The following is a 52,729-nucleotide window of genomic DNA, read 5'->3' on the forward strand; positions in this document are numbered from 1 at the left end:
ATTTACGAAGGCTCGAGCGAGATTCAGCGGATGGTCATTGCGCGGGAGCTCAAGAACTACCTGGTCTAACCCCTTAAAAGCATCGCGAGCAGGCTCGCTCCCACAAGGGATCTCATGAACACCAGAGATCCACTGTGGGAGCGAGCCTGCTCGCGATGGCATCAGCGCAAATGCTACATCATTTGCCCTGGAACTCAGCTTCACGCTTGGCAATAAACGCCGCCATGCCTTCCTTCTGGTCCTGTGTGGCAAACGCCGCATGGAACACCCGGCGTTCAAAGCGCACGCCTTCGGACAGGCTGACTTCAAAGGCGCGGTTGACGCTTTCCTTGACCATCATTGCAATCGGCAAGGACTTCTTGGCGATCAGCGCGGCGACCTTCAACGCTTCATCCAGCAGCTCATCCACCGGCACGATGCGTGCAACGATGCCGCAGCGCTCCGCTTCCACCGCGTCGATCAAGCGGCCGCTGAGACACATTTCCATGGCTTTGGCCTTGCCCACGGCGCGAGTCAAGCGCTGGGTGCCGCCCATACCCGGCAGCACGCCGAGGTTGATTTCCGGCTGACCGAATTTTGCGTTGTCGCCGGCCAGAATGAAGTCGCACATCAGCGCCAGCTCACAGCCACCACCCAACGCAAAACCGGCGACCGCGGCAATGATCGGCTTGCGTCGGTTGGCCACCCGATCACTGTCGCTGAACAGGTCGTCGAGGTAGATCTGCGGATAGGTCAGCTCGGCCATTTCCTTGATGTCGGCACCGGCGGCAAAGGCCTTTTTCGAGCCGGTCAGCACGATGCAGCCGATTTCCGGATTGGCTTCCAGACCGTCCAGCGCGTGGTTCAACTCGCTGACAATCTGCGCGTTCAAGGCGTTCAGGGCTTGCGGGCGGTTGAGGGTGATCAGACCCACGCGACCCTGGACTTCCAACAAAATCGTTTCGTAGCTCATGTAAGCGTTCCTTCTTAAAGATTGCGCGAAATGACCATGCGCTGAATATCGCTGGTGCCTTCATAGATCTGACAAACCCGCACGTCGCGGTAGATCCGCTCCAGCGGGAAGTCATTCAGGTAACCGTAACCACCGAGGGTTTGCAACGCCATCGAGCAGACCTTTTCGGCCATTTCCGAGGCGAACAGCTTGGCCATCGAGGCTTCCACCAGCGCCGGTTTGCCGCTGTCACGCAGGGCGGCGGCGTAATGCACCATCTGCCGGGCGACGGCGATTTGAGTGGCCATGTCGGCCAAACGGAAGGCTACCGCCTGATGCTCGATGATCGCCTTGCCGAAGCTCTCGCGCTCACGGGCATAATCGCGGGCGGCTTCGAATGCTGCACGGGCCATGCCGACCGATTGCGAGGCAATTCCGACACGTCCGCCTTCAAGGTTGGCCAAAGCGATTTTGTAGCCTTCGCCCTCCTCGCCCAGACGATTGGCCACCGGCACCTTCACGTCCTCAAAGAGGATTTGGCAGGTGTCCGAGGCGTGCTGGCCGAGCTTGTCTTCAACCCGCGCAACCTTGTAGCCCGGTGAATCGGTCGGCACGATAAACGCGCTGATCCCGCGTTTGCCGGCGCTTGGGTCGGTGACCGCGAAGACGATCACCACCCCGGCGTTTTGCCCGGAAGTGATGAACTGCTTGCAGCCATTGAGCACATAGTGATCGCCGTTCAGGCGGGCACGGGTTTTCAGGCTGCTGGCGTCGGAACCGGCCTGCGGCTCGGTCAGCGCGAACGCCCCGAGCATGGCGCCACTGGCCAGAGGCTTGAGGAACTGTTCTTTCTGCTGGTCGTTGCCGAACTTGAGGATCGGCACGCAACCCACCGAGTTGTGCACGCTCATGATGGTCGAGCAGGCGCCATCGCCAGCGGCGATTTCTTCCAGGGCCATGGCGTACGCCAGGTAACCGGTGTCGCAACCGCCCCACTGCTCCGGCACCAACATGCCGAAGAAGCCCAGTTCGGCCATCTCGCCGATGGCTTCTTTCGGGAAGCGGTGCTCGCGATCCCACTCGGCGGCGAACGGTTTGAGCCGTTCCTGGGCAAATTGCCGGGCCGCGTCGCTGATCTGTAGTTGTTCGTCAGTCGGTAGCATGTTGATTCCTTAATACAGGCATTCAACGGCCATGGCCGTGGCTTCACCGCCGCCGATGCAGATCGCTGCAACGCCGCGTTTCAGGCCTTTCTGGCGCAAGGCAGAAAGCAGGGTCACGAGGATCCGCGCACCCGAGGCGCCGATCGGGTGGCCCAGCGCACAGGCGCCGCCGTGGACGTTGACCTTGCTGTGGGGGATTTCCAGCTTGGTCATGGTCACCAGGCTGACCACCGCGAAGGCTTCGTTGACTTCGAACAGCTCGACTTCATCCAGCGACCAACCGGTTTTCTTCAGCAGTTTCTTGATCGCGCCCACCGGTGCCACCGGGAACAGCCCCGGCGTATCAGCGAAGGCTGCGTGACCGTGGATCACCGCCAGCGGTTTCAGGCCACGTTTTTCGGCTTCTGAACGACGCATCAGCAGCAACGCCGCCGCGCCGTCGGAAATCGAACTGGAGTTGGCCGCCGTCACTGTGCCGCCGTCACGGAACGCCGGTTTCAGGCTGGCGATCTTGTCCAGTTTGGCTTTCGGTGGTTGTTCGTCATCGGTGATGAGCTTCTGCTCTTTGCCGACCATAACCTGCAGCGGAACGATTTCGGCGTTGAAGCTACCGTCCTTGATCGCCTGTTGCGCGCGAGTGGTCGAAGCGATTGCGAACTCATCTTGCGCTTCACGCGTGAAGCCGTTGGCCTCGGCGCAGTCCTCGGCAAAGGTGCCCATCAGGCGGCCCTTGTCGTAGGCATCTTCCAGACCGTCGAGGAACATGTGGTCAAGCACTTTGCCGTGGCCCATGCGGTAGCCGCTGCGCGCACGATCCAGTAAGTAAGGCGCGTTGGACATGCTTTCCATCCCGCCAGCAACCACCACGTCGGCACTGCCGGCCAGCAGCATGTCGTGGGCCAGGATGGCGGCTTCCATGCCCGAACCGCACATTTTGTTCAGGGTGGTGCAACGGGTCGATTTGTCCAACCTGGCGCCCAGTGCAGCCTGGCGGGCCGGGGCCTGGCCGAGGCCGGCGGACAGCACGCAACCAAACAGCACTTCTTCTACCGCGTCGGGGGCCACACCGGCACGCTCGACGGCGGCGCGGATCGCGGCAGCACCCAGCTGTGGCGCGCTGAGGCTTTTCAGTTCACCTTGAAAACCACCCATCGGGGTGCGGACGGCGCTGACGATAACGATTGGATCGTGGGACATTGTCATGACAAATACTCCTTATTTGGCGGCCATACGCAAGGCACCGTCGAGACGGATCACCTCGCCGTTGAGCATGCTGTTTTCTATGATATGCCTGACCAGCGCGGCGTACTCAACCGGTTTGCCCAAGCGTGGCGGGAACGGTACGCCAGCGGCCAGCGAGTCGCGAACTTCCTGGGTCATGCCGGCCATCATCGGCGTTTCGAAGATGCCTGGGGCGATGGTCATCACCCGGATGCCGTAACGCGCCAACTCACGGGCGGCGGGCAAGGTCAGGCTGGCAATCGCACCTTTGGAGGCGGCGTAGGCGGCCTGGCCGATCTGACCGTCAAAGGCCGCCACCGAGGCGGTATTGATGATCACCCCGCGCTCGCCGTCTTCATTGGCTTCGGTTTCGGCAATCGCCGCAGCTGCCAGGCGCAGCATGTTGAAGCTGCCGATCAGGTTGACGTTGATTACCTGGCTGAAACTGGCCAACGCGTGCGGGCCGTTCTTGCCGAGGATCTTCTCGCCACGGACCACACCGGCGCAGTTGACCAGTCCGTGCAGGCCGCCAAAGGCTGCAACCGTTGCCTGCACCGCCGCTTCTGCCGCTGCTTCCTGACTGATGTCCGCGACGACGCAGTGTGCGCCGAGCCGTTTTGCCTGAGCCGCGACGGCTTCGGCGTTCAGGTCCACCAGCATGACTTTGGCACCGGCACCCACCAGCATTTCAGCCGTGGCCGCGCCCAGGCCCGAGGCACCGCCGGTGACCAGAAAAACCTTGTTTTCGATCTGCATCATTGTTTCCTTGGATTCAAGTCTTTAGGTTGGGGGAACCGTAAAAATCCAGGAAATACTCGCTCTGCGGGCGGCGCGGGACAATGGTCAAAGCTTTCAAGTTGCGTGACTGGTTTGGCCAAGATTCAAGAGATGCGGTGTCTGCTCGCGATGAGGCCAGCCGTATCAATACAAGATCTGGATCAGTGGGCCTCGTTGAGAATCAAACTGCGGTAATGCCCCGGATTGGACCCCGACCACTTGCGAAACGCCTTGTAGAACGAGCTCGCATCGGCAAACCCGAGCCGCGTGGCGATCTCGGCGAAGCTGATCGAAGGTTCGGCCAGCCAGACAATCGCCAGTTCCTTGCGCACGCTGTCCTTCAAGCCTTGATAGGTCTGCCCTTCTTCTGCCAAGCGTCGACGCAGCGTCGATGCGGACATGCACAGCCGCTGCGCCAGGCTGTCGGTTTCCGGCCACTGCTCGGCAGGCAGATGCCGCAAATCGTGTTTGATCCGGCTGGCGAGGCTTTGCGGATCGCGATATTTGACCAGGATATTGGCCGGCGCATGGGCCAAAAAGCGCTTGAGCTCGTCGCTGCTGCGCTTGATCGGCAGATCCAGGCAATCAGCCGAGAAGATCATCCGTGTACGCGGTCGATCGAAGCGCAGGTTTTCGGAGAACATCACCTTGTAGTCATCGCAAAAATCCGGCTCCGCGCAGCGCAGTTCGATGGCCAGAATCGGTATTCGTCGCCCCGCCAGCCAGCAGGCAACGCCATGGACGATCATCCAGTAGGTGAAATAAGTGAAGGCGCGACGCGGGTCCTGGTCGTCTTCGAGCAAGACGATTTCCGCCAGGCTTTGCTGATGAACCAGCTGCGCCGGCATGCGCTCCAGCATCAACGACAGAAACCCCAGCCCGGCCGTCAATCCCGCGGCCAACGTCGGCTGGGCCATGGCGCAACGACAGAGAAATGCTAGACTGCCCGATTTCAATCGGCGCGGGTCCATGCCAAAGAATTCGTCGTCCGTGCGCCGCGCCAACAATCGCCACAGCCGTGCATAGGCGGTGGCCGGAACCCTGGCGTCGGCAATGGCCAGCACATGCAGATCAATGCCGACTTTGTACAAAACCTCGTCGCTGGCCGCCTCGGTTGCGCAACTTTGCAACAGCGCCTCACGCACGAGGTGAATGGAGATGGTGTCCTTTTCCGACATTGAACGTCACTCAGGTGCACTGATTAATCTGTCGGCCATCTTAGGCAGCCCGGAATAAAAAGCCAGCCTTGCGCATAACCAGACTCAATAACAAGACCCTGTGGCCAATAGGCTGTCGCGGGGGGATTCTCGAACTGACATGGAGGTGTAAACGTTATGATCGTCGGCATTGATTTGGGCACCACAAACAGCCTGGTCGCCGTTTGGCGCAACGGCGCACCCGAACTGGTTCCCAACGCGCTGGAAAGTCTGCTGACCCCAAGCGTGGTCGGCCTCGACGACGAGGGCCACGTGCTGGTCGGTCAGACCGCCAAAGAACGTTTGCAGACCCATCCACAACTCACGGTGGCATTGTTCAAACGACACATGGGCAGTGCCCACGAACTTCGCCTCGGAACCCGGCAGTTCCGGCCAGAAGAACTGTCGGCACTGGTGCTGCGCAGCCTCAAGGAAGATGTCGAGCGCCGCTACGGTGAAACGGTCACCGAAGCGGTGATCAGTGTTCCCGCCTATTTCAACGACGCCCAACGTAAAGCCACGAAAATTGCCGGCGAACTGGCCGGCCTGAAGGTCGAACGGCTGATCAACGAACCGACTGCCGCCGCCCTCGCCTATGGGCTGCATCAACGCGACAGTGCCAGTTCGTTTCTGGTGTTCGACCTCGGTGGTGGTACCTTCGATGTGTCGATCCTCGAACTGTTCGACGGCGTGATGGAAGTCCGCGCCAGCGCCGGCGACAACTTTCTCGGCGGTGAAGACTTCGACACCTTGCTGGTTCAGGCCTTTGTCGCCGCACATGCCAACCGAAGCGACATGCCACACCTGACGGCCCCCAACATCGCCTATCGCCTGCGACGCGAAGCCGAACGCGTGCGACATGCCTTAGGACAAGCCGACAAAGCGACCTTCGTCCTGCGCCATGGCTCCGGTCAATGGGAGCAGACGTTCACACAATCACAGTTGGCCGAACTCTACGCGCCGCTGCTCGTGCGTCTGCGCGCGCCGATCGAAACCGCGCTGCGAGACGCGCGCATTCGGCCATCGGAACTGGACGAAGTTCTGCTGGTGGGCGGTACGACCCGTATGCCGATGATCCGGCGGATGGTCGCCGGATTGTTCGGCCGGTTTCCTTCGATTGCGCTGAACCCGGACGAGTCGATTGCGCTGGGCGCAGCGGTGCAAGCGGCGCTCAAGACCCGGGATGCAGCGCTTGAAGAGGTGGTGTTGACTGACGTCTGCCCGTACACCCTCGGAATCGAAACCACGATCAGCGTCGGCAACGGTGCAGAGTCGGGTCATTACCTGCCGATCATCGAGCGTAACTGCGTGGTACCGGTGAGCAGGGTCAAATCGGTCTGCACCTTACGCGACAATCAGCGCAAAGTGCTGCTGAAGATCTATCAAGGCGAAAGTCGCTGGGTGAAAGAAAACATCTACCTCGGTGAAATGGAGGTTGAAGTGCCGTTGGCACCGGCGGGAGAGATCAGCATCGATGTGCGTTTCACTTACGACAATAACGGCCTGCTCGAAGCCGAGGCGCTGATACAGCGGACCGGCGAGCGCCGGAGACTGGTGATCGAAAACAACCCCGGCGTGCTCGCCCCCGAAGATATCCAGCAACGCTTGGCCGCGTTGGCCGGCCTCAAGGTTCACCCACGGGAACAGCAGGTCAACAGTCTGCTGACCGCGCGCCTCGAACGGCTGTATCAGGAAAGCCTCGGCGACTTGCGTCAGCGGCTCGATTACATGGCTAACCGTTTTCAACAGATGCTCGACAACCAGGATGAGCGAGCCATACGCGAACTGCGCCTGCAACTGATGCAACAACTTGATGAGCTCGAACAAGGTCTGTGGCGATGAATTGCTGGGCAATTCTGGGGCTGATGGCCGATGCCGATTCACGCAGCATCAAACGCCAATACGCGACGCTGCTCAAAGTACACCGCCCGGATGAAGATCCCAGCGGTTTTCAGCGCCTGCGCGAAGCCTACGAACAGGCCATGGAATGGAGTCGCCGTAAACCGGTGGTGCAGCCGTTCGGTGAGCGCGAGCAAACAGTTGAGGTTCAACCACCGCCAGCGTCGCTTGGCGCAGAGTTCAGTTTCGAGCTTAAGAACGTACAGTTCGGGGAACGTCCCAGACAGCAACAAGCGGCTCAGTTGCTGGAGAACGTTACGGTCGATCAACTCGATCAACGCTTGGCGCAAGCACGGGTGTCTCACTGCACCATAGAGTTCGAAAATCAGCTGTTGATGATGTGCCTGAAGCCTCGCGAAGACGCGATGTTGCTGGCGGCGTGGGGTCTGCAGCAATTCAATTGGCTAAGTGCCTGGCAGCGTGCGGATTTATCGCCGAAAGCGCTTGAGCTGCTGTGTCGCGCTTACTGCCACGAAGTAAAAAAACAGCTGGGCGAATTACTTGATTCCGGCCAGTTCGACGCGTTCATCGAGCGTTTTCTGGCTCTCAAGCAAGCCGACTGGTTGCAGCCGTTCGAACGCCACGACTGGTTTAATGAAACCTTGGCCAGCTTGCTGGTGGATTCGAGGTTCTGGTCTGCACAAGTGTTCGAAACGCTGCGCTCGCATCAGCACTGGCACCCGACCGGGGGGCGTTGCCCGGAACCCTATTGGTCGGCGCTGCTGGAGCGCCGCGATAACCAGGCGACTTTTGAAGCATGGGAACGCTTGGCCGTCCTGAATGACCGTGAGCCCCATAGCCGGGCTGCACGATTGTTACTGACGCCGATGACCACCGCCGAGCGAAGTGCCTTCGCACGGCGTTTTTTTGAAGCTGACTGGAATGCCTGCCGCACTCTCAGTGAGAAGATCCAGCGTTTGCATCCGCAACGGTGCTGCGAGATGCCAAACGGCGATCCGTATTTCTGGAAGGCCCTCATGCAGCCCCGCCAGACCTGGCCTATGTATGCCGGGTTGTTGGGCGCTTCGCTCACCTGGGCGGCCGGTGAATACCTCAATGATAAATCCGGCATCGGCGCGAGCTTCGCCGCGATGCTGTTCTGGCTCTGTGTGTTGGCTACGCCTGGTGCGGCGTTGCTATGGGTCTGGCGCCCGCTGGCTGACCGGTTCTGGTCACAGGACGTGCGTTTAAGCCGCGCCGTGTCGCCTCGACTCAGCTTCAGACGCCCTGCACCGCTGATACTGCGCGAGTTGCTGCCCTGCTGGCTGATGGGTGCTCTGACATGGGTCTGTTGTGGCGCGACGGGATTGGCCGCTTACACCGTGGTGGTGCTGGCGCTGAGTGCCTTGAGTCGCGTCGTCTGGCCAGAAACGCTGCGAATCAAGCGCCCTAAGGTTCGGCTACCCGCCCTGGGCTCGGCGCCGACAATTGCTCTGATGGTTGGGGTGATTGGCCTGACGATCCTGTTTTACACCATTGCCAGCAGCCAGTTGATGGGGCCGGATCAAGGATTGCAGCAGTTTGCCAAGCGCGGTTGCAGTGGCCCCCTTGACAGCCGTCAGGAATGCCGGGTAGCGCCCACCCATAAGCAGTGGTATGGGCAGTCACATATTCAGGGGGCTCGACTGTGAACAAAAGCATAATCGCAATTGCAATTACCGCAGTGCTGACGGTGACATTTCTCGGTGTGTTGAGAGACCATCAGAGCACCATCCTGACACCGATCAACCGCTGGATTCATCAACCGGACCTCGCCGAACGGGAAAAAGCCAGCGCCCTGCGCCCGCTGATTACCTGCCTGAACTCGGTCGACAGCCGCTGGCGCCAAGCATACGCCAACTACCTGAACCGCGGCCACGAAGTCGACCTGACCCTGAAAAAGCGCTTTCCTGAGGACGTCGGACCGATGACCGACGTCAATGAGCGACTCAACTACTTGAGAAGTCACGATGCTTATAGCTGTCGGCTAAACGCGCTACAAAAAAACAGCCTGCAAAAATCGGCCCCTGACCTGCTGCCGCTGCAGAATCGCTTCGAAACGTCCTTGGGGGCGGCAAATGACGCCGCCGGGCGCTTCGATTTTTTCAACCCCACACCCCTCTACTCGGTCAGCACGGCGGACAAGGTCGAGCGAGACAGCTTGTTTCTGCCGCTAGTCGATGACTACCTCAACGCCTCCGACGATCTACGGCGGGCGCTTGATGCCGAGGACCGGAGTTTGCGCCAGGTTCAGCTGGAGCAGCTTAAGACCCGAGATCAACTGAAGTATGCGCACCTCCTCACCTACATGCTTGAAGCGCGAACCCTCATGTTCAAGCTCGACAGCCGTGTCAGAGAACGAACCTTTGCGGCCAGTGATCTGAGCGACGCGACTCTCGCACTGCAACAGGCCTGGGACAATGGCAGCCGTTACATGGAAGCGAACCCGGCAACCAGCAACGCCGATTACCCGGAAAACATCTGGAACTATGTGCGTTCGCCGGGCAAGAACTATCTGGATTCAGTCAACAGGCTGCGCGACGACTGGGCAGCCAAGGCCTCGCCGCAACAGTTGAGTGATGACTTCGATCGGATCGGCCGCCGCTACGATCAATTGGTCGAAGTCTACAACGAACGGGTCAATCCACTGTTTTAGAGGTTGCTGAACAATGCGTTCAGCGTCCGTTCAGCAAATATCAATCAATACCATTCAGTAATGAGTATCATTATGTTACAAATTCGCTTCCACTCCATAGCTGACGCGGTGCTGAATGCTGGTTCCCTTTTTGATCATGCTGCGCGAAGGCGTTGAAGCGGCGTTAATCGTCGGCATCATTGCCAGTTATCTCAAGCAAACCGGGCGCGGCCAATGGATGCCCGCCATGTGGATCGGGGTCTTCCTCGCCGTCGCGCTGGCCCTGCTGGTGGGCGGTGGTCTGGAGTTGGTCAGCGCTGAATTCCCGCAAAAACAACAGGAGCTCTTCGAAGGCGTGATCGGCTTGCTGGCGGTCGGCATTCTGAGTTCCATGGTGTTCTGGATGCGCAAGGTCGCGCGCTCGATCAAGCATTCGCTGCACGTTTCCCTCGATCACGCGCTGGCTGGCTCCAAAAACCAGGTCACCGCGTTGATCGCCATGGTGTTTTTCGCGGTTGCCCGCGAAGGCCTGGAAACGGTGTTCTTCCTGCTCGCGGTATTCCAGCAAAGCGAAGGCCCGGGGGCGCCGATCGGTGCCCTGCTCGGCCTGCTGCTGTCGATGGTCATCGGCTTTCTCATCTACAGCGGCAGCATGCGCCTGAACCTAGCCGCGTTCTTCCGCTGGACCGGGCTGTTCATTCTGGTGGTGGCAGCCGGCATTCTCGCAAGTTCCGTGCGGGCACTGCATGAAGCCGGGCTGTGGAATCACCTGCAAACCGTGCTCTTCGATTTCAGCGCAACCCTGCCGATGGATGGCCCGTTGGGTTCGGTGCTGGCCGGCATGTTCGGTTATCAGGATGCGCCGACCGTCAGCACCCTGGGCGCCTACCTGATTTATCTGCTGGTCGCGCTGGTGATGTTCTTCCTTCCGGGTAGCGCGCCGGCCAAACCAGCCGCCACGCCACCTTCTTCCGTTTCCAGCCATTAAGGGCATTCATGTCAAACCAGGCCCCTCTTCAGACCTCGCCTCCCCGCGCCCTGCGCTGGGCAGTGGCCGGCTCGGTGATCGTGATGATCGCCGCTGGCGGGTTGTTCTACTATGCATCGCAAATGGCCGCGGCCAAGCGCCAGACCCATCATGACGAGATCACCGTCACGATTAATCCGCACAGCTGCGAGCCGAATGCGCTGACCGTACCGGCGGGCCGCAGCAGTTTTCGCATCGTCAACCACTCGGATCGCGCCGTTGAATGGGAGATTCTCGACGGTGTGCTGGTGCTTGAGGAACGGGAAAACATCGCCCCCGGCCTGAGTCAGGTGATCACCGCCAACCTGCTGCCGGGTGATTATGCGATTACCTGCGGCTTGCTCAGCAATCCGCGCGGCACGCTGCATGTCACGCCCACCGCCGCATCCGATGCTGCGGCGCAGGCACGTCCGTCGATGGTGGCGTTTATTGGACCGTTGTCGGAGTTTCGGGTTTACCTGAGTAGTCAGGGCACTGCGCTGATTAATGCAGTCGCCGCGTTGCAACAGGCTATCGACGCCGGTGACCTGAACCAGGCCCAGGCGCTTTACGTGCCGGCCCGCGTTGCCTATCAACGTATCGCGCCGGCGGCTCAACGCCTGGCCGAACTGGACAAGGTCATCAACGCTCGCGCCGATTACTTTGAAAAGCGCGAGCAGGATCCGGACTTCATCGGCTTCCACCGCCTCGAATATGCGCTGTTCCAGCAACGAAACATCGACGGTCTGGCGCCGGTCGCCCAGCGTCTGGTTGCCGATGTCACCGAACTCAAAAAGCAATTGCTGGCCCAGTCGCTGCCGCCTGAACAACTGGTGAGCATCGTCGCCCGCAACATCCGCAACTTGGCCGATGTTCGAGCCAACAGCGGCGAAGAAGAACGCTACAGCCACACGGACCTGCACGGATTTGCCGCCAACCTCGAGGTCACCCGCAAAGTGATCGACCTGTTGCGTCCGCTACTGAGCAAGTCTGCCGCAGCGTTGCTGACCCAATTGGACACGGCCACCCACTCTCTCGATGCCGAACTCAATGGCTTGCGAGTGAAAGACAGTTACAGCAGTTACGACAGCGTCGGCGCCGATCAGCGCGCACGACTCGCCGACAAGGCCAAGGTTCTGGCCGATGCACTCGATGGAATCGATCCCGCCCTTGGCCTCTCCGGCCTATAAGCAGAAGACCCTATTCAGATGAATGATTTAGATCAGTTTAATGCCCAGCGTCGCCGCGTACTGCTGGGCATGGGCGCCGCCGGCGTCGCGTTGGCGGGCAGCACATTGAGCTGCCCGGCCATGGCCGCCAGCCCGGCGCAAGTCACTGAAGCACCGAACAGCGACAAAACCCAGGATCGCCATGACTTCCATGGTCAGCACCAGACCGGCATCGTCACGCCGCGCCCGACGTGCGGCATGCTGGTGTCGTTCGACGTATTGGCCACCGACCGCGAAGACCTCGATCGACTGTTTCGCACGCTGAATCAGCGGATTGCGTTCCTGATGTCCGGCGGCCCGGTGGCTCAGGTCGACCCGAAGTTCCCACCCGTGGACTCGGGAATTCTCGGCCCGGTGGTGACACCCGACAACCTGACCATCACTGTCTCGGTGGGTGAATCGCTGTTCGACGAGCGTTTTGGCCTGGCCGGCGCCAAGCCCAAGCGATTGATCCGCATGGTCGGCTTCCCCAACGATGCTCTGCAACCCGAGCTCTGCCACGGCGACTTGAGCCTGCAGTTCTGCTCCAACACTGCCGACACCAATATTCACGCCTTGCGCGACATCGTGAAGAACCTGCCGGACTTGCTGCTGGTGCGCTGGAAACAGGAAGGCAGCGTGCCGCCACAAGCGCCGGCCAAGCCTGGAACACCTGCGCAGAGTGCGCGCAACTTCCTTGGCTTTCGTGACGGCTCGGCCAATCCCGATTCCAACGACAAGAAAACCATGGAGCAGATTGTCTGGGTTCAACCGGGCAGCGATGAGCCGGCCTGGGCGGCCAATGGCAGCTATCAGGCGGTGCGGATTATCCGCAACCTCGTCGAGCGTTGGGATCGCACGCCACTGCAAGAACAGGAAAGCATTCTCGGTCGGGTCAAAAGTACCGGCGCACCCATCGGCGGTAGCCATGAAAGCCAGGTCCCTGACTACGCCAAGGACCCTCACGGCAAGCTGACCAAAATGGACGCGCACATCCGCCTGGCCAACCCGCGCACTGCCGCGACCCAAGCCAATCTGATCCTGCGTCGGCCGTTCAATTATTCCAACGGCGTGAGCAAAAACGGTCAGTTGGAAATGGGCTTGCTGTTCATCTGCTATCAGGCCGATCTGCACAACGGTTTCATCACCGTGCAAACCCGACTCAACGGCGAGCCGCTGGAGGAATACCTCAAGCCCATTGGCGGCGGCTACTTCTTCACGTTGCCGGGCGTAACCGGCGACAAGGACTTCATCGGTCGTTCACTGCTCGATGCCACTCAACCGAAAACCACGGCTTAACCCCCTAAACACAACAAACTCACGGAAAAGTCCCATGAAAAAGTCGCCTCTCGCTTTGCTGGTTGCCCTTGGCTTGCTCCACACTCCACTGTCGGCTTTCGCCGCCACAGCGCCGCTGGATCTGGTGGGGCCGATTTCGGATTACAAAATCTACGTCACCGAGCAGCTCGACGGGTTTGCCAGCCACACCCAGCAGTTCACCGACGCGGTGAAAAAAGGTGACCTGGCCACCGCTCAGAAGCTCTATGCGCCCACCCGTGTTTACTACGAGTCGATCGAGCCGATTGCCGAGCTGTTCAGTGACCTCGATGCGTCCATCGACTCACGCGTCAACGACCACGAAAAAGGTGTCAAGGCTGAAGACTTCACCGGTTTTCACCGCATTGAGTACACGCTGTTCTCTGAGAAAACCACCGAGGGCCTCGGTGAACTGGCCGATGGTCTGAATAACAACGTCAAAGAACTGCAAACCCGGGTTGCTGGCCTGACCTTCCCGCCGGAAAAAGTCGTGGGCGGCGCCGCTACATTGCTCGAAGAAGTCGCTGCGACCAAGATCTCCGGTGAAGAAGACCGCTACAGCCACACCGACCTGTATGACTTTCAGGGCAACATCGACGGTGCGAAGAAAATCGTCGACCTGTTCCGTCCGCAACTCGAGAAACAGGACAAGGTTTTCGTCGCCAAAGTCGACAAGAACTTCGCCAGCGTGAACACGATCCTGGCCAAGTACAAAACCGCTGGCGGCGGTTTCGAGACCTACGACAAGGTCAAGGAAAACGACCGCAAGGCGCTGGTCGGCCCGGTCAATACCCTGGCGGAAGACCTGTCGACCCTTCGCGGAAAACTGGGTCTGAATTAAGCATTGTTTCAACGTTCGATGATCGTTCCCACGCTCCGCGTGGGAATGCCGCCATGGACGCTCTGCGTCGGCTTCGGGATGTGACGCGGAGCGTCACGGGATGCTGGGGATCGTGTTCAGTGGCGTGCTGACGTTGCTGTCGACCTTGTTGCAGCGCCTGCCGTTGCTGAGCCTGATGATTCTGATTGTCGGTCGATTGTTCCTGGGGATCGCCCAAGGCTTGGGTGCATGGGCCAGGTGGGGCCCGAACACACCGCCCGCTCGATTTCCTGGAACGGCATTGCTTCGTATGCCGCGATTGCCATTGGTGCGCTACTGGGTGTGGTGATGGTCGATCAGTTGGGGTTCGTGAGTCTTGGGCTTGCGCTCTCGGGGTTAGCGCTGGCGGCACTGCTGCTGATTCGCAACAAGCCCTCGGTGCCGGTCATTCGCGGTGAGCGGCTGCCGTTTTGGGCGGTGTTCGGGCGCATAGCGCCGTTTGGTGTCAGCCTGAGCCTGGCCTCGATCGGCTACGGAACTCTCACCACCTTTATTACCCTGTTTTATGTCAGCCGTGGCTGGAGCGGTGCGGCCTGGTGCCTGACGGTCTTTGGCATTTGTTTCATCCTCGCGCGCCTGCTGTTTATCTCCAGCATCAACCGCTTTGGCGGGTTCAGCTCGGCCATTGCCTGCATGAGCATCGAAACCCTGGGGCTGGGCCTGTTGTGGCTGGCACCTACGACGGCAGTGGCGTTGATTGGTGCGGGGCTGACCGGGTTCGGTCTGTCACTGGTTTACCCGGCATTGGGTGTCGAGGCCATCAAGCAAGTGCCAAGCAGCAACCGTGGCGCCGGCTTGAGTGCCTATGCGGTGTTTTTTGATCTGGCGCTGGCGATTGCCGGGCCATTGATGGGCGCGGTGGCGTTGAACCTGGGGTACTCGTGGATTTTCTTCTGCGCGGCGCTGTTGTCGATCACCGGACTGGGGCTGACCCTGCTGCTGAAACGTCGCTCAGCACTCAGCCCCTCGTAAGACCCTGGCGTCTACGGCAACGTCTGGTCAGCCGTCTGCATTCCCGCCCCGCTTGGCTTGCTCAGGGTTTGAGCAAAGAAACGCCCGGCTTCGGAGATCAGGTTACGGTGAATGTCCTCACGATTAACGCCGTCAGCATCGGTACACAAGGCCGGCATCGCCGCGAGTTGCTCCTGGGTACACGGTGCCATGAACACGAAATGCCCGGCCCCCGCCAGCAGTTTGAAATCCGGAGCAACGGGTAGCTTGCGAGCGAGCGCCGCAGCGTTTTTATCGAGGGCGACCAGTTTGTCGCCATCGCCGCTATAGAGCAGCACCGGCACATGCACACCGGCCAGGGTATGGCGACCGAACTTCAGGCTCAATGGCGCCATCAGTAACAGCGCGTGAACCCGTGGGTCAGCGACTGGTTGCAAGTCATCGCGGTCGACAATCAGTTCACCGTTGGTGCTGCAGGCGTCTCCGTCGTCAGGGCGTTCTTTACAGTAAAGGCGTAAACGATTCAGGTCCGGCGTGGCACCCGAAAGAATCAACGCTGTTTCGCCACCGGCCGAATAGCCGATCACCCCAACCTCGTCGGGATTGACGAACGGCGACAGCATGGGGTCGGCCAGGGTTGCGGTAATGGCTTCGGAAATCTGGATCGGCCGTCCATAAAGGTTGCTTAACGTACCGAGGCGGCTGTGATCCTTGGAGTTGTCACCGGGATGAATCACCGCCACCACCACAAAGCCTTTGCGTGCCAGCGATGTGGCAAGGTCATGCAACGCCAATGGGGTGCCGATGTTGCCGTGGGAGAGCATCAACATCGGAAAGCGGCCAATCGCGACCCTTGCGTCTTCGGTCGCCTGGACTTGATAACCCTCGAGCTTGCTGAAATGTTCGATGCCGGTCGACGGATAAAAGGCGATGGCCCGCATGGGCTGTAAATCCAGCGGATCGAGAAACGTCAGCTCATGGTAGCCAACGCTCCAATGAGGGTGCGGCGCAGGCGCGGCTTGCACTGAATTCAGGCTGCTGAGCAGGCAAATCAGTAACATTGCACAAAGACGCATCATGGGATGCCCCACCTTGTTACCCGATTGGAATACCCGTTTTCCGCCAATCCCTTGGATTAAAGCCTTGCGCCGACAATTGCCGCTTTCAAGGTCTATGCAGAACGGGGCCGATAACCCGAGACTGCATAACCTGGGCCAACACCTGAAACGACAGCGCTTTTGAAGCAGATACAGAAAGACTCCGTACCCTGATCGTTTTACGACGATCAGGGTACGGAGTCTAGTGGGTATTGCCTGAGCTTATTAACTCTTTACGCAAGCCTTACGCGGCAGCGAACAGTTGCTCGCTGATGCGTGCCTGAGCGTCGCTCATGGCTTTGTTGCGAACGTCGTCACCGTAAGCCAGGCCATGGGCGCGGACGAACTCGATATCGGTGATGCCCATAAAGCCCAGCATGACTTTCAAATACTCTTCGTGACCTACGCCAGTCGCCTGGCCCACGTGCATGCCGCCAGAAGTCGACACCACCACGACTTTCTTGTTACCGCACAGACCTTCAGGGCCGGCTTCGGTGTAGCGGAAAGTCTGGCCGGCAACGGCAATGCGGTCGATCCAGGCCTTGAGCTGGGTCGGGATAGTAAAGTTGTACATCGGCGCAGCAATCACGACGGCATCGGCAGCGAGGAATTCAGCCAGGGTCGAAGCGCTCAGTTCGGCTTCGTGCTGTTGTGCGGCGTTACGCAACTCGGCAGTGGTGCCGGCAGCGACCAGCGTCGCGGCAGAGAAATGGCTGATGGCGTCGCTGGCCAGGTCGCGGTAGGTCACCACGGCAGCAGGCTCGGCGGCTTTCCAGGCCTGGACGACACTGTGGCTCAACTGACGGGAAGCAGAGTTGTCGCCAAGGATGCTCGAATCAATGTGCAAGAGTTTCATGTGGGATCTCCAAGTGAGGATCGCCACCGGGCGATCTAGTGGAAACAATCCTACAGATGAAACCAATAGCCGATTAGCCAGCAACAATGTGATAGTTTGTCCCACTGATAGGACAGTCGAGTAATGCCATGCAAGACCTCAATGACCTTTACTACTTCGCCAAAGTCGTCGAAGCCGGCGGTTTCGCCGCCGCCGGGCGCGTGTTGGGCATTCCCAAGTCGCGGTTGTCGCGGCGTATTGCCGAACTTGAAGAGCGCCTGGGGGCCCGCCTCCTCCAGCGCACCACCCGCCAGCTGAAGCTGACCGCTGTCGGCGAGCGCTATTTGCGCCATTGCCAGGCAATGCTGCTGGAGGCCGAAATGGCTGACGAGGCCGTCGCCAGCATGTCCAGCGAGCCCCGAGGGCGGTTGCGGGTTTCCTGCCCCGTTGGGCTGGCTCATGAGTTTTTGCCATCGGTCATCAGCTCGTTTCTGGAACGCTTTCCTCAAGTGCAATTGGAGATGCAGTTGCTCAACCGCCGGGTCGACCTGGTGACCGAAGGCATCGATGTCGCCTTGAGAGTGCGCGAACTGGGTGATGAAGACCCGTTGCTGGTTACCCGGCGCCTGCGCCAGGCGCAAATGGTGATGATCGCCAGCCCGGCCTTTATACGCGAGCATCCGATCAGCAGCCCGGAAGACCTGAAGCAGGTGCCGGTGCTGGGTGCTCTGGAGGCCGATCGCATGGTGCATCTGCGCATGCTCGATGCTCAGGGCAAGAGCTATGACCTGTCGCTGGAAGCACGACTGGGGATCGATGATTTCATCGTGCGCAAAGCCTGCACGCTGGCAGGTCTTGGCTTTACCCTGCTGCCGATGATGTACTGCGAAGAGGAACTGGAAAACGGCTCGCTCGTGCAACTCTTGCCCGAGTGGTCGCTGCCTGGCGGTTGGCTGCTGGCGGTCTACCCTCATCGGCGCGGTTTGCTACCGGCGGTACGCGCCTGGATTGATCATTTGACCGAATCATTCAAAGCCTGTGGGGATCGATTGTTATGAAGGCTAAACCGATGACTGAAGAAGACGTGGCGCGTTTCTGCCTGGCACTGCCCGGCGCGCAAGAAGATTACAAATGGGGCGGCGTACGGGTGTTTTCGGTTGCTGGAAACAAGATGTTTGCCCTGCAAAACCTGCGGGGTGAGTCATTGGCGTTCAAGGTCGACAAAGAGCTGTTTCTGGGGCATGTCGACCGCCCGGGCATCGGGCCTGCGCCCTATCTGGCAAGGACGCAGTGGATCATCATGCAAACGCCCTACCCGCTTGGCGCCGATGAGTTGCAAGGCTTGCTGCAACGTTCTCACCAACTGGTGGTGAGCAAGTTGCCCAAGCGCGTGCAGGTCGGGTTATTGCTTTAGAACAAGCTGAAGCGGCCGGCGCCGATAAACAACTGGTCGATCCAGAACACCTGATGCAGCAGCACGATGATCCAGAACACCAACTGATAGGAGACTTTGCGGGTCTTGTGCCGAAACACTTGCTGGGCGAGCAAGGCGCCCGGCCAGCCACCGGCCAGTTCAACCGCGTGCAGTATTTTTTCCGGTGTACGCCAGCTGTCGGCGCGGGCCTTGCGCTTGTCGCGCCAGTACAGGACGAACGCCAGTCCGCTGACCATCCCATAAGCTGCGAGCGGAACCAGCGAAATCCCGCGCCACCATAAAAGGGTCGAACCAAAAGCCGGCAAGGCGCACAGCACCAGGAACACCAGGCCTTTGAGGCGCGGGTTTTGAATCCCGCGCCCATTGCGTGGCTCGATCACGATGTGGCGGCTGCCCAGTCTACCCAACCAAACTGCCAGGTCGCCAGAATCAGCAAACCAAACGCGATCCGGTACCAGGCAAACGCGGCGTAGCTGTGGCTGGCAATGAACTTGAGCAAGCCCTTGACCGCGATCATTGCGAAAACAAACGCAGTGACGAAGCCGATCGCGAACACCGGGAGGTCAGCGGCCTGGAACAGGTCGCGATATTTGTAGCCGGAGTACACCGCGGCACCGACCATGGTTGGCATGGCCAGGAAGAACGAAAACTCGGTGGCGGTTTTACGCGATAGACCAAACAACAAGCCGCCGATGATCGTCGAGCCAGAGCGCGAAGTGCCGGGAATCATCGCCAGGCACTGGGCAAAACCGACCTTCAGGGCATCTTTCCAGGTGATCTCGTCGACGGTTTCGGCGTGCACGCTGTGCTCGCGACGCTCAGCCCACAACATGATGACCCCGCCCACCACCAGCGCCGTCGCCACGGTGACGGGGTTGAACAGGTATTTGTAGATCAGGTCAGCGAAGATCACTCCCAGTACCACCGCCGGCATGAAAGCGATCAACAGGTTGACGGTAAACCGTTGAGCGTTGCGCTGCGTTGGCAACCCGGTCACCACGTCGAGGATCTTGCGGCGAAACTCCCAGACCACGGCCAGGATCGCGCCGAGCTGGATGATGATGTTGAATGCTTTCTCGCGCTCGCCACCGAAGTTGAGCAAATCCGCGACGATAATCTGGTGCCCGGTACTGGAAATGGGCAAAAACTCTGTCAGTCCTTCTACAACGCCAAGAATCAAAGCCTGAGCGGCGGTCCAAAAATCCATTAATCCCCCAATGAAACGATGCCTCCAAGGCATGCCTCGTTAAAAATATTCAAGCGTTCACTGCGATCAGCGTCATTGAATGACAACGCGCACAATCCCTGTGCGAAACGTTAAAAATCTGCCGAAAAATCAGCGCGATTTCAGATTTTTACTAACGCGGCCGAAATCCTATCAGACATGCCTGAATAACGCTGCGCCGTAATTGGACTTGAGTCGGATAGGCTCAATAGCAAAAACGTGCCTGAATGCTGGCGGTCGTTTATGACAGAACAAGAACAAAAAACGGAGTAACACGGTTATGAATAGCTTGCGCAGTGTGTCGATCAGCCGTCGTCTGTGGCTCATCCTGATTGTGGCTGTGCTGATGCTGTTGACGTTGGGTGTGCTGATGCTCAAGCAGATCCACGATGACCTTTATCAGGCCAAGGCCCAGAAAACCCAGCATGTGGTGCAGACAGCCAGCGGCATTCTGGCCTACTACCACGATCTGGAAACCGCCGGCACCCTGACCCGCGAAGCGGCGCAGAAACAGGCATTGAGCGTGGTGCGCGGATTGCGCTACGACCAGAACGACTACTTCTGGATCAACGACCTGACACCCGTGATGGTCATGCACCCGACCAATCCGAAACTTGAAGGCCAGAACCTTTCCGCGATCAAGGATCCGGACGGCTTCGCGTTGTTCAACGAGATGGCGGCCATCGCCAAGGCCAAGGGCGCCGGTATGGTTGACTATCGCTGGCCAAAACCGGGCGCCAGTACACCGGTCCAGAAAACCTCCTACGTGAAACTCTTCGAGCCCTGGGGCTGGGTCATTGGTTCGGGGGTGTACATCGATGACATGCAGGCCGAGTTTTACGCACAGATGTGGCAGACATCGCTTGTCGGGCTCGCCATTGCTGTCCTTATGGCACTGCTGGTGACCCTGATTGCGCGCAGTATCGTGCGCCCACTCCAGGAAACCGTGAACGCCATGGCCAATATTGCCAGCGGTGAAAGCGATCTGACCCGTAGCCTTGATACCCATGGTCAGGACGAAGTGACCGAATTGGCGCAGCATTTCAACGCCTTCACGGCAAAACTGCGCCGGGTCATCACTCAGTTGCAACTGTCCGCCAGTGCCCTGGGGCAATCATCCAGCGACTTGGGCAACGATGCGGCCCAGGCCCAGGCGCGCAGCCAGCAACAGTCCCAACAAATGGAACTGGTGGCGACCGCCATCAATGAAGTGACCTATGGCGTGCAGGACGTGGCCAGGAATGCCGAACACGCCGCCAGCGAAATGCGCGATGCGCAAGCGCAGGCACAACAGGGGCAAGTGAACATCGACGGGAGCTTGCAGCAGATCGATCAGCTGTCGGGCACCATCGATCAAGCCGTTGAGGTTATCCGCACCCTGGCCACCGAAAGCACACAGATCGGCAGCGTGCTCGAAGTGATCCGTTCGATCGCCGAACAGACCAATCTGCTGGCGCTCAATGCGGCCATTGAAGCCGCCCGAGCCGGTGAGCAAGGACGGGGTTTCGCGGTGGTGGCCGATGAAGTCCGACTGCTGGCACAGCGCACGCAGAAGTCCACGGCTGAAATCCAGTCGATGATCGAGCGCTTGCAGAGCCATTCCGAGGCGGCAGTCAAAGTCATCGGCGACAGCAGCCGTGCCTCGCAGTTGACCATTGAACAGGCCGGGTTGGCGGGTGCCAGCCTGAACGCGATCGGCCAGGCCCTGAATAATCTCAACGGCCTGAACGCATCGATTGCCAGCGCAACCCTGCAACAGGCGCATGTGGTCGAGGACATCAACCAGAACGTCACCCAGGCCGCGGGTTTGTCCCACGGCACTGCCTTGGCCGCTGAGCAATCGAGCGTCGCAAGCGTGCATTTGAAAGAACTCAGTGAGCAGTTGAATGGCCTGCTCAAGCAGTTTCGGGTGTAGACACAATTTGCAGTGAAACACCGCTCCTGTGGGAGCGAGCTTGCTCGCGATGACGGTTTTACATTCAACATCAATGGTTGCTGTCACACCGCTATCGCGAGCAGGCTCACTCCCACATTCGATCGTTGCTGTTTCGAACCTTGCGATCACTTGACTGACTGGCATTAGGGTCACCTGCGGTACAATCGGCGCCCTTTTCAACTTCACCAAGGATCCTTCATGTCCGGGCTTGAACTGTTTGCCGCCGCACTCGGCGTGATTGCCGTCTGGTTGACGGTCAAACAGAACCCTTGGTGCTGGCCGATCGGACTGGTCATGGTGCTGCTCTATAGCTGGATCTTCTTCGAGGTAAAGCTGTATTCAGACATGCTGCTGCAGGTGATTTACGCTGGCTTGCAGCTTTACGGCTGGTGGCAGTGGACCCGTGCCGGCGAAGCGCAACATGGCCGGCAAGTCACGCAGCTGGATGGCCGTTCGATGTGGGCGGGGTTGGCCGTCGGTGCCGTCGGCAGCTTGCTGCTGGGCGCGGTCATGGCTCATTGGACTGATGCCGCGCAGCCCTGGCTGGACGCGGCATTGACCGGTTTCAGTCTGGTGGCGCAACTGTGGATGGCGCAAAAACGCCTGCAATGCTGGCCGTTGTGGATTGCCGTCGATGTGATTTTTGTCGGGCTGTTTATCTACAAGGGCTTGTACCTGACGGCTGCGCTCTATGGCCTGTTTACGCTGATCGCCGTGCAAGGCTGGCGCGAATGGCAGGCCGATCCGGCGCTGCGCGCATGAAGGTCCTGGTACTCACCGGCCCGGAATCCAGTGGCAAAAGCTGGTTATCGGCAGAACTTCAACGCCACTTTGGTGGGTTGCTGGTGGGCGAATTCGTTCGTTACTTCATTGAGCAGAACCCTCGTGATACCTGCCTTGCCGATATCCCGCAGATTGCCCGAGGTCAAATGGCCTGGGAAGACAGCGCCCGGGCCCAGCGCCCCGCGTTGCTGATTCTCGACACGCACTTGCTGAGCAATGTGCTGTGGAGCCAAACCCTGTTTGGCGAATGCCCCGCCTGGATCGAAGACGCTTTGCTGGCCAGGCAGTACGACCTGCACCTGCTGCTTTCTCCCGAATCGGTTGACTGGACGGATGACGGCCAGCGCTGCCAACCGGATCTGAACCAGCGCCTGGCGTTCTTCAACGCGACAAAAGCCTGGCTGGAACAACATCAGCAACGGCTACAAGTCATCAACGGCGATTGGGCTGAGCGCCGTCGTCAGGCCTTTGTTGCAGTGGAGCAATTGCTAACGCCGTGAAGGTATCCCCGCTCGATACGTCCCCGGTTTCCCCCTGTTTTTTGGACCATGTGTCCGTTTCTGAAACACTCCAGTGCAGCGCAACAGCCCTATCAGCGGCCTTCATCCGCTTGTCATGCTGACTGTTAAGTCATTGATACACTCGCCCGCAAACACTTGATTTAGAGCTTTTCGACCTACGGGGCCGGCTCACGATGGCGGGCACCGTCTCACGGTTGATACAGCTCAAACATCCCTCTGCCTGTGCTGTCCCTTAACCTATTGAATTCAATCAACAAATAAAAAGCGGCACAGCTTCTGCTCTCTCCTTCACAACGCTGACCAAGGCCAGCGCACAAAAGACGAGGGAGTGCCGACGTGGAGACAATCGATAAAGGCTTTATCCGCCTCCTGCTGATCGGATGTGCGTTCAGCTCCGTCATCAGTCTGCCTGTCCCGGCCGCCGATGGGATCATCATCATCCAGCGGGAAGTCCAAACGCGTAACGCGACTCGCCGCCCCATGGTTCCCGACCCTAGCCCCCTGACCGTCAATGCCAACCCGTCCAAACAAGTCATCAGTGCAACCAATGAACTGTCGGACAGTGACATTTCCGGCATCAGCAGCGGTGCAAGCATCGCCGGCACGATCACTCAAGCCACCGGCACACTGAGCGGCAACGTCAACGGTCAGTCACAGCTGCCCGGCTTGTCCGCAGGACATTCCGCAGGCTCCGGCAACGGTGTTGCCAACAGGATCAACGGCACCATCCAGCAAGGCCTGGGCAGTCTGAATGTTATCGGGGGGACAATGAAATGAATCGCACTCTGCTGATTCTGGCCATGTTTTGCAGTGCGCCGACCTTTGCCCAACCTCCTGTTATCGATACGGCCACCATCGACAACTCCGGCAGTCAGTACCAGGGCAACTTTTCAGTCAACCAGGCTGCCGGTGATCAGCAACAACAGGCCAACGCCCGAGCCATCGCCATTAACACCGATGCCAGCGCCACCACGCAGATTCGCCAACGGTTGCGTACTCAGGTCGATCCCAGGATCGATGCCCAGTCAGCCATTAAAGGCAACGCCTTCAGTAACGGTAATGGCGTACTGGGGGTCAACCAGAGTTCGGGCGCCAGCAACCAGCAAGCCAACGCCCTGCGGATAAGCATCAGTGCTACGCCGCAAAGTATCGACGACAGTGTCCTCAAGCAACAGAACGTGGCGCTGCTCAACAACTCCGATTCAACGGATCTTACCCCTGGCCATCGCCAGGTCGCTACCAGCGACCAGGCCTTCACCGGTAGCCGTGGGGTGATCCAGTTGAATCAGAGCGCCGGGGTGGGAAACCGAACGGCCAACACCCTGAGCGTACGGGTCGCGGATTGACCCAAAAGGTAAAAACAACACTTAACCTAAAATAAAGTACGGAGAATCAGCATGAAACCCTTAATGGCAATCAAGCCTCTGGTTTTCGCAATCGCTGCGGTAATGGCAGTTGCTGCACAAGCTGGCCAAGGTGGTGACGAGCATCACCACCATCCAAAACCAGTCGTCAATCCAAAAGACACCACCAATGCTGGCGCCACTGCCAACGCTACAGATAAACAAACCAGCACTGGCAACTACATCAGCAATGAAGGAACTAAAAACAGCGCCAACATGGCCAACTCGGCCACGGGCGCGTCCGGCAACGTGGGCGTCAACGTTGCAGCAGGCGACGGCAACCAACAAGACAACGCGGCCGCCATTGCCAGCGGCGATGGCTCGTTTGTCTTTGGTTCTGTGGTGGCAACCGCCAAGGTCACGCAAACCCAAAGCAACAACGTGGTCGACAACTACTCCACCAACAACAGCGCCACTATGAGCGGTTCGGCCAACGGCGGCAGCGGCAACCTGGGCATCAACATGGCTGCTGGCGACCTTAACCAACAGAAAAACACCATGGCGATCGCTGTGTCTGGCGGCAAGTACGCTACCGCTACCGCGAGTGCCGATCAAACAGGCCCAGGCCTGAAGGTGGATAACGACGCCGATCGGACGTACCGCGTGGATACGCTGTCGCGTACCGTCTCAGCCAGCGGTCATGAGTCTTTCAGTAAGGCATCCGATTCGAAATCTGCTTCGGACTATGCCAAGTACTCCGCTTCGGCCTTTGCTGCGCAATTTGCTACGAAGTCTGCTTCGAACTCTGCCAGCGACTCTGCTTCAAAATCTGCCTGGAACTCTGCCAGCAACTCTGCTTCCAGCGCTGCTTTGAAAGCTAAACTGGACGCTTCTGTGGACGTGGACGCTAGTGCTTCCAGGTATAATGGCCATCACTATAGCAGCAGCAGTGCGGATTTCGACGCATCGGTCAACGCATCGCTCAACGCATCGCTCGACACCTCGAAAAGCGCATCGAACAGCGGATCGAACAGCAAATCGAACAGCGCATCGAACAGCAAATCGAGCAGCGCATCGGGCAGTGCATCGGGCAGCGAATCGTATGGTGCAGCTGGCTCCGCAGCGAGCGACAAATCGCGTAGCTTCAGCGAGTCCAGTTCGTTTGATTTGAGCAACACTGTGTCCTGGCAAGTGCTGACCCCAACTGGCTGGGCAAACCCTGTGACCAACACTGCCAACCTGAACGGTTCGGTGAATGGCGGCAGTGGCAACCTGGGCGTCAACGTGGCTGCCGGTGCTGGCAACCAACAAAGCAACTCGCTGTCCATTGCATCCGGTTGCAAAACCTGCCTGTAAACCAAGCTCCAGAGTCTGGAGAGCCCCCTTCGGGGGGCTTTTTTTCACTCTTGCACGGAAGGCTTACGATCATGCGCATTTTCGCCCTGATGTTCCTGGTTTTTCTGGCTGGTCTGAGCGAAGCGGGACAAATGCCGCTTTCCGTCTTGCCCGGCGGAGCGGTCGTTTTCAAACCGGTCCAGAGCATGCGTGAGCGCAAATTTGCCGACCTGGTCCAACAGAAAACCGACTTCAGTTGCGGTGCAGCTTCCCTGGCGACCATATTGCGCCAGGCCTATTGGCTGGACGTAACCGAGGCACAAATCATCGAAGGCATGCTGGCTCACTCCGACCAGAATCTGGTCCGCGTCCAGGGCTTCTCCATGCTCGACATGAAGCATTACGTGGAAAGTATCGGCATGCGGGCCCGTGGTTACCGGGTAGCGCCGGAAGGTCTGACCAGTGTCGCCATTCCGGTCATCGTGCTCATGGACATCCGCGGCTACAAGCACTTCGTGGTCATGCAAAAAGCGGAGAAAGACTGGGTGTATATCGGTGATCCGGTACTCGGTCACAGACGCTTCAAGTTCGACGACTTTGTCAAAGGCTGGAACGGCATCATCTTCGCCGTCATAGGCCAGGGCTACGACAAGACCAACGTCTTGCGCGATCCACCTTTGCCACTGACCGCCAAGAACCGCATCAACACCTTCAGCCCGGTGCGGGACACAGAATTGATGGATTTCGGATTCATCCAGAGCGACTTTTTCTAATGACAAGGGAGCACGAAGCTCCGGGAGTATCCAATGAAGACTCCATACTGGCTGGCCGTCGTTTGCCTGGCCGCCAGCCTGCCAACACAAGCACTCACGTTCAAACCGATTGAACTCAAGGATCAGGAGTTGGCGACCCTTCGCGGCCGGTATGTCATGCCGGGCCGGATCATCAGTTTCGGGATTGTCATGACCAGCACTTGGCAAAATGCCAGTGGTGAAGTGATCGGGGCGACTTCCTCGATGCAGATTCAGGAATCGACCATCAAGCCACAGTTCTATGTGTCGATGATCGACAAGAAAGGTGATGGTTCACCGGTCTCCCAGGGTTCCGGGAATGTCAGCGGCGGCGCCGGCCTCAGTACCACCCAGGGTGTAACCCAGGTCGTGCGCGCCGCCGGCGACTACAATAGCGCCTACAACAATGTCGGCATCAACGTCAAAGAAGCCAACCAGGCACCACAAATGGATACCCAGGGCCAGCCATTGGCCGCCGGCACGACCCTGTCCGCGTCCAACGGTGCCGGGACCTTCAGTATGTCGTCGAGTAACACTGGCGTGCAGTTGAACATTCAGGCCAACAACAATCAGGGCAGTACCGTGCAACGCCTTGCCCAGGGCGGCCTGTTGCAGAATGCGACCTTGCTCGGCGGAGGAAACCAGGTGAACAACCTGACGTCCCTCAATGTTGTCCTGCGCAACAACCTGCCGACCGTCGGGGCGCTGGACTGCAGTCTGGACCAACTAAAAGGCCTCCGCACTCTCGGATACTGATCTACGCTGAGTCTCATCGAATGTAGTCAGAAGGGACGGCAAACCCATGCACAGATCGTTCACGTTGAGAGCTGTCGTTTGTTTGAGTACCCTGGTCCCGGCCACTTTGCTGCAAGCAGCACCGGACCCCCAGGTAGAAGCCCTAAAACAAGAACTCATGGAGCTGAAACAGCGTTACGAAGCACAACAGAACGCGCTGATGGTACTTGAGCAACGCGTTAAACAAGTCGAAGAAACACCAACAACACCTGCTCCCAAGCGCCTGACCCGCTCCCCTGCCGAGAAGACCGCAGGCGCCAAGACCGTGGCCACGGGTGCCCCAGGGACCAGTTCGTATGGGCAGTCGCTCAAGGACGACTCGGGACCGGCGCAAAGCGTGTCCAACCTGTATGACGAAGCCAGCGGCTTCTTCGGTGGTGGCAAGTTCAGTTTCGAAACGGGCATGACTTATACCCACTATGACACCCGTGCATTGGTGCTCAATGGCTTTCTGGCTCTTGACTCGATTTTTCTTGGCAACATCAACATTGACCGCATCAAGGCCGACAACTGGACCCTGGACCTGACAGGCCGCTACAACGTGGCGCAACGCTGGCAGTTCGACATCAACGTCCCGGTCGTCTATCGAGAATCGACATACTCTTCTGGTGGTGCAGGAGGCGCAGCCCCGGTCTCATCCGACGCCACCGTCAAGCGCGATCCGACCATAGGCGATGTCAACTTTGGTGTTGCCTACAAGTTCCTGGATGAATCGGAAAACCTGCCCGACGCGGTCGCCACTCTGCGTATCAAGGCGCCGACCGGCAAAAATCCGTACGGAATCAAGCTGATCAAGGACCCGGGCAACGACAATTTGTCGGTACCTCAGTCACTCCCTACCGGCAACGGTGTCTGGTCGATTACCCCGGGTATCTCGCTGGTCAAGACCTTCGACCCTGCCGTGCTCTTCGGCAGCCTGTCCTATACCTACAACATGCAGGACTCCTTCAGCGATATCAGCCCCACTGTAAATTCCACGGTCCCGGGAGACGTGAAACTGGGCGACTCCTGGCAGGTCGGCGCCGGTATTGCGTTTGCCTTGAACGAAAAAATGAGTATGTCGTTTTCGTTTTCCGACCAATTCGCCCGCAAAAGCAAAGTCAAACCAAGCGGCCAGGACTGGCAATCAATCCCGGACAGCGATTACAACGCCGCCAACTTCAACATCGGCCTGACCATGGCGGCAACCGACAAACTGACGATAGTCCCCAACCTCGCCATCGGCTTGACCCAAGACGCACCGGCCTTCTCCTTCAGCCTGAAATTCCCGTACTACTTCTAAACGCCACACAAGGAAAAGGCCCGCTGCGACGCAAATCGCAGCGGGCCTTTTCGTTTCTCCGCGCCCTAGCGGATCTGGTGCTTGTGCAGCAATCGGTAAAAAGTCGGCCGGGAAACGCCCAGTACTCGAGCGGCTACGCTGAGGTTGTCACTGTGGCGGTTCAATACGTCGCACAATGCCTGGCGTTCGGCGCGGGTCTTGTAGTCTTCGAGGGTGCCCATCGGCGCGGTAATCGTCTGTTGGCCAATCAACCCCAGGTCCCGTGCCTCGATCTGTCGGCCTTCAGCCAGCACCAATCCTCGACGCACCCGGTTCGCCAGCTCACGGACATTGCCCGGCCAATCGTGCTTGCCCATGGCAATCAGTGCGTCTTCGCTGAAGCTGCGCGGCCGACGTCCGGTTTCCTGGCTGTAAAAGTGGGAAAAATGGTTGGCCAGCAGCGCCAGGTCGCCATGACGCTCGCGTAGCGGCACAGTGACCACCTGCAGGACGTTGAGCCGGTAGTACAAATCCTCGCGAAAACACTTGGCCTCGATCGCAGCTTCCAGGTCCACGTGAGTGGCTGCCAAGACCCGGACATCCACGGGAATCGGTTGACTGCCGCCGACCCGTTCGATGTGTTTTTCCTGCAGGAAACGCAACAGGTTAGCTTGCAGTTCAAGGGGCAGATCACCTATTTCATCCAGAAACAGGGTGCCACCATTGGCTGCCTCAATACGTCCGACTTTACGTTGGTGTGCACCGGTAAAAGCGCCCTTTTCGTGACCAAACAGCTCGGACTGAATCAGATGCTCGGGAATCGCCCCGCAATTGATCGCGACAAACGGTTTACTGTGGCGTTGCGACTGACGGTGCAAGGTTCTGGCGACCAGCTCTTTGCCGGTACCGCTTTCCCCCCGGATCAACACCGGCGACTCGGTAGGCGCCAATTTGCTCAGCAATTTGCGCAGTTCGCGGATCGGCCGACTGTCGCCCAGCAGTTCATGCTCGGGCTGGTGGACGTGAATGGTGCCCTGGCCGCGCAAACGCGCCATGCCAAACGCCCGCCCAAGGGTCACTTGAACCCTGGAGACGTCAAACGGCAAAGTATGGAAATCGAAAAACCATTCGCAGACAAAATCGCCGGCATTCTGCAACCGCAGGACTTCCTGGTTGAGAACAGCGATCCATTCAGTGCCGCTACGGCTGATCAGTTCCTTGACGGCTTCAGGACGTTCAAAATGAACAGGTTGAAGGCGCAGCAGGCCGACATCACAGGAACGATGGGAAGCGTTCTCCAAGGTACAACTGTCGACATCCCAGCCGATCGTACGCAGGCCGGGTAATAAGCGATGGCAGTCGTCACACGGATCAACCACTAGCAAACGTCGCAATGCGGGCGTTTCGATCATGACTGTTCCTTGGCGCCAAAAATTAGAAAATTTATTAGAAACAGTCGTTTGGCGTCCCTGAATGTAACGTTAGCAAGATCTTGACGCGGCCTTGTATCGTTTAATAATAAGGTCAACGTCGTTTACGTTATAAAACATGCCCTTATTAGCTCCCTGACAGGTTTGAACCTTTCATCCAGCTTTCAATGCGTCCCTTGCCGCTGCCTTTATAAAAGAAAGTTGAAATTTCTTTTGAATGTGTGTGACCCGCCCCCCCATTGCGCGCATCAGTACAAGTAACCAGCCGAACGGTAAGCCCAACCGACGGCACATCACTTGATTGGGCACAGACGAGAGAAGACCCCCATGAACGCCCCGCTCCGTATCAACGAAGCTCTTTTGATTGCCGACCGCGCATTTACCCCCTTCCAATGCGTGGCCTGGGCTCCACAGGACGGCACCGGCGAACTCAGCCTGACTGTCATCGACCGCACCAGCACCCCTATCGGCCGCAAACAGATCCCCAGCAGCACCTATACCGACCCGGCCCAACTTGAATCCTTGCTGGAACAGGTTCGCGCCGAATTGAGCGAGGAAGGTTATCAGTTGCAATCCTGGACAATGCCGCAGTAAACGAAAAGTGCGGATCACGGCGAAGTGATCCGCACTTTTTTATTGATACATCTCAAGATCCCCCCTCCTCTTCGACACTCTCGGTTAACGCTTTTTGCGATAGACGGTCGTATAAGCCAGACCAACTTGTCACCGGTTCGCAAAGACATTGTTCTGGCACAGAACGACGCTCCGTCCGTGATTTCAGACCGTTGTGCATTGCGTCAATCAGGGATTGAATATTTCTTTCAACGTCTTCCTCCTGGGTTCTGGATCCGGTCGACTCGCAAGGAGATGCGACATGCCCATCCATAACGCTTTTACCTTCGCGGCCCCTCTCGGCACAGCGGGACAACTCGACTCAAGTTTTGCATCATCCGGCAAGGCCTGGGTGCAGTTCGCAGACAGCCTTTCGAGCATGGCCAACGATGTCGCGGTCGATTCGATGAACCGCTTGCTGGTCGCGGCCAAGGTCGGAACCTGCGACGGTCACTGCTATGGGCTGGCCCGATTACTTGAGAATGGTTCAGCGGATCGGAGCTTCGGCACTGACGGCAGCATTACCGGACGGTTCGAAAGCGGCTTTGAAGCCACAGGAGGCAAGGTTAAAGAACTCTCCGACGGACGAATCCTGTTATCCGGTCTGCATTACGAAAGCCCCCACCGTACGCTCCCGGCACTGGCTATGTTTGACTCACAGGGACGCCCGGTCCTGCAATTCGGCAACCGGGGTGTACAGATCGTGCGTTTGCCCGGTGATTTGTCCCGAGGCCTGCGTGACGACTGGTTACCGCCGGGAGTCCCGGGCGCCGAAGCCTGCGACTTCCAGGTACTGGCCGACGGCCGAATCCTGCTGTTGGCCAACCATCACGACGAATTCGCAGATCACGTCGGCATCCTGATACGGCTCAATCCGGACGGAACGCTGGACGAGACATTCAACGGCCATGGATTTGTCATGGTCAGGCACTTGCTGATGAATACCTGGCTGAGCAGTCTCCTGGTGCAGACGGATGGTCAGATTGTGGTCGCCGGCTCCATCAATCTGCCGCAGGAAGGTTTGCTGGCACGCTTTGACAGCACCGGCCGGCTGGACGAAGACTTCGCTGAAGATGGTTTTTTAAGCTTCAAGGTTCAGGGCCACAGCGCCCAGGTGAGTCAGGTGATCGAGCAAACGGATGGGCGCCTGCAGTGTTTCGGTAGCAGTCGCGACCCGGTGCAATGCCTGTCGCTGACCGTGCGCAACAATGGTCGGCCGGACACTCATTGCAATGGCGGTCACGCGCGGCTCAGCGAAATAGGTAGCAGCGGCAGCCAATGGACAGCGGCCCAGGTTCTCGCCGATGGCCGGGTGCTAAGCGTCGGAGCAACCATTGGCGGCATTGCAGCGGATTTCCTTTTGGCGCGGCATCTCCCGGACGGACGCCTGGATCGCCGTTTTGCCAATGGCCAAGGCTGGGTTCGTACCCGTCTGGGGCGCAGCCTGGACACGGCAACCGCGCTGGCCGTGCAGGCGGATGAGCGAATTGTGGTCAGCGGCTACTCGCTGGATGGCCACCACCGGGCGGTATTGGTGCGCTATCTGGGGTAGTACTTTGCCATTGTTGCGATGCAGGTGAGCCATCACCGATTGATAATGAAACTCAAGAGCTTGATCTTCCGGGACTGTTACGGCAAGTTGCGCGCTTCTTGATAGAAGGAGCAACTGATGTCCGGCTCAATGGCCCAGGCGTTTACACACAATTTCCTCGGGCATTCACCGCGCTGGTACAAGGCAAGCATTCTCGCCTTCCTGATTCTCAACCCGCTGGTGTTGTGGACGGCAGGTCCGGTGGCTGCGGGCTGGTTGCTGGTGGCGGAGTTCATTTTCACCCTGGCCATGGCACTCAAGTGCTACCCGCTGATGCCGGGTGGCCTGTTGATGGTCGAAGCGCTGCTGCTGCGCATGACCACACCTGAAGCGCTGTATGACGAGCTGCTGCATAACTTTCCGGTGATCCTGCTGCTGATGTTCATGGTGGCGGGCATTTACTTCATGAAAGACCTGCTGCTGTTCCTGTTTTCCCGGCTATTGCTTGGGATTCGCTCCAAGGCATTGCTGGGGCTGATGTTCTGTTTTCTGTCGGCGTTCTTGTCGGCGTTTCTCGATGCGTTGACGGTGACCGCCGTGATTATCAGTGCGGCCGTAGGGTTTTACTCGGTCTACCACCGCGTGGCGTCGGGCAACGATCCGCGGCAGGACAGCGAATTCAGCAGCGACCACAACCTGCCGGTCCTGCATCACGAAGACCTCGAGCAATTCCGCTCATTCCTGCGCAGTCTGCTGATGCACGGCGCAGTGGGCACGGCGCTTGGTGGCGTCTGCACCTTGGTGGGCGAGCCGCAGAACCTGCTGATCGGCCATGAAATGGGCTGGCACTTTGCAGAGTTCTTCCTGAAGGTCGCCCCGGTTTCGCTGCCGGTGCTGGTGGCGGGCCTGGTGACCTGTGTGTTGCTGGAGAAACTGCGCTGGTTCGGTTATGGCACCTTACTGCCAGACAACGTTCGCGCGGTGCTGGCCAACTATGCGGCACAGGACAACGCCGAACGCACCGCCCGCCAACGTGCTGCACTGCTGGTACAAGGTGCGGCTGCGCTGATTCTGATTGCCGGGCTGGCGTTTCACATTGCCGAGGTCGGGCTGATCGGATTGATGGTGATCGTCTTGATCACGGCGTTCACCGGCATTACCGAAGAGCACCGGATCGGCAACGCCTTCAAGGATGCGATGCCGTTTACCGCCTTGCTGGTGGTGTTCTTCGCCGTTGTGGCGGTGATTCACGATCAGCAATTGTTCACACCGCTGATCCAGTGGGTGCTGTCGCTGCCGGCAGATCAGCAACCGGGCATGTTGTTTATCGCCAATGGCGTGTTGTCGGCCATCAGCGATAACGTGTTCGTGGCGACGATCTACATCACAGAGGTGAAACAGGCATTCATCTCCGGCCATATGAGCCGCGAGCATTTCGAAACACTGGCGATTGCCATCAATACCGGCACCAATCTGCCCAGCGTGGCAACACCCAATGGTCAGGCGGCGTTTCTGTTTTTGCTGACCTCGGCAATTGCCCCACTGATTCGGCTGTCTTACGGACGCATGGTCTGGATGGCGTTGCCATACACCGTAGTGATGGGCGTGTTGGGCTGGTATGCGGTGAGCAACTGGCTGTAACTCATGGCTAATGTGGGAGCGAGCTTGCTCGCTCCCACAGGGGTTTTGTGTGTGGCTTATCCGAGGCTGTGCCAGACGCGACTGTCACGGGTCAGTAACTCATCGGCAGCCGTCGGACCATTTTCACCGGCCGCATAGGTTTGCACACTGGCGTCCTCTTTCCAGGCATCGAGGAACGGCTGAACCGCGCGCCAGCCATTTTCGATATTGTCAGCGCGCTGAAAGAGCGTTTGATCACCGGTCAGGCAGTCGTAGATCAAGGTTTCATAACCGGTGGACGGCTGCATCTCGAAGTAATCCTTGTAGGCAAAGCCCAGCTCGATGTTAGCCATGTTCAGTGCCGGCCCGGGACGCTTGGCCAGCAGGTCGAACCACATCCCTTCGTTCGGCTGAATCTGGATCCTGAGGTAAGTCGGTTGCAGTTCATCGACTTCGGTGTCGCGAAACTGCGCGTAGGGCGCAGGCTTGAAGCAGATGGCGATTTCGGTGTCGCGTACGCTCATGCGCTTGCCGGTGCGCAAGTAGAACGGCACGCCGACCCAACGCCAGTTATCGATCATCACCTTGAGCGCGACGAAGGTTTCCGTCGTGCTGTCTGGCGCGACATTGGGTTCTTCGCGGTAACCGGCCAACGGCTTGCCGGCGATTTCACCGGCAACATACTGACCGCGTACCGAGTTGGCTCGCGCCTCTTCGGTAGACCAGGGACGAATCGCCCCCACCACCTTGGCTTTTTCACCGCGTACCGCATCGGCACCGAAGGCCGCCGGCGGTTCCATCGCAACCATCGCCAGCAACTGGAACAGGTGATTGGGCACCATATCCCGCAGAGCGCCCGTGTGTTCATAGAAACTGCCACGGGTTTCAACGCCAACGGTTTCGGCGGCGGTGATTTGTACGTGATCGATGTAATGGTTGTTCCAGAACGCTTCGAACAGGCTGTTGGAGAACCGGCTGACCAGAATGTTCTGCACGGTCTCCTTGCCCAGGTAATGGTCGATCCGGTAAATCTGTTTCTCCGTCATGACCTTGAGCAAACATGCGTTCAAGGCTTCGGCGGTGTGCAGATCGGAGCCGAAGGGTTTTTCGATCACGACCCGGCGGAAGGCGTCGTCGCCCTCCACCAGCAGCCCGGACGAGCCCAGACGACGCACCACTTCACTGAAAAAGCGCGGCGCGGTGGCCAGATAGAACACCGCGTTGCCGGTACCGCTCTCGGCGATTTTTGCGGCGAGCGCCTGATAGGTGCTGTCGTCGAGAAAATCGCCCTGGACATAGCTGATGTCCTTGGCCAGTTTGGCCCAGAGCACCGGGTCCAGTGAGTCATGGCCGACCTTGTTGGCCACCTCGGTGCGAATGAAGTCTTCAAGCTTTTTGGCGAAGTCCGCGTCGCTGATCGCGTTGTGGTCGACACCGATGATCCGCAATCCATCGCCGAGCAAACCGTCACGACTGAGGTTGTACAGCGCCGGCATCAGCAAGCGCTTGACCAGGTCGCCGTGAGCACCGAACAGGAACAACGTGGTGGGTGGTGCGGGGTGTGCCTTGGATTTCTTGCGGATCGAAGTCATTTTTTCGGCGTCTCGACATGGCCGCCAAAGCCGAAGCGCATGGCCGACAGCAGCTTGTCGCCATAAGTGCTTTGCTGGCGCGAACGGAAACGGGCAAACAGCGAGTTGGACAATACCGGCACCGGAACCGATTGCTCCATGGCCGCTTCGATAGTCCAGCGCCCTTCGCCGCTGTCAGCCACGGCACCGGAGTAGCCATCGAGTTTCGGATCGCTGGCCAAGGCATCGGCCGTCAGGTCCAGCAACCAGGACGAGACAACGCTGCCACGACGCCAGACTTCGGCAATATCGGCCACGTTCAGATCAAAGCGCTGATCTTCCGGCAGGTTCTCCGAGGCTTTGGTCTTGAGGATGTCGAAACCTTCGGCAAATGCCTGCATCATCCCGTATTCGATGCCGTTGTGAATCATCTTCACGAAGTGCCCGGAACCTGCAGGGCCGGCATGAATGTAGCCACGTTCGGCACGATCGTCTTCGGCCACCCGGTCCTTGGTCCGCGGGATATCACCCAGGCCTGGCGCCAACGCGTCGAACAGCGGGTCGAGGCGATCAACCACGTCAGCGTCACCGCCGATCATCATGCAGTAACCGCGCTCCAGCCCCCAAACTCCGCCGGAGGTGCCGACATCGATGTACTTCAGGCCTTTTTCCGACAAGGTTTTCGCCCGGCGGATATCGTCCTTATAGAAGGTGTTGCCGCCATCGATGATCACATCGCCGGCGTCCAGCAATTGGCTCAGGGTGTCGATGGTTTCTTCGGTCGGCGCGCCCGCTGGCAGCATGACCCAGACCGCTCGGGGTTTATCCAGTGCCGCGACCAGTGCCGGCAAGTCAGCAACGCCAGTGGCACCCTCTTCACTCAGGGTCTCAACAAACGCGGTGTTACGGTCATAGACCACAGTGGTGTGCCCATTGAGCATCAGGCGCCGCGCAATGTTGCCGCCCATGCGGCCCAGTCCGATAATCCCCAGTTGCATGTGCTGATGCTCCTTACTACAAATAAAGGTGTGCCAAAGGTTATAGCGCAATGAGCCTGATTAAGGTTAGTCCAGAGCGCTGTAACATAGTTTCCGGACGATTTGCCCGAGCTATAGGGATAACGTCCAAAACGTTGGCGAAGACACAGGGACCGCTAAAAATAAAAAAGTTCCATAAATAACAAAAAAAACCGGAATCGGCGCCGAAAGTGGTTCGGGCATGGTTCCAGAAACCCACGACTGGAGCTTTGCCGCGGACCTGCAACGGCCTTACAGCAGTTCGCAGCTGATCCACACCTGGGCTGACCTTGCAGGCTTGAGTTTCGATGAACTGGACCGCAGCAAGAGCCTTATCAGCGACAGTTTCAAACCGCGCCCGCTGTTGATCGGCAACCCTTATGAGCGCGAACAGAAAGCACTGATCGACTTCAGCCTGATGAAACCCAAGGCTGCCGCCGTCAGTGCTTCAACCACCCAGCCGTAATCTTTTCGGGGGCTGGTTCCAGCCCCCGCTTTCTGCACAGCATTGATGTGCACTCCCCTCAGAAGCGCCCTTCTTTTTTAAAGCGACTTGATCCAGAACAGCATGCGGCCATGAGCGGGATCGAACATCCCCGCCGAAAACCCGAACTTGCTATAGGAACCCTGTGCAACCGCGTTGCCTTCCAGCACTTCCAGAGTGATTTTGCAGCAGCCGCGCTGACGAGCAATGTCCTCGACCTTTTGCAGCATTTTCTGGCTCAGGCCCAAGCCGCGAAATTTACCGACCACCATTACGTCGTGGATATTGACCAGTGGACGGCAAGCAAAGGTCGAGAAACCTTCGAAGCAATTCACCAGCCCGGCAGGCTCCCCGTGAACGAACGCCAGGACACTGAACGCATGGGGTCGCTTGGCCAGCTCGCCGGGCAACTGCTGCAAGACATCGGCCGATAACGGCGTGCCACCGCCCATCGGGTCTTCAGCGTAGTGATTCAGAACCAGACTGATCGCTTCGGCGTGTACCGGGTTGGTGTAGCTGGCCTGGAGTACCAGGATTTCTGCGGATTCCATTTCCATCCTCGATCAAACAATGAGTGTGCATCCCTGCGCGTATCGCCTGTCAGCGCTGGGTTAGCCGACCTTAGCGTGCCGGGAACACTGCGGACAACCGCCAAATCATCACAGCCCGGTGTTTTTACCGCAATGCGCTGCCGGCAACGTCCCTCGTCACTCGCACGCACAAAAAGCAGGACTTTTCCGATTTTTATGAAAGCTAAATACACAGCATATAAACAACAAAGCAGACGACACTTTTTAAACATCGCTACACCACCGACAAACAGGGCCTTTGAGCGCATAACGCACTCAATAGCCCGCTGTAGGATTCCTACAACAAGGTTTTATCGGTCACCCAAAAGCATTGACAGTGCGTTTATATCCGGCAACTCTTGTACCCAACACAAACAAAAAACATGAGATTGCCAACTATGAGCCACTCCCCTTTCCCTCTCGTCGAGATCAGCGGCACCCCCTTCGACCGCGGCTTCCAATACGGTCAAGCAGTCGGTCAGCGCATTCACAAAAGCATCGAGATCTACTCTGTCCAACTGCTGAAGATGGGTTACACCTGGGCCGACATCCGTGGTTTTGCCAATGAGTTCGTGCCCAGCATCGAAGCATTCGAACCGGAATACGCTCAGGAAATGCGCGGTATCGCCGAGGGTGCAGGCTGCGATTTCGAAGCTATCGTGCTGATCAACGCTCGCACCGAGATCATCCAGTTGGGCCGACGCAAGGCTCGCCTACCCGATCCGGACGGCTGCACCGGGGCGGTGATTCTGCCGACGGCATCGGCCGCCAACGAAGTGATTCACGGACAAAACTGGGACTGGCGCGCGGAATGCGCCGAGAGCGCCATTGTGCTGAAAGTCCTGCGCGAAGATGGCCCGGATGTACTGACCTTCACCGAAGCCGGCGGCCTGGCCCGCAACGGCTTGAACTCGATCGGCACCGCAATCACCGCCAACTACCTGGAGTCCGAACGCGACTACACCCAGGTCGGCGTGCCACTGCCATTCATTCGGCGCAAGGCGCTGGAGGCCGCGCACTTCGCGCTGTCGATCAAAGTGGTCGCCACCACGGCCAAATCCACGTCCAACAACATGATGCTCAGTCACGCTGGCGGGTATGCGATCAACTTTGAATGCGCCCCGGATGAAGTCTTCCCGATTCAGGCCGAACAGGGGTTGCTGGTACACGCCAACCATTGGCAGAGCCCGGTGGCATTGGGCAAGTTGCGTGAAGCCGGCTTGAACAGCGTTCCGGAAAGCCTCTACCGCGACGTGCGTGTGCGGCAAATCCTCAGCGAAACGCCCGGGCAATTGACCGCCGAGCACCTGAAAAAAGCCTTCTTCGATGACTTCGGTTCACCGTGGGCGGTGTGTCGTCCACCGCTTTCCAACATGGCCGGCAATCTGTCGGCCACCGTGGCCATGGTGGTGATGCGTCCGGCCAAGGGGTTGATGGAAGTCGCGCCGCTGCCGGCCGTAAACCGCGAATTTACCGCCTATTCGCTGGCCATGGAGGGCGACATCAACCGCTACCTGAAGTAACTCACGCGACACCCACGCCCTCCGGGCGGCACGACAAGAACAATGACAATAAACAACTAACGGTTTGCGACGCCTGCTGGCTCTCACCGTCGCAAACCGCCAATGGAGAATCACTCCCGTGCATACATTCACTCGTATCGCCCTGACGCTAGGGTTCAGCAGTCTCGTTCTTGGCAGTCTCAATGCCGAAGCCGCCAGCACCCTGCGGGTAGCACTCAATGCGGACATCCGCAGCACCGACCCCGGCGTCAATCGCGACGAAAACACCGACGCGGTGGTGCTGCACATCGTCGAAGGCCTGGTGGCCTATCGCGAAGATGCCTCCGTTGGGCCGCTGCTGGCCAGCAAGGTCGAGGTGTCGGCCGATGGCCTGGAATACCGCTTCACCCTGCGTGACGGGGTGAAGTTTCATAACGGCGCCGCCCTCACGTCCACCGACGTACTGTGGACCTGGAAACGTTATCTCGACCCGCAAACCCAGTGGCGCTGTCTCGCAGACTTCGATGGCCGGGGGGTGGCGAAAGTCGCCGACATCAGCGCACCGGATCCGTTGACCGTGGTCTTCACCCTGGACAAACCCAATGGCCTGTTCCTCGCACAAATGGCCCGTTCCGATTGCGGCGGCACCGGCATCCTGCACCCCTCCTCCGTCGATACAAACGGCAAGTGGCAAGCACCGATCGGCACCGGGCCATTCAAGCTCGCCGAATGGAAACCGGGGCAATACGTCGACCTGCAACGCTTTACCGACTACAGCGCCCGACCAGAGACAGGCACCGACGGTTACACCGGCAACAAGCAGGCGTTTATCGATAACCTGCGCTTCATGGTCATCCCTGATGCCGCCTCAGCCAAAGCCGCGCTGCAATCGAAAGGCGTCGACGTACTGCCCGATGTTACGGTAATGGACGCCCGCGAACTCGGCGCCTTGCCAGGTATCAAGACCTCCAGCAGTTCCAATATGTCGCTCAATGCCCTGCTGTTCCAAACCCGCGACCCACTGCTCAAGGACGTGCGTATTCGGCGCGCCATCGCGCTGTCGCTGGACAGCGAGCAAATGGTCCAGGCATTGACCGAAGGCACTTCCCACGCCAACAACTCGGTGGTGCCAGACACCAGTCCTTACTACAAAAACGTTCAGAAGCAAGGCTACAAAGCCAACATCGAAGAAGCCAAACGCCTGCTCAAGGAAGCCGGTTACAACGGCCAGCCGCTGAAAATCATCACCAACAAACGCTACCAGAGCGTGTTCGACATGGCAGTGTTGAGCCAGGCCATGGCCCAGGCAGCCGGGTTGAACATCGATATCGAAACCCTCGAATGGGGCACGCAACTGGAGCGCTACCAGAGCGGTGCGTACCAGATCATGGCGTTCTCCTATTCGGCGCGCTTCGACGCGGCGCTGAACTTCGAGTCGGTGATGGGCGACAAAAACCAGCAACCCCGCAAGGTCTGGGACAACCCCCAGGCACAGGGCTGGATGCTTGAGTCCATGCGCGAAATCGTACCGGTCAAACGTCAGGCGCTGTTCGATCGGTTGCACCAACAGATGTTCGCCGATGTGCCGATGGTGGTGATGTACAACGGCAGCACCGTCGGTGCCTTTCAGGATCGGGTCGAAGGTTACCGCTCCTGGCCCATCGCCAAACCGCGCCTGTGGGGCGTGAAACTGGCCGACTAGGAGCTCGATCATGTTGCGATTTATCGCTCAACGCCTGGCACTGTCCGTGCCGACCTTGTTGCTGATCTCCGTGGTGGTGTTCGCGCTGATCCGCTTCATCCCCGGCGACCCGGCGCTGCTGATGCTCGGTGATATGGCCGACCCGCAAAGCCTGGCCAGCACCCGCGCGGCATTGGGGCTGGATCACTCGATTGGCGTGCAGTTCGTGTATTGGTTGCAATCGGTGCTCAGTGGCGACCTCGGCGTGTCGATCACCAGTAAACAACCGGTGCTCGAACTGATCCTCGACCGTTTCTCGGTCAGCGCCAGCATCGTGCTGGTGGCGGTTCTGCTGGCGGCGTTGATTGCCGTTCCAGCAGGCCTGTTCGCGGCCTGGAAACAGGACAGCGCGCTGGACCTGGGGCTGGTCACCGGCGCGACCCTGTTGCTGTCGATTCCCAGTTTCTGGCTCGGTTTGCTGTTGCTCTACGCGTTCGGGATCAAGCTCAACTGGCTGCCCGTGGTCGGTTATGTGCCGTTTGCCCAGAACCCCGGTGAAGCAGTGACCTATCTGGTGCTGCCGATTGTCACCCTGACACTGGTGGAATTGGGAGCCATTACCCGGATGGCCCGGGCCAGCACCATCGAGGTGCTGCGGCTGGAATACATCGCCCACGCCAGAGCCAAGGGCTTGTCGGAGCGCGCAGTGCTGTGGCGTCACGCGCTGCCGAATGCCTTTGCGCCGACCTGGACCTTGATCGGCTTGATCCTCGGCAATTTGCTGGGCGGTATTGCAGTACTGGAAACAGTGTTCACCCTGCCCGGCATCGGTCGCCTGATGGTCGACGCCATCTTTGCTCGCGACTACCCCGTGCTGCAAGGCTGCCTGCTGCTGATCACCTTCATCTACGTAGCGGTCAACCTGCTGGTCGACCTGCTTTATCCACTCTTCGACCCAAGGGTGAAACTATGACTGTCTCTCTGTCTTCCGCGAGCCCTGCACCTGCGCGTCGCCCGTTGCGTTGGCCACCGGCGAACGCCTTGATTGGCGGCACCTTGCTGGCGCTGCTGATCAGCATGGCGCTGCTCGGTGTGTTCTGGACACCCTACGATCCGCTGAAAATCGATCTGCTGTCTCGCCTCAAGGCACCCTCGGTGCTGCATTGGCTAGGCACCGACGAGTTTGGCCGTGACGTGCTCAGCCGCTTGATCATCGGTGCGCGCACCAGTTTGTGGATCAGCTTGCTGACGGTGTGCCTGGCGCTGTTTTTCGGCAGTGTGATCGGCATGCTCGCCGGCTACCTGCGGGGCTGGACCGATCGCCTGCTGATGATGATCAACGATGCATTGCTCGCGTTCCCCGGCATCCTGATGGCGTTGGGGTTGATGGCGATCATCGGGGCCAGCCAGTACGGCATCGTTTTGGCCTTGAGCATCGCCTACACGCCGTCGGTGGTTCGGGTGGTGCGCGGCAGTGTGCTGTCGCTGCGTGAACGCGAATTCATCGAAGCCTCACGGGTGATCGGCAATTCGGAGTTCTACACACTGTACCGCCACGTTGCACCCAACTGTGTTGCGCCGCTGTGCGTGCTCGCCACCAGCATGTTCGGCTGGACGCTGCTGTCGGAAAGTGCCTTGAGCTTCCTCGGCCTGGGTGTTCCGCCACCTGCTGCTACCTGGGGCAACATGCTCGCCGCCAGCCGCCCGTACATCGCCAACGCCACCTGGCTCGGCTTGTTCCCGGGGTTGTTCATCGCCCTGGCGCTGGTCGCCATCAACCTGTTCGGCGACGCCCTGCGCGACCGCCTCGACCCTCGAATGAGCCGTTGATCATGCCCAGTCCAAAACCCTTGCTTGAAGTCGACCATCTGCTGATTCGCGCCGGCGCCGAAGGCCCATTGGCGGTCAACGATCTGAGTTTCACCGTCGCACCCGGCGAGATTGTCGCGCTGGTGGGCGAATCCGGGAGCGGCAAGACCATGGCCGCACGCGCAGCGATTGGCCTGCTGCCACTGCCGATGGAAGTCTGTGGCGGTGCGATCCGCTTCGAAGGCCAGGACCTCAATCGGTTGAGCTGCGCGCAACTGCGTGGCATCCGCGGTGCGCGAATCGGCATGGTGTTCCAGGAGCCGATGGTTTCGCTCAACCCGGCCATCCGCATTGGCGAGCAAATGGCCGAAGGTCTGCGCCTGCACACCGACCTGAACAACGCACAGATTCACCAACGCTGCGTGGACATGCTCACCCGCATCGGCATCACCGACCCCGAACGCTGCCTGAGCGCCTATCCCCATGAGTTCTCGGGCGGCATGCGCCAGCGGATCATGCTCGCCTCGGTGATGCTGCTGCGTCCGGCGCTGCTGATTGCCGACGAACCCACCACCGCCCTCGATTGTCTGGCGCAGCTGGACGTGATCGAGCTGATGCTGGAACTGACCCGCGAGCAAGGCACGGCGATCCTGTTTATCAGCCACGATTTGTCGTTGGTGGCGCGTTATGCCCACAAAGTCGTGGTCATGCGCCACGGCCAGGCCGTGGAGCAAGGTTCAATCAATCACATTCTCCTGGCCCCGCAACACGCCTACACCCGCCAATTGCTCGAAGCGTTGCCCAAGCGCGGCGAACTGGTCGCGTTACCAGCGACCGACAAACCCCTGGTGGAAATTACCGGCGTCAGCATCGAGCATCCGGGTCATGCGCGGTTCTGGGGTAAGTCGCAGCCCAAGCGCGCCGTGCACAGCGCCAACCTGTGCATCGCCCCCGGTGAAACCCTGGCATTGGTCGGCGGCAGCGGCTCGGGAAAAACCACGCTGGGTCGTGCGCTGGTGGGGCTGGTCAAACCTTGCGCCGGCGAGATTCGCTTCAAGGGCATCAATATCCTCAAGGCCGGTCAGCGTGATCATCGGCTGCAATGCCAGATGATCTTTCAAGACCCCTATTCGTCCCTTGATCCACGAATGCGCATTGGCGAAACCCTCGCCGAACCGTTGCGCCATCTGCCGGAACTGAGTGAGGAGCAAAAACGTCAGCGTGTTGCCACCACACTGGTGGATATCGGTTTGTCGGAAGCGTTCATGGAGCGTTTTCCCCATCAACTGTCGGGTGGTCAACGCCAACGGGTGGCTATCGGTCGAGCACTGGTGCGGCACCCGCAACTGGTGATCGCCGACGAACCGATTTCGGCGCTGGACATGACCATCCAGAAGCAGATCCTCGAACTGTTCGAGCGCTTGCAGGCGCAGTACGGCTTTGCCTGCCTGTTCATTTCCCATGACCTGGCGGCCGTCGAACGCATCGCCCACCGAGTCGCGGTCATGTATCAGGGCCATATCGTAGAAATTGGCAGCCGCGAAGCGGTCTTCGATAAGCCCTTGCATCCCTACACCCGCCAATTGCTGGCAGCCGCAAGCCCATTGGAGCAACTGGCGGGCGGTGGTTACCGGCTGCGACCAAAACCCGAAAACCTGCAGCCCACACCTTAGTTCTCACTGGCTTCACCTCGGGCGCCTTCAGACACCACTGAATGCGCCCATGGCGAAGCCATGCTCAAGCAAAACAACAAAAAGCCCTCACAGGAGCCAACACCATGAACGCACGCCTCATGCAGCACTTGACCTTGATCGGCGGCACCAGCTTGTTGCCCATGGCCGCCGAAGCGGAATTCCTCAAGGACAGCAAGACCACGCTGGACTTGAAAAACTACTACTTCAACCGCGACTACCGCGAAGGCGATGGCCAGTCCAAGCGCGATGAATGGGCCCAGGGATTTCTGTTGAACCTGCAATCGGGCTACACCGAAGGCACGGTCGGCTTTGGCCTGGACGCGCTCGGCATGCTCGGGCTGAAGCTCGACTCCAGCCCTGATCGCTCCGGCAGCGGCTTGTTATCCCGCGAAAGCCAGGCCGAACCTGGCAAGCCGAGCTACGCCAGACGTGCCCACGACAGTTATTCCAAGGTGGGCCTGACCGCCAAGGCCCGCGTTGCCAAGAGCGAGTTGCGTGTCGGCCATTTGCTGCCCGACCTGCCGCTGCTGCAACCCAACACCAGCCGAGTGCTGCCGCAGACCTTTGAAGGCACCCTGCTCAGCTCCCGAGACATCAAGGGCCTGACCTTGCGCGGCGGGCAGATTGATCAGGTCAAACAACGGGAATCCACGAACTACGAAAAAATGGGTTTGACCAGTCAGAACGGGGCTTACAAGAGTTCGGCAAAAAGCGCTGAATTCCGTTTCGGCGGCGCGGACTACCAATTCACCCCAACCCTGACCGGCAGCTATCACTACGCGCAGCTTGAGGACATTTATCAGCAACACTATGTCGGCCTCAAGCACAGCCTGGCGCTGGGCGGCGGCACCCTGAAAAGCGATATCCGCTACTTCAGCGCCGACGCTGCCGGTGCAGGTCTCGCCGGCACCGTCGACAACCGCGCCTTGAGCACGCGTTTCATGTACGCAATTGACGGACATTCCATCGGCGGCGGCTTCCAGCAGCAGTACGGTGAAACACCGTTTACCTACGTCGACGGCAGCAACACCTACCTGTTCACCGAATACCAGTTGAGCAACTTTTCGCAAACCAGGGAGCGCGCCTGGCACGCGCGCTACGATTTTGACTTCGCGGCGGTGGGCATTCCGGGGCTGCTGTTCTCCACGCGCTACGCCAAGGGCGATCAGGCGCAGATCAAAAAATTTGTCGGCGAAGGCCGGGAATGGGAGCGTGACATCGACCTGGGCTACACCATCCAGAGCGGCCCGCTGAAGAACGTCAGCGCCCGCTGGCGCAATGGTATGAGCAAGAGCAACTATCAGCGCGACACCAACGAAAACCGCTTGATCGTCAGTTACAGCGTGAAGCTTTGGTAAGAGGCTGATGAAGGTCGCAGGTTGCATAGCGCAGCCTGCGACCTTTCAGGCCTCGGCAAAGCGCTTCAATTGCATTTCCTTCAGCCGGCTGTGGGTCCGACGAAACGGGAACTCCAGATAACCCTCGGTGTACAGCTCATCCATTGGCACTTGTGCTTCGAGGTACAACGGCACTTTGCGGTCGTAGCACTCATCGACCAACGCAATGAAACGCCGCACGCTGTCGTCGTGTACCGACAGTTGCGGCAGTTCACGGTCGCCGGCCTCGACGCGCTCGGCGCCATCCTCGGTGCCTCGGGCAATGCGGCCAGGGCGTTGGTGGGCGCTGAGGTTGGGGACTTCGCTTAACAGAATAGTGCTGAAGCGATCACACAGCGCCATGAAGTCCATCGCCGCAAACGGTTGCTCGCACAGGTCCGCATAACGGCACCAGAGCACGGTTTCACTGGATTGCACGGCAACTACCGAGCGATAGCCAATGGTCACGGGATCGCTGGACACCGGCTGTCCTTCAGTCAGACTCTTGAACACATCACTCATCAGGCTGGGCTGACCCGGCGCACTGACCCAATACCGTTGCAGAGCTGCTCCTGGATGCAATCGGTGATCTTCGCCACCGTCCACCGCCACCACTTGCATGTGACTTTTGATCGCGGCAATCCCCGGCAAAAACCGATCCCGGTTGAAACCGTCCGCGTACAGCTGCTCCGGGGGTTGATTGGAGGTGCAGACCATCACCACACCTTCGTCGAACATGACCTGGAACAGCCGCCCGAGGATGATCGCGTCGCCGATATCATTCACGAACAACTCGTCAAAACACAGCACCCGCACGTCCCGGCTCAGCTCTCGGGCCAGCGCCCGCAGCGGGTCGGCGGTGCCGGTGAGTTGAAACGAGCGCTGGTGTACCCAACCCATGAAATGGTGAAAGTGCTGACGCCGCGCCGGTACCCGCAGGCATTGGTAGAACTGATCCATCAACCAGGTTTTGCCTCGACCGACCGGCCCCCAGAGGTAAACCCCGGTGATCGGCGTTCGCCCCTGATGCAAGGCTTCGTGACACTGCTGCAACGCCATTACGGCATGTTCTTGCGCGGTATCAGGGACGAAGCCTTTTTGCTTGATTGCGTAGTGGTAAGCGCTGAGGGGCGAGTCGAAAGTCATATCGGCCATTGGTCAGTGCACAAAACGCCAAGTATGGCATGTGTTTGTCGACGGATGATCGTTCCCACGCTCTGCGTGGGAACGATCAATAGCGGATGTGGTTAGAGCGAGATATCGAGTCGGGCGATTTTTCCTTGCTCGTTCAGGCGGAACACATAGCGCAACTCCAACGGGCTGCCGGGGAACGTGCCGGAAATCAGGTTGCTGACCAATACTTTGCCGGTGCGTTGCTGCACATCCAGCACTTCGACCCGAGGCTGGTAACGGCGCGCGGTGTCTTCCATCCATTGGGCGATGGCGTGGGTGCCGACCTGATGGGCGCCTTCATCGAAAACGTTGGCATCCTCGGCGAAAAAACTGGCGACCGCCGAACTGTCACGAGCATTGGCGGCAGCGATATAGGCGGCAATGGCGGGTGCGAGTGAAACGGCTGGGTTCGACATGGTACGGCTCCTTGTTGATTGATTCTGGATCCATGCTAAAACAACGTTGTGTCAATTCTTGTCAGGAGTGAAACGCCCCGCCTCATCCAGTTGCATCGCCTTGCGCCAGGCGCGCAGCAGGTCACTGCGACGCCCCGGATAGCGTTCACCCAGCTCTCGGGCAGCGGCAATCCGGTCGGTACGAAACGTTCGAAAAGCCTCGCGCAATTCGCACCAGGCGACGATCACGCGCGCCTCGTTGAGAAAACCCAGCGCCAACGGCCAGATCAGCCGCTGGCTGGGGGTTTTGTTCACGTCGGCGTAATCGATATGCAACTTGGCTTGCGCGCGAATCGCCTGGCGAAAGACATTCAATTCCACGGCGTTTTGCGGATAGCTGTTACCCGGAGGTCCGGGCAAGACTGTCGGGTTATTCAAGGCCTCCTGAGCGGCAGGTGCCAACACGGCAGCGATCTTCGCCAGGGCATCGGCGGCGGCCTTGCTCAACACCTCATCGCCACGCTGATCGACATAACGCAACCCCAGCACCACCGCTTCGGTCTCGTCGGCATTGAGCATCAGCGGCGGCAGAAACAAACCGCTGCGCAGCACATAACCGATACCCGCTTCGCCAAAAATCGGTGCGCCGAGGGCCGTCAGTTCGGCAATATCGCGGTACAGCGTGCGCTCCGATATCTCCAGCTCACTGGCCAGTGTCGCCGCCGTCACCGGACGACTTTTACCGCGCAGCACTTGCAACAAGGTGAACAAACGACTGGTACGCGACACGATCAACTTGCTCTGTGAAATGAAGGTCGACGGAGCTTAGCAGAGGCCACTGTCAGAAACTGTCAGCAGCCGCCGCTCCCACAGGTTCTATTGTGATCGTTGGATCGTTCCCACGCTCTGCGTGGTAATGCCTCAGGAGATGCTCCGCGTCCAGTGACGCGGAGCGTCACGGGCTACATTCCCACGCCGGAGCGTGGGAACGATCAAGTTGTTTATTCGCGCCGCGTAACTTCCGTCAAGGGCTACAACGCCTTGCGTCATGCCCTACACCTGCGCCAGAATCCGCCGGCTTGTGCGCGTTGGTCCTCGCCTCTATCGTTTCCGTGCCGCTGACAATTCAGCGGTCGGGTTTAGCAGCTCGGACCAAGGCACGCCAGTGCCGCCTCTCGCTCAGCCAGCACTTTTCTAGTGCCAGTTGCTCTGTATTATGGCGGCTGTGCGTGGGGCACTTCGGTGCGCCGGGATGTTCCTTGGTCCGGTCTGCTAACCCGCGTACAGCTGCCACCCGTCGTTTAGCAGCGACAGATAGCGGCTCCACTTCCAAGGAGCTTCACGATGTTCAAACCAACGCCCAATCCCCCCGAAACCGATCCGGTTTCCCCCTACGCCTCCCTCGATTCAAAAGAACTCCACGCCGCCGCGCACCGTGCGCTCGATCATTACCTGGTGCTGCCCGAGACCAAGGCATTGTTAACCGACCGACGCCCCGGCTGCATTTTCGTCATCGCCCCCGACATCGACAGCGAAACCCTGCTGGCCCACGCCTGCGAAACCCTCGCCTCGGCCAATGTCATGGCCAGCGACCTGGCGTTTGACCTCGAGGGTCCGAAGCGCAATACCGCGCTGGCGATTCAGCAGATGATCTCTTTGGCCGAACTGGCGGTGAATCGCGCACTGGATCACCTCGATCCACCTGATCCAGCGTAGTCACCAGAGGTTGGCTCCTACGCGGGACACATCATTCGGCGTAGGAGCTGGCGCAGCCTGCTATCTTTTTGGCATCCGGAAGCTTCAATCCTCACGGTCATGGGAAATCCGGATGTCATGCCCCACGGCGAACCACTCAAGCCGGTCGTGGTCGCACAGGTGAACCGCTAACGCTGCTCGAGGGTCGAGCCGCCTGCGGTTCGACCCTTATTTTTCGAGAGCTCGTTCATGCGCAGATTCCTCGCCTTAAGCCTTTCCCTGCTGTTGCTCAGCCTGAGCGCCTGCGCCCTGTTCCCCAGTCGTGATCCGCTGAACATCAACGTGGTCGGCATTGAACCGCTGCAAAACCAGGACCTGGAAGTGCGCTTCGCGGTGAAGCTGCGCCTGCAAAACCCCAACGAAACGCCCATCAACTACAACGGCGTGGCCCTGAGTCTGGAGGTCAATGGCCAACCCCTCGCCACAGGTGTGAGCGATCAAACGGGATCGATCCCGCGTTACTCGGAAGCGATCATCAGCGTACCCGTGAGTATTTCGGCGTTCTCCGTGCTGCGCCAAACCCTTGGCCTGAGCCAGACGCAATCGCTCAACAACCTGCCTTATGTGTTACGCGGCAAGCTGTCTGGCGGCGTGTCAGGCACCATCCGTTTTGTCGACAAAGGCACACTCAACCTGCCGGGCTCGACAGCCGGCATCTGGTAAATTCAGCCGCAGAGCACAGCGCTGATTGCTGACAAACAGGGAAGTGGATTCAACCATGGAAAGATCTCCCACGCTGTACACCGAACGCTTGATCCTGCGGCCGCTGGAGCTGGCCGATGCGGAGGCAATTCAACAGCATTTCCCGCAGTGGGAAGTGGTGCGCTACCTGAATGCCCTGGTCCCGTGGCCTTATCCAGCGGATGGCGCGCTGACTTACCTGCGCCACATCGCCCTGCCGGCGATTGCCCGCGGCGAAGAATGGCATTGGTCGATTCGCTTGAAATCAGCGCCCGAGCAGTTGATCGGCAACGTCAGCCTGATGAACGAGCCGGACAACAACCGTGGCTTCTGGCTCAGTCCGCAGTGGCAAGGCCAAGGGTTGATGGCCGAAGCCAGCGCTGCAGTCACTCAATACTGGTTCGAGACCCTCGACCGCTCGCTTTTGCGGGTGCCCAAGGCCGCGCCCAACCTGGCGTCGCGGCGGCTGTCGGAGCGCACCGGAATGCGCTTGATTCACAGCGACGAAGGCGATTTTGTCGGCGGGCGCTTTCCCAGGGACCTTTGGGAAATCACCCGCGAAGAGTGGCAGCGCCTCAGATAAACCGCACACCGGGTTTGGCCCGTTCATCCACGGTCAACTCGAACACATCCGGGCGCGCATAGTGCCCGACCACATCGTAGTCGTAGCGCGCACGCACCAGTTCGTCGGTGTCGATCTCGGCCGTCAGCAACCCCGCGCCGCCCAACAGCGGACCGGCCAATACATCGCCCATTGGGCCAATAATCACACTGCCGCCGGCAATCAATGGGCGCTCGGCCGGCCAGTTGGCAATCGCAAGGCCCAAGGCTTGTGGCGATGGCTGGACCTGGCAGGCGCTGACCACGAAGCAACGTCCTTCGTGGGCGATGTGGCGCATGCTGACCTGCCACATTTCGCGCTCGTCGACCGTTGGCGCGCACCAGACTTCCACGCCCTTGGCGTACATCGCCGTGCGTAGCAGCGGCATCATGTTTTCCCAGCACACGGCCGCGCCAACGCGCCCGACCTGGCTGTCGATCACCGGCAGCGTCGAGCCGTCGCCCTTGCCCCAGATCAGCCGCTCGGTGCCGGTGGGCATCAGTTTACGGTGCTTGGCCACCAAGCCGGTGTGTGGTTCGAAGTACAACGCGGTGCAGTACAAGGTGCTGCCTGAACGCTCGATCACCCCCAACACCAGATTTGCGCCGGTACGTGCAGACAACCCGGCCAAGGCTTCGGTTTCGGCGCCCGGCACCTCGATGGCATTAGCGAAATAGCGCGCAAAGGCCTCACGACCTTCCGGCAACCGATAACCCAACTGCGTGCCGAAGCCTTCGCCCTTGGGGTAACCGCCGAGCAACGCCTCGGGCATGACCACCAGCCCGGCGCCGGACTCGATGATCGCCTGTTCATAAGAAAGAATCTGTTCCAGGGTCTCGCCCTTGCCGCCGGGCAACGAACCGATTTGCAGTGCAGCAACAATGGACTTTGGCATCGCGGTAACTCCCTGAGCATTGAAGTATTGCTCATTCTCCGGCCACCGCAGATCATGAATAAAGCCCCGTTCACTGCTGAAAGATATGAGTCAAATGAATATCGCCGACATTGACCTCAACTTGCTCAAAGTCTTCGAAGCGCTGCACGACGAGTCCAGCGCCAGCCGCGCCGCACTGCGTTTGGGCGTCACACAGTCAGCGGTCAGTGCGGCGTTACGCAGGCTGCGCGACGTGTACGCCGATCAATTGTTCGTGCGCACCGGCCGCGGTCTGGCGCCGACATTACGCGCTAATCAATTGAAACCGGTAGTCAGCGACGCGCTGAACAAATGCCGACAAAGCCTGGCGATGGTCGATCCGGCGGCCAACCAGTACGAAGGTCGTTCAGTGATCGTGGGTTTATCGGATGATTTCGAGATTGCCTATGGCCGGCGATTGATCGAGGAAATCGCCCGACGAGCGCCAAAGCTGCGGTTGATCTTTCGTCAGACCCACAGCCAGATCGTGGCTCAGGCCTTGATGGAGCGCAGCGTTGACCTGGCGATCACCGCCGGCGGTTTTGCCGAACGCCTGCTCAGCCGTCAGGTGCTGGGTGAAGGCGGTTATCAGTGCCTGGTCGAACCGGGCAGCCTGGCTGACGGACAACAGGAAATCGGCCTCGACGAGTTTGTCGCTCGCGAGCACATTCTGGTGTCGTCTGGGGGGTTTATCGGCATTACCGATGAGGGTTTGGCGGGGCTAGGATTGAGTCGGCGAGTGTGCGCGTCAACCACGCATTTTGCCGCGCTGCCGTTCTTGCTCAAGGGCAGCCAGGCTGTAGCAACCATCCCGGCCCATGCGGCGCAGAGCATCGCGGCACTCAGCGGGCTGACAGTGCTGCCCTGCCCGCTGGCATTGCCGCGTTACCCGATCGAGTTGGGTTGGCGGACCAACAGCCAACTCGATCCGCTGCTGCTGAAAGTGCGCGAAGCGATTGTTGCGAGCTTTTTACAAGCACCTACTTGGCAGCCATCAGGCGATTGACTTCGCTGCGGACCATGTTCGCGTATTCCGGCGGTGACATGGCGTCCAGTTCGGAGCGCACCCACTCCGCCCATTTGCCTTTACGCTTGGAGCGCTCGCCAAACAAGCGTGCCGCTTCACCCTTGGATTTACCCAGGTTGCTCTGCCAGAGGTCGAACAGACGGGACTTTTCATCTTCAAGCGCAGCGCGCTCGGCAAGGGGCTTGTCGGCCAGATTGAAGCTCATGGGAGTTACCTGCTGCATAAAATAGGCAACATCTTACACTGTAGGTGGAAATCTCCGGAGGCAGATTTTCCATTGGCGTTGAGTTGCAGGGTAAAAAGACTGCAACTTTTCCGCTGCGCCTACACTCCATTGATCACTGCCCCAAAACCAGCAAGGAGTCACCTGATGGCCCGAAAAACCCCGGTGCAAGCAAACGATGAGCAAATCAAGGATCAAGTTTTCAGCGAGCTTCAAGCGTTGATCGAAGAGTCGGAGAAACTGCTCAAAAGCAGTGCCTCACTGGTCGGTGAAGAGGCTGAAAACCTGCGCGGACAAGTCGCACTGAAACTGCGGCAGGCACGCGATTCTGTCTCCAGTGTGCGTGAGCGGACCCAACCCGTGGTCGAGGCGACCGAAACCTACATCGGTGGTCACCCATGGCAAACCGTTGCAATCTCGGCCGGTTTTGGCCTAGTGGTAGGGTTGCTGCTGGGGCGACGCTGAAACCACAAAAAGGCGAGCCCATGGGCTAATGCCAGTCAGTTAAGCTGACTGGCATTTTTATTTTTGATCGGATACTTCGGT

At 59.0% G+C, this 52,729-nt stretch carries 51 protein-coding genes and 2 pseudogenes (1 of these 53 running past the window's edge); 35 read left to right on the plus strand and 18 right to left on the minus strand.

The window, feature by feature from the left end:
- Nucleotides 1–69 carry the end of an acyl-CoA dehydrogenase family protein gene (locus FPT12_RS14155; RefSeq protein WP_145016799.1) on the plus strand. Its footprint begins 1,083 nt before the window's first position, so only the last 69 of its 1,152 coding nucleotides appear in the window; its start codon lies beyond the left edge, outside the window; the stop codon is at nt 67–69.
- A gap of 109 nt (nt 70–178) precedes the next feature.
- Here the strand turns inward: FPT12_RS14155 and FPT12_RS14160 are convergent, their stop codons facing one another.
- The 5 genes from FPT12_RS14160 to FPT12_RS14180 form a co-directional block, all read right to left on the minus strand.
- On the minus strand, nt 179–952 hold the full coding sequence (locus FPT12_RS14160) for an enoyl-CoA hydratase (RefSeq protein ID WP_145016800.1): 774 nt from the start codon (nt 950–952) through the stop codon (nt 179–181).
- 14 nt (nt 953–966) lie between these two features.
- Entirely contained in the window at nt 967–2,094 is a 1,128-nt protein-coding gene (locus FPT12_RS14165) for an acyl-CoA dehydrogenase (RefSeq protein WP_145016801.1), read from the minus strand.
- A gap of 9 nt (nt 2,095–2,103) precedes the next feature.
- Nucleotides 2,104–3,297, minus strand: a complete 1,194-nt coding sequence (locus FPT12_RS14170) for an acetyl-CoA C-acyltransferase (RefSeq protein ID WP_145016802.1) — start codon at nt 3,295–3,297, stop codon at nt 2,104–2,106.
- A gap of 12 nt (nt 3,298–3,309) precedes the next feature.
- Nucleotides 3,310–4,071: an SDR family NAD(P)-dependent oxidoreductase gene (locus tag FPT12_RS14175; protein WP_145016803.1), complete on the minus strand. Its 762-nt coding sequence runs from the start codon at nt 4,069–4,071 to the stop codon at nt 3,310–3,312.
- Between the two features lie 182 nt (nt 4,072–4,253).
- A complete protein-coding gene (locus FPT12_RS14180; RefSeq protein WP_145016804.1) occupies nt 4,254–5,270 on the minus strand; it encodes an AraC family transcriptional regulator in 1,017 nt (338 codons plus the stop codon).
- A 156-nt stretch (nt 5,271–5,426) separates the two neighbouring features.
- Here FPT12_RS14180 and FPT12_RS14185 point away from each other — a divergent pair, with 156 nt between their 5' ends.
- The 8 genes and pseudogenes from FPT12_RS14185 to FPT12_RS14220 form a co-directional block, all read left to right on the plus strand.
- Nucleotides 5,427–7,130 carry a molecular chaperone HscC gene (locus FPT12_RS14185; RefSeq protein WP_145016805.1) on the plus strand — a complete coding sequence of 568 codons (1,704 nt, stop codon included), beginning with the start codon at nt 5,427–5,429 and terminating at the stop codon, nt 7,128–7,130.
- Nucleotides 7,127–8,818, plus strand: a complete 1,692-nt coding sequence (locus FPT12_RS14190) for a J domain-containing protein (RefSeq protein ID WP_145016806.1) — start codon at nt 7,127–7,129, stop codon at nt 8,816–8,818. Before FPT12_RS14185 ends, FPT12_RS14190 begins: the two co-directional genes overlap by 4 nt.
- Nucleotides 8,815–9,822: a DUF3829 domain-containing protein gene (locus FPT12_RS14195; RefSeq protein WP_145016807.1), complete on the plus strand. Its 1,008-nt coding sequence runs from the start codon at nt 8,815–8,817 to the stop codon at nt 9,820–9,822. The genes FPT12_RS14190 and FPT12_RS14195 overlap by 4 nt, the downstream gene beginning before the upstream one ends.
- 115 nt (nt 9,823–9,937) lie before the next feature.
- Complete coding sequence (gene efeU, locus FPT12_RS14200) at nt 9,938–10,789, plus strand: iron uptake transporter permease EfeU (protein ID WP_145016808.1); 852 nt, start codon at nt 9,938–9,940, stop codon at nt 10,787–10,789.
- Between the two features lie 8 nt (nt 10,790–10,797).
- Complete coding sequence (gene efeO / locus FPT12_RS14205; RefSeq protein ID WP_145016810.1) at nt 10,798–11,997, plus strand: iron uptake system protein EfeO; 1,200 nt, start codon at nt 10,798–10,800, stop codon at nt 11,995–11,997.
- A gap of 18 nt (nt 11,998–12,015) precedes the next feature.
- The gene (efeB, locus tag FPT12_RS14210) at nt 12,016–13,314 is read left to right on the plus strand and encodes an iron uptake transporter deferrochelatase/peroxidase subunit (protein ID WP_145016812.1); all 1,299 of its coding nucleotides are present in this window, start codon (nt 12,016–12,018) and stop codon (nt 13,312–13,314) included.
- Between the two features lie 34 nt (nt 13,315–13,348).
- On the plus strand, nt 13,349–14,173 hold the full coding sequence (efeO, locus tag FPT12_RS14215) for an iron uptake system protein EfeO (RefSeq protein ID WP_145016814.1): 825 nt from the start codon (nt 13,349–13,351) through the stop codon (nt 14,171–14,173).
- A 94-nt stretch (nt 14,174–14,267) separates the two neighbouring features.
- Nucleotides 14,268–15,184, plus strand: a pseudogene (locus FPT12_RS14220) (MFS transporter); the annotation flags it as partial.
- Between the two features lie 11 nt (nt 15,185–15,195).
- Here FPT12_RS14220 and FPT12_RS14225 read toward each other — a convergent pair.
- Together FPT12_RS14225 and FPT12_RS14230 are read right to left on the minus strand one after the other, a co-directional pair.
- Nucleotides 15,196–16,242: a dienelactone hydrolase gene (locus FPT12_RS14225; RefSeq protein WP_145016816.1), complete on the minus strand. Its 1,047-nt coding sequence runs from the start codon at nt 16,240–16,242 to the stop codon at nt 15,196–15,198.
- A 262-nt stretch (nt 16,243–16,504) separates the two neighbouring features.
- Nucleotides 16,505–17,116, minus strand: a complete 612-nt coding sequence (locus FPT12_RS14230; protein WP_019690533.1) for an FMN-dependent NADH-azoreductase — start codon at nt 17,114–17,116, stop codon at nt 16,505–16,507.
- A 128-nt stretch (nt 17,117–17,244) separates the two neighbouring features.
- On the opposite strand from FPT12_RS14230, the gene FPT12_RS14235 reads away from it, so the two are divergent.
- Both FPT12_RS14235 and FPT12_RS14240 read left to right on the plus strand, forming a co-directional pair.
- Nucleotides 17,245–18,153, plus strand: coding sequence for a LysR substrate-binding domain-containing protein (locus tag FPT12_RS14235; RefSeq protein WP_145016818.1), 909 nt, complete (start codon nt 17,245–17,247; stop codon nt 18,151–18,153).
- Nucleotides 18,150–18,509 carry an MmcQ/YjbR family DNA-binding protein gene (locus FPT12_RS14240; protein ID WP_145016820.1) on the plus strand — a complete coding sequence of 120 codons (360 nt, stop codon included), beginning with the start codon at nt 18,150–18,152 and terminating at the stop codon, nt 18,507–18,509. Before FPT12_RS14235 ends, FPT12_RS14240 begins: the two co-directional genes overlap by 4 nt.
- On the opposite strand, the gene FPT12_RS14245 is transcribed toward FPT12_RS14240, so the two are convergent.
- Both FPT12_RS14245 and FPT12_RS14250 read right to left on the minus strand, forming a co-directional pair.
- Nucleotides 18,506–18,910 carry a DUF1294 domain-containing protein gene (locus FPT12_RS14245; protein ID WP_256676755.1) on the minus strand — a complete coding sequence of 135 codons (405 nt, stop codon included), beginning with the start codon at nt 18,908–18,910 and terminating at the stop codon, nt 18,506–18,508. The genes FPT12_RS14240 and FPT12_RS14245 overlap by 4 nt on opposite strands.
- A complete protein-coding gene (locus FPT12_RS14250) occupies nt 18,907–19,737 on the minus strand; it encodes an undecaprenyl-diphosphate phosphatase (protein ID WP_145016824.1) in 831 nt (276 codons plus the stop codon). Before FPT12_RS14250 ends, FPT12_RS14245 begins: the two co-directional genes overlap by 4 nt.
- A gap of 298 nt (nt 19,738–20,035) precedes the next feature.
- On the opposite strand from FPT12_RS14250, the gene FPT12_RS14255 reads away from it, so the two are divergent.
- From FPT12_RS14255 to FPT12_RS14295, 9 genes are all read left to right on the plus strand, one after another.
- The gene (locus FPT12_RS14255; RefSeq protein WP_145016826.1) at nt 20,036–21,670 is read left to right on the plus strand and encodes a methyl-accepting chemotaxis protein; all 1,635 of its coding nucleotides are present in this window, start codon (nt 20,036–20,038) and stop codon (nt 21,668–21,670) included.
- A gap of 219 nt (nt 21,671–21,889) precedes the next feature.
- The gene (gene pnuC, locus FPT12_RS14260) at nt 21,890–22,453 is read left to right on the plus strand and encodes a nicotinamide riboside transporter PnuC (RefSeq protein ID WP_145016828.1); all 564 of its coding nucleotides are present in this window, start codon (nt 21,890–21,892) and stop codon (nt 22,451–22,453) included.
- Nucleotides 22,450–22,974, plus strand: coding sequence for an AAA family ATPase (locus tag FPT12_RS14265; protein WP_145016893.1), 525 nt, complete (start codon nt 22,450–22,452; stop codon nt 22,972–22,974). Before pnuC ends, FPT12_RS14265 begins: the two co-directional genes overlap by 4 nt.
- A 357-nt stretch (nt 22,975–23,331) precedes the next feature.
- On the plus strand, nt 23,332–23,772 hold the full coding sequence (locus tag FPT12_RS14270) for a hypothetical protein (RefSeq protein WP_145016830.1): 441 nt from the start codon (nt 23,332–23,334) through the stop codon (nt 23,770–23,772).
- The gene (locus FPT12_RS14275; protein WP_145016832.1) at nt 23,769–24,341 is read left to right on the plus strand and encodes an adhesin; all 573 of its coding nucleotides are present in this window, start codon (nt 23,769–23,771) and stop codon (nt 24,339–24,341) included. The genes FPT12_RS14270 and FPT12_RS14275 overlap by 4 nt, the downstream gene beginning before the upstream one ends.
- A gap of 51 nt (nt 24,342–24,392) precedes the next feature.
- Entirely contained in the window at nt 24,393–25,694 is a 1,302-nt protein-coding gene (locus tag FPT12_RS14280; RefSeq protein ID WP_145016834.1) for a heme utilization protein, read from the plus strand.
- A 71-nt stretch (nt 25,695–25,765) separates the two neighbouring features.
- Nucleotides 25,766–26,446, plus strand: a complete 681-nt coding sequence (locus tag FPT12_RS14285) for a C39 family peptidase (protein WP_145016836.1) — start codon at nt 25,766–25,768, stop codon at nt 26,444–26,446.
- Between the two features lie 33 nt (nt 26,447–26,479).
- On the plus strand, nt 26,480–27,220 hold the full coding sequence (locus tag FPT12_RS14290; RefSeq protein WP_145016838.1) for a hypothetical protein: 741 nt from the start codon (nt 26,480–26,482) through the stop codon (nt 27,218–27,220).
- 46 nt (nt 27,221–27,266) lie between these two features.
- Nucleotides 27,267–28,541 (plus strand): transporter, encoded by a 1,275-nt coding sequence (locus FPT12_RS14295; protein ID WP_145016840.1) that lies wholly within the window; start codon nt 27,267–27,269, stop codon nt 28,539–28,541.
- 65 nt (nt 28,542–28,606) lie between these two features.
- On the opposite strand, the gene FPT12_RS14300 is transcribed toward FPT12_RS14295, so the two are convergent.
- On the minus strand, nt 28,607–29,932 hold the full coding sequence (locus tag FPT12_RS14300) for a sigma-54 dependent transcriptional regulator (RefSeq protein ID WP_145016842.1): 1,326 nt from the start codon (nt 29,930–29,932) through the stop codon (nt 28,607–28,609).
- A gap of 345 nt (nt 29,933–30,277) precedes the next feature.
- On the opposite strand from FPT12_RS14300, the gene FPT12_RS14305 reads away from it, so the two are divergent.
- The 3 genes from FPT12_RS14305 to nhaB all read left to right on the plus strand — a co-directional run bounded on the left by FPT12_RS14305 (nt 30,278) and on the right by nhaB (nt 33,734).
- A complete protein-coding gene (locus tag FPT12_RS14305) occupies nt 30,278–30,544 on the plus strand; it encodes a hypothetical protein (RefSeq protein WP_145016844.1) in 267 nt (88 codons plus the stop codon).
- Between the two features lie 280 nt (nt 30,545–30,824).
- Nucleotides 30,825–32,114 (plus strand): hypothetical protein, encoded by a 1,290-nt coding sequence (locus FPT12_RS14310; protein WP_145016846.1) that lies wholly within the window; start codon nt 30,825–30,827, stop codon nt 32,112–32,114.
- Nucleotides 32,115–32,231: 117 nt separating this feature from the next.
- Entirely contained in the window at nt 32,232–33,734 is a 1,503-nt protein-coding gene (nhaB, locus tag FPT12_RS14315; protein WP_145016848.1) for a sodium/proton antiporter NhaB, read from the plus strand.
- A 56-nt stretch (nt 33,735–33,790) separates the two neighbouring features.
- Here the strand turns inward: nhaB and zwf are convergent, their stop codons facing one another.
- A complete protein-coding gene (gene zwf / locus FPT12_RS14320; RefSeq protein ID WP_145016851.1) occupies nt 33,791–35,305 on the minus strand; it encodes a glucose-6-phosphate dehydrogenase in 1,515 nt (504 codons plus the stop codon).
- Complete coding sequence (gnd, locus tag FPT12_RS14325; protein ID WP_256583829.1) at nt 35,302–36,306, minus strand: phosphogluconate dehydrogenase (NAD(+)-dependent, decarboxylating); 1,005 nt, start codon at nt 36,304–36,306, stop codon at nt 35,302–35,304. The genes zwf and gnd overlap by 4 nt, the downstream gene beginning before the upstream one ends.
- Nucleotides 36,307–36,511: 205 nt before the next feature.
- Here gnd and FPT12_RS14330 point away from each other — a divergent pair.
- Nucleotides 36,512–36,766, plus strand: a pseudogene (locus tag FPT12_RS14330) (hypothetical protein); the annotation flags it as partial.
- Between the two features lie 77 nt (nt 36,767–36,843).
- Here FPT12_RS14330 and FPT12_RS14335 read toward each other — a convergent pair.
- Nucleotides 36,844–37,335, minus strand: a complete 492-nt coding sequence (locus FPT12_RS14335; protein WP_145016853.1) for a GNAT family N-acetyltransferase — start codon at nt 37,333–37,335, stop codon at nt 36,844–36,846.
- A gap of 416 nt (nt 37,336–37,751) precedes the next feature.
- Between FPT12_RS14335 and FPT12_RS14340 the strand changes: the two genes are divergently transcribed.
- From FPT12_RS14340 to FPT12_RS14365, 6 genes are all read left to right on the plus strand, one after another.
- Entirely contained in the window at nt 37,752–38,876 is a 1,125-nt protein-coding gene (locus tag FPT12_RS14340; RefSeq protein WP_145016855.1) for a C45 family peptidase, read from the plus strand.
- Between the two features lie 118 nt (nt 38,877–38,994).
- Entirely contained in the window at nt 38,995–40,557 is a 1,563-nt protein-coding gene (locus FPT12_RS14345; protein WP_145016857.1) for an ABC transporter substrate-binding protein, read from the plus strand.
- A gap of 10 nt (nt 40,558–40,567) precedes the next feature.
- Nucleotides 40,568–41,509, plus strand: coding sequence for an ABC transporter permease (locus FPT12_RS14350; protein WP_123581713.1), 942 nt, complete (start codon nt 40,568–40,570; stop codon nt 41,507–41,509).
- Nucleotides 41,506–42,366 carry an ABC transporter permease gene (locus FPT12_RS14355; RefSeq protein ID WP_145016859.1) on the plus strand — a complete coding sequence of 287 codons (861 nt, stop codon included), beginning with the start codon at nt 41,506–41,508 and terminating at the stop codon, nt 42,364–42,366. Before FPT12_RS14350 ends, FPT12_RS14355 begins: the two co-directional genes overlap by 4 nt.
- Before the next feature lie 2 nt (nt 42,367–42,368).
- Nucleotides 42,369–44,018 carry an ABC transporter ATP-binding protein gene (locus tag FPT12_RS14360; protein WP_145016861.1) on the plus strand — a complete coding sequence of 550 codons (1,650 nt, stop codon included), beginning with the start codon at nt 42,369–42,371 and terminating at the stop codon, nt 44,016–44,018.
- Nucleotides 44,019–44,122: 104 nt separating this feature from the next.
- Nucleotides 44,123–45,397: an OprD family porin gene (locus tag FPT12_RS14365; RefSeq protein ID WP_145016863.1), complete on the plus strand. Its 1,275-nt coding sequence runs from the start codon at nt 44,123–44,125 to the stop codon at nt 45,395–45,397.
- Between the two features lie 45 nt (nt 45,398–45,442).
- Here the strand turns inward: FPT12_RS14365 and zapE are convergent, their stop codons facing one another.
- From zapE to FPT12_RS14380, 3 genes are all read right to left on the minus strand, one after another.
- Nucleotides 45,443–46,561 (minus strand): cell division protein ZapE, encoded by a 1,119-nt coding sequence (zapE, locus tag FPT12_RS14370; RefSeq protein ID WP_145016895.1) that lies wholly within the window; start codon nt 46,559–46,561, stop codon nt 45,443–45,445.
- A gap of 101 nt (nt 46,562–46,662) precedes the next feature.
- Nucleotides 46,663–47,004: a nuclear transport factor 2 family protein gene (locus tag FPT12_RS14375; RefSeq protein ID WP_145016865.1), complete on the minus strand. Its 342-nt coding sequence runs from the start codon at nt 47,002–47,004 to the stop codon at nt 46,663–46,665.
- Nucleotides 47,005–47,055: 51 nt separating this feature from the next.
- The gene (locus FPT12_RS14380; RefSeq protein ID WP_145016867.1) at nt 47,056–47,772 is read right to left on the minus strand and encodes a YafY family protein; all 717 of its coding nucleotides are present in this window, start codon (nt 47,770–47,772) and stop codon (nt 47,056–47,058) included.
- A 555-nt stretch (nt 47,773–48,327) separates the two neighbouring features.
- Between FPT12_RS14380 and FPT12_RS14385 the strand changes: the two genes are divergently transcribed.
- The 3 genes from FPT12_RS14385 (at nt 48,328) to FPT12_RS14395 (ending at nt 50,002) form a co-directional block, all read left to right on the plus strand.
- Nucleotides 48,328–48,699 (plus strand): DUF6124 family protein, encoded by a 372-nt coding sequence (locus tag FPT12_RS14385; protein WP_145016870.1) that lies wholly within the window; start codon nt 48,328–48,330, stop codon nt 48,697–48,699.
- A 228-nt stretch (nt 48,700–48,927) separates the two neighbouring features.
- Complete coding sequence (locus FPT12_RS14390) at nt 48,928–49,401, plus strand: LEA type 2 family protein (RefSeq protein ID WP_145016872.1); 474 nt, start codon at nt 48,928–48,930, stop codon at nt 49,399–49,401.
- A 55-nt stretch (nt 49,402–49,456) separates the two neighbouring features.
- The gene (locus FPT12_RS14395; protein ID WP_145016874.1) at nt 49,457–50,002 is read left to right on the plus strand and encodes a GNAT family N-acetyltransferase; all 546 of its coding nucleotides are present in this window, start codon (nt 49,457–49,459) and stop codon (nt 50,000–50,002) included.
- Here the strand turns inward: FPT12_RS14395 and FPT12_RS14400 are convergent.
- Complete coding sequence (locus tag FPT12_RS14400; protein ID WP_145016876.1) at nt 49,995–50,915, minus strand: carbon-nitrogen hydrolase family protein; 921 nt, start codon at nt 50,913–50,915, stop codon at nt 49,995–49,997. The genes FPT12_RS14395 and FPT12_RS14400 overlap by 8 nt on opposite strands.
- An 85-nt stretch (nt 50,916–51,000) precedes the next feature.
- On the opposite strand from FPT12_RS14400, the gene FPT12_RS14405 reads away from it, so the two are divergent.
- Nucleotides 51,001–51,939 carry a LysR family transcriptional regulator gene (locus FPT12_RS14405; protein WP_145016878.1) on the plus strand — a complete coding sequence of 313 codons (939 nt, stop codon included), beginning with the start codon at nt 51,001–51,003 and terminating at the stop codon, nt 51,937–51,939.
- Here the strand turns inward: FPT12_RS14405 and FPT12_RS14410 are convergent.
- Nucleotides 51,914–52,165: a hypothetical protein gene (locus FPT12_RS14410; protein ID WP_019690567.1), complete on the minus strand. Its 252-nt coding sequence runs from the start codon at nt 52,163–52,165 to the stop codon at nt 51,914–51,916. The genes FPT12_RS14405 and FPT12_RS14410 overlap by 26 nt on opposite strands.
- A 165-nt stretch (nt 52,166–52,330) precedes the next feature.
- On the opposite strand from FPT12_RS14410, the gene FPT12_RS14415 reads away from it, so the two are divergent.
- Nucleotides 52,331–52,648 (plus strand): YqjD family protein, encoded by a 318-nt coding sequence (locus FPT12_RS14415; protein WP_145016880.1) that lies wholly within the window; start codon nt 52,331–52,333, stop codon nt 52,646–52,648.
- The last annotated feature ends 81 nt before the right edge of the window (nt 52,649–52,729 follow it).

Origin of the sequence: Pseudomonas sp. H3(2019), from assembly GCF_007713465.1 — a bacterium.
Lineage (GTDB): Bacteria > Pseudomonadota > Gammaproteobacteria > Pseudomonadales > Pseudomonadaceae > Aquipseudomonas.

What these genes read in the sequence shown, in the direction of transcription:
- FPT12_RS14250 (WP_145016824.1), bottom strand. Translation starts at nt 19,737, where the DNA reads ATGGATTTTTGGACCGCCGCTCAGGCTTTGATTCTTGGCGTTGTAGAA.
- FPT12_RS14185 (WP_145016805.1), top strand. Translation starts at nt 5,427, where the DNA reads ATGATCGTCGGCATTGATTTGGGCACCACAAACAGCCTGGTCGCCGTT.
- FPT12_RS14265 (WP_145016893.1), top strand. Translation starts at nt 22,450, where the DNA reads ATGAAGGTCCTGGTACTCACCGGCCCGGAATCCAGTGGCAAAAGCTGG.
- FPT12_RS14355 (WP_145016859.1), top strand. Translation starts at nt 41,506, where the DNA reads ATGACTGTCTCTCTGTCTTCCGCGAGCCCTGCACCTGCGCGTCGCCCG.
- pnuC (WP_145016828.1), top strand. Translation starts at nt 21,890, where the DNA reads ATGTCCGGGCTTGAACTGTTTGCCGCCGCACTCGGCGTGATTGCCGTC.
- FPT12_RS14255 (WP_145016826.1), top strand. Translation starts at nt 20,036, where the DNA reads ATGAATAGCTTGCGCAGTGTGTCGATCAGCCGTCGTCTGTGGCTCATC.
- FPT12_RS14290 (WP_145016838.1), top strand. Translation starts at nt 26,480, where the DNA reads ATGAAGACTCCATACTGGCTGGCCGTCGTTTGCCTGGCCGCCAGCCTG.
- FPT12_RS14180 (WP_145016804.1), bottom strand. Translation starts at nt 5,270, where the DNA reads ATGTCGGAAAAGGACACCATCTCCATTCACCTCGTGCGTGAGGCGCTG.
- FPT12_RS14295 (WP_145016840.1), top strand. Translation starts at nt 27,267, where the DNA reads ATGCACAGATCGTTCACGTTGAGAGCTGTCGTTTGTTTGAGTACCCTG.
- zwf (WP_145016851.1), bottom strand. Translation starts at nt 35,305, where the DNA reads ATGACTTCGATCCGCAAGAAATCCAAGGCACACCCCGCACCACCCACC.
- FPT12_RS14230 (WP_019690533.1), bottom strand. Translation starts at nt 17,116, where the DNA reads ATGAAACTCTTGCACATTGATTCGAGCATCCTTGGCGACAACTCTGCT.
- FPT12_RS14190 (WP_145016806.1), top strand. Translation starts at nt 7,127, where the DNA reads ATGAATTGCTGGGCAATTCTGGGGCTGATGGCCGATGCCGATTCACGC.
- FPT12_RS14415 (WP_145016880.1), top strand. Translation starts at nt 52,331, where the DNA reads ATGGCCCGAAAAACCCCGGTGCAAGCAAACGATGAGCAAATCAAGGAT.
- efeB (WP_145016812.1), top strand. Translation starts at nt 12,016, where the DNA reads ATGAATGATTTAGATCAGTTTAATGCCCAGCGTCGCCGCGTACTGCTG.
- FPT12_RS14375 (WP_145016865.1), bottom strand. Translation starts at nt 47,004, where the DNA reads ATGTCGAACCCAGCCGTTTCACTCGCACCCGCCATTGCCGCCTATATC.
- FPT12_RS14280 (WP_145016834.1), top strand. Translation starts at nt 24,393, where the DNA reads ATGAAACCCTTAATGGCAATCAAGCCTCTGGTTTTCGCAATCGCTGCG.
- FPT12_RS14275 (WP_145016832.1), top strand. Translation starts at nt 23,769, where the DNA reads ATGAATCGCACTCTGCTGATTCTGGCCATGTTTTGCAGTGCGCCGACC.
- FPT12_RS14285 (WP_145016836.1), top strand. Translation starts at nt 25,766, where the DNA reads ATGCGCATTTTCGCCCTGATGTTCCTGGTTTTTCTGGCTGGTCTGAGC.
- FPT12_RS14390 (WP_145016872.1), top strand. Translation starts at nt 48,928, where the DNA reads ATGCGCAGATTCCTCGCCTTAAGCCTTTCCCTGCTGTTGCTCAGCCTG.
- efeO (WP_145016814.1), top strand. Translation starts at nt 13,349, where the DNA reads ATGAAAAAGTCGCCTCTCGCTTTGCTGGTTGCCCTTGGCTTGCTCCAC.
- FPT12_RS14240 (WP_145016820.1), top strand. Translation starts at nt 18,150, where the DNA reads ATGAAGGCTAAACCGATGACTGAAGAAGACGTGGCGCGTTTCTGCCTG.
- FPT12_RS14350 (WP_123581713.1), top strand. Translation starts at nt 40,568, where the DNA reads ATGTTGCGATTTATCGCTCAACGCCTGGCACTGTCCGTGCCGACCTTG.
- efeU (WP_145016808.1), top strand. Translation starts at nt 9,938, where the DNA reads ATGCTGGTTCCCTTTTTGATCATGCTGCGCGAAGGCGTTGAAGCGGCG.
- FPT12_RS14170 (WP_145016802.1), bottom strand. Translation starts at nt 3,297, where the DNA reads ATGACAATGTCCCACGATCCAATCGTTATCGTCAGCGCCGTCCGCACC.
- FPT12_RS14300 (WP_145016842.1), bottom strand. Translation starts at nt 29,932, where the DNA reads ATGATCGAAACGCCCGCATTGCGACGTTTGCTAGTGGTTGATCCGTGT.
- FPT12_RS14410 (WP_019690567.1), bottom strand. Translation starts at nt 52,165, where the DNA reads ATGAGCTTCAATCTGGCCGACAAGCCCCTTGCCGAGCGCGCTGCGCTT.
- zapE (WP_145016895.1), bottom strand. Translation starts at nt 46,561, where the DNA reads ATGACTTTCGACTCGCCCCTCAGCGCTTACCACTACGCAATCAAGCAA.
- FPT12_RS14340 (WP_145016855.1), top strand. Translation starts at nt 37,752, where the DNA reads ATGAGCCACTCCCCTTTCCCTCTCGTCGAGATCAGCGGCACCCCCTTC.
- efeO (WP_145016810.1), top strand. Translation starts at nt 10,798, where the DNA reads ATGTCAAACCAGGCCCCTCTTCAGACCTCGCCTCCCCGCGCCCTGCGC.
- FPT12_RS14235 (WP_145016818.1), top strand. Translation starts at nt 17,245, where the DNA reads ATGCAAGACCTCAATGACCTTTACTACTTCGCCAAAGTCGTCGAAGCC.
- FPT12_RS14400 (WP_145016876.1), bottom strand. Translation starts at nt 50,915, where the DNA reads ATGCCAAAGTCCATTGTTGCTGCACTGCAAATCGGTTCGTTGCCCGGC.
- FPT12_RS14395 (WP_145016874.1), top strand. Translation starts at nt 49,457, where the DNA reads ATGGAAAGATCTCCCACGCTGTACACCGAACGCTTGATCCTGCGGCCG.
- FPT12_RS14160 (WP_145016800.1), bottom strand. Translation starts at nt 952, where the DNA reads ATGAGCTACGAAACGATTTTGTTGGAAGTCCAGGGTCGCGTGGGTCTG.
- FPT12_RS14365 (WP_145016863.1), top strand. Translation starts at nt 44,123, where the DNA reads ATGAACGCACGCCTCATGCAGCACTTGACCTTGATCGGCGGCACCAGC.
- FPT12_RS14225 (WP_145016816.1), bottom strand. Translation starts at nt 16,242, where the DNA reads ATGATGCGTCTTTGTGCAATGTTACTGATTTGCCTGCTCAGCAGCCTG.
- FPT12_RS14175 (WP_145016803.1), bottom strand. Translation starts at nt 4,071, where the DNA reads ATGCAGATCGAAAACAAGGTTTTTCTGGTCACCGGCGGTGCCTCGGGC.
- FPT12_RS14165 (WP_145016801.1), bottom strand. Translation starts at nt 2,094, where the DNA reads ATGCTACCGACTGACGAACAACTACAGATCAGCGACGCGGCCCGGCAA.
- FPT12_RS14405 (WP_145016878.1), top strand. Translation starts at nt 51,001, where the DNA reads ATGAGTCAAATGAATATCGCCGACATTGACCTCAACTTGCTCAAAGTC.
- FPT12_RS14385 (WP_145016870.1), top strand. Translation starts at nt 48,328, where the DNA reads ATGTTCAAACCAACGCCCAATCCCCCCGAAACCGATCCGGTTTCCCCC.
- FPT12_RS14310 (WP_145016846.1), top strand. Translation starts at nt 30,825, where the DNA reads ATGCCCATCCATAACGCTTTTACCTTCGCGGCCCCTCTCGGCACAGCG.
- FPT12_RS14305 (WP_145016844.1), top strand. Translation starts at nt 30,278, where the DNA reads ATGAACGCCCCGCTCCGTATCAACGAAGCTCTTTTGATTGCCGACCGC.
- nhaB (WP_145016848.1), top strand. Translation starts at nt 32,232, where the DNA reads ATGTCCGGCTCAATGGCCCAGGCGTTTACACACAATTTCCTCGGGCAT.
- FPT12_RS14360 (WP_145016861.1), top strand. Translation starts at nt 42,369, where the DNA reads ATGCCCAGTCCAAAACCCTTGCTTGAAGTCGACCATCTGCTGATTCGC.
- FPT12_RS14335 (WP_145016853.1), bottom strand. Translation starts at nt 37,335, where the DNA reads ATGGAATCCGCAGAAATCCTGGTACTCCAGGCCAGCTACACCAACCCG.